This window comes from Saccharopolyspora gloriosae (genome assembly GCF_014203325.1).
GTDB classification, from domain to species: domain Bacteria; phylum Actinomycetota; class Actinomycetes; order Mycobacteriales; family Pseudonocardiaceae; genus Saccharopolyspora_C; species Saccharopolyspora_C gloriosae.
On the sequence record NZ_JACHIV010000001.1, the window covers coordinates 740492 to 797340 of the forward strand.

At 71.6% G+C, this 56849-nt stretch carries 55 protein-coding genes and 1 tRNA gene (2 of these 56 running past the window's edge); 19 read left to right on the forward strand and 37 right to left on the reverse strand.

The genetic code is table 11. The annotated features are described in order from the left end of the window. Both BJ969_RS03555 and BJ969_RS03560 read right to left on the reverse strand, forming a co-directional pair. A protein-coding gene (locus BJ969_RS03555) for a helix-turn-helix domain-containing protein (RefSeq protein WP_184477264.1) crosses the window boundary here: on the reverse strand, positions 1-183 show its start. The gene continues 666 nt to the left of window position 1, outside the view; the window shows 183 of its 849 coding nt (coding positions 1-183); its start codon is at positions 181-183; its stop codon lies off the left edge, out of view. A gap of 338 nt (positions 184-521) precedes the next feature. Further along, the gene (locus BJ969_RS03560; RefSeq protein ID WP_184477266.1) at positions 522-2255 is read right to left on the reverse strand and encodes a pyruvate dehydrogenase; all 1734 of its coding nucleotides are present in this window, start codon (positions 2253-2255) and stop codon (positions 522-524) included. 276 nt (positions 2256-2531) lie between these two features. On the opposite strand from BJ969_RS03560, the gene BJ969_RS03565 reads away from it, so the two are divergent. Both BJ969_RS03565 and bcp read left to right on the forward strand, forming a co-directional pair. Next, a complete protein-coding gene (locus BJ969_RS03565) occupies positions 2532-2693 on the forward strand; it encodes a hypothetical protein (protein ID WP_184477268.1) in 162 nt (53 codons plus the stop codon). 70 nt (positions 2694-2763) lie between these two features. Next, positions 2764-3237 carry a thioredoxin-dependent thiol peroxidase gene (gene bcp, locus BJ969_RS03570; protein WP_184477270.1) on the forward strand — a complete coding sequence of 158 codons (474 nt, stop codon included), beginning with the start codon at positions 2764-2766 and terminating at the stop codon, positions 3235-3237. 429 nt (positions 3238-3666) lie between these two features. Here the strand turns inward: bcp and BJ969_RS03575 are convergent, their stop codons facing one another. The 8 genes from BJ969_RS03575 to BJ969_RS03610 form a co-directional block, all read right to left on the reverse strand. Further along, the gene (locus BJ969_RS03575; RefSeq protein ID WP_184477272.1) at positions 3667-4425 is read right to left on the reverse strand and encodes a TSUP family transporter; all 759 of its coding nucleotides are present in this window, start codon (positions 4423-4425) and stop codon (positions 3667-3669) included. Positions 4426-4504: 79 nt separating this feature from the next. Then, complete coding sequence (locus BJ969_RS03580) at positions 4505-4708, reverse strand: hypothetical protein (protein ID WP_184477274.1); 204 nt, start codon at positions 4706-4708, stop codon at positions 4505-4507. A gap of 630 nt (positions 4709-5338) precedes the next feature. Beyond that, positions 5339-5947, reverse strand: a complete 609-nt coding sequence (gene rdgB / locus BJ969_RS03585) for an RdgB/HAM1 family non-canonical purine NTP pyrophosphatase (RefSeq protein ID WP_184477276.1) — start codon at positions 5945-5947, stop codon at positions 5339-5341. After that, positions 5944-6699 (reverse strand): ribonuclease PH, encoded by a 756-nt coding sequence (gene rph / locus BJ969_RS03590; protein ID WP_184477278.1) that lies wholly within the window; start codon positions 6697-6699, stop codon positions 5944-5946. The genes rdgB and rph overlap by 4 nt, the downstream gene beginning before the upstream one ends. Before the next feature lie 87 nt (positions 6700-6786). Next, a complete protein-coding gene (locus BJ969_RS03595) occupies positions 6787-7206 on the reverse strand; it encodes an Imm1 family immunity protein (RefSeq protein ID WP_184477280.1) in 420 nt (139 codons plus the stop codon). A gap of 34 nt (positions 7207-7240) precedes the next feature. Beyond that, on the reverse strand, positions 7241-8008 hold the full coding sequence (locus tag BJ969_RS03600; protein WP_184477282.1) for an MBL fold metallo-hydrolase: 768 nt from the start codon (positions 8006-8008) through the stop codon (positions 7241-7243). After that, positions 8005-8820, reverse strand: coding sequence for a glutamate racemase (gene murI, locus BJ969_RS03605; protein ID WP_184477284.1), 816 nt, complete (start codon positions 8818-8820; stop codon positions 8005-8007). Before murI ends, BJ969_RS03600 begins: the two co-directional genes overlap by 4 nt. Further along, positions 8817-9410 (reverse strand): rhomboid family intramembrane serine protease, encoded by a 594-nt coding sequence (locus tag BJ969_RS03610; RefSeq protein WP_184484738.1) that lies wholly within the window; start codon positions 9408-9410, stop codon positions 8817-8819. The genes murI and BJ969_RS03610 overlap by 4 nt, the downstream gene beginning before the upstream one ends. A 148-nt stretch (positions 9411-9558) precedes the next feature. Between BJ969_RS03610 and BJ969_RS03615 the strand changes: the two genes are divergently transcribed. Then, a complete protein-coding gene (locus tag BJ969_RS03615) occupies positions 9559-10407 on the forward strand; it encodes an SMP-30/gluconolactonase/LRE family protein (RefSeq protein ID WP_184477286.1) in 849 nt (282 codons plus the stop codon). Positions 10408-10882: 475 nt separating this feature from the next. On the opposite strand, the gene BJ969_RS03620 is transcribed toward BJ969_RS03615, so the two are convergent. Then, positions 10883-11743, reverse strand: a complete 861-nt coding sequence (locus BJ969_RS03620; protein WP_184477288.1) for a TauD/TfdA dioxygenase family protein — start codon at positions 11741-11743, stop codon at positions 10883-10885. 239 nt (positions 11744-11982) lie between these two features. On the opposite strand from BJ969_RS03620, the gene BJ969_RS03625 reads away from it, so the two are divergent. Then, positions 11983-12993, forward strand: coding sequence for a methyltransferase (locus tag BJ969_RS03625; RefSeq protein WP_184477290.1), 1011 nt, complete (start codon positions 11983-11985; stop codon positions 12991-12993). Positions 12994-13019: 26 nt separating this feature from the next. Here BJ969_RS03625 and BJ969_RS03630 read toward each other — a convergent pair whose 3' ends face one another. From BJ969_RS03630 to BJ969_RS03650, 5 genes are read right to left on the reverse strand one after another with little or no spacing between them, the layout of a single operon-like run. Then, on the reverse strand, positions 13020-14279 hold the full coding sequence (locus BJ969_RS03630) for an FAD-dependent oxidoreductase (RefSeq protein ID WP_184477292.1): 1260 nt from the start codon (positions 14277-14279) through the stop codon (positions 13020-13022). After that, positions 14279-15949 (reverse strand): prenyltransferase/squalene oxidase repeat-containing protein, encoded by a 1671-nt coding sequence (locus BJ969_RS03635; protein WP_184477294.1) that lies wholly within the window; start codon positions 15947-15949, stop codon positions 14279-14281. The genes BJ969_RS03630 and BJ969_RS03635 overlap by 1 nt, the downstream gene beginning before the upstream one ends. Then, positions 15946-16938, reverse strand: coding sequence for a UbiA family prenyltransferase (locus BJ969_RS03640; protein ID WP_343071200.1), 993 nt, complete (start codon positions 16936-16938; stop codon positions 15946-15948). Before BJ969_RS03640 ends, BJ969_RS03635 begins: the two co-directional genes overlap by 4 nt. A 2-nt stretch (positions 16939-16940) precedes the next feature. Beyond that, positions 16941-17966 (reverse strand): polyprenyl synthetase family protein, encoded by a 1026-nt coding sequence (locus BJ969_RS03645; RefSeq protein ID WP_184477296.1) that lies wholly within the window; start codon positions 17964-17966, stop codon positions 16941-16943. Then, positions 17963-18976: a histidinol-phosphate transaminase gene (locus BJ969_RS03650; protein ID WP_184477298.1), complete on the reverse strand. Its 1014-nt coding sequence runs from the start codon at positions 18974-18976 to the stop codon at positions 17963-17965. The genes BJ969_RS03645 and BJ969_RS03650 overlap by 4 nt, the downstream gene beginning before the upstream one ends. A gap of 916 nt (positions 18977-19892) precedes the next feature. Here BJ969_RS03650 and BJ969_RS03655 point away from each other — a divergent pair. After that, positions 19893-20687 carry a S1 family peptidase gene (locus BJ969_RS03655; RefSeq protein ID WP_184477300.1) on the forward strand — a complete coding sequence of 265 codons (795 nt, stop codon included), beginning with the start codon at positions 19893-19895 and terminating at the stop codon, positions 20685-20687. 297 nt (positions 20688-20984) lie between these two features. Here BJ969_RS03655 and BJ969_RS03660 read toward each other — a convergent pair whose 3' ends face one another. Continuing rightward, complete coding sequence (locus BJ969_RS03660) at positions 20985-21839, reverse strand: helix-turn-helix domain-containing protein (protein WP_281398291.1); 855 nt, start codon at positions 21837-21839, stop codon at positions 20985-20987. 441 nt (positions 21840-22280) lie between these two features. Here BJ969_RS03660 and BJ969_RS03665 point away from each other — a divergent pair, with 441 nt between their 5' ends. The 5 genes from BJ969_RS03665 to BJ969_RS03685 all read left to right on the forward strand — a co-directional run bounded on the left by BJ969_RS03665 (position 22281) and on the right by BJ969_RS03685 (position 30297). Continuing rightward, complete coding sequence (locus tag BJ969_RS03665; RefSeq protein ID WP_184477305.1) at positions 22281-23351, forward strand: LysR family transcriptional regulator; 1071 nt, start codon at positions 22281-22283, stop codon at positions 23349-23351. A gap of 100 nt (positions 23352-23451) precedes the next feature. Then, entirely contained in the window at positions 23452-24345 is an 894-nt protein-coding gene (locus BJ969_RS03670) for an SGNH/GDSL hydrolase family protein (RefSeq protein ID WP_343071201.1), read from the forward strand. Positions 24346-24508: 163 nt separating this feature from the next. Next, positions 24509-27409: a penicillin acylase family protein gene (locus tag BJ969_RS03675; protein WP_184477307.1), complete on the forward strand. Its 2901-nt coding sequence runs from the start codon at positions 24509-24511 to the stop codon at positions 27407-27409. A gap of 681 nt (positions 27410-28090) precedes the next feature. After that, the gene (locus BJ969_RS03680; RefSeq protein WP_184477309.1) at positions 28091-28483 is read left to right on the forward strand and encodes a hypothetical protein; all 393 of its coding nucleotides are present in this window, start codon (positions 28091-28093) and stop codon (positions 28481-28483) included. A 143-nt stretch (positions 28484-28626) separates the two neighbouring features. After that, on the forward strand, positions 28627-30297 hold the full coding sequence (locus tag BJ969_RS03685) for a sulfatase family protein (protein WP_184477311.1): 1671 nt from the start codon (positions 28627-28629) through the stop codon (positions 30295-30297). Positions 30298-30537: 240 nt separating this feature from the next. On the opposite strand, the gene lysX is transcribed toward BJ969_RS03685, so the two are convergent. Both lysX and BJ969_RS03695 read right to left on the reverse strand, forming a co-directional pair. After that, positions 30538-32037: a bifunctional lysylphosphatidylglycerol synthetase/lysine--tRNA ligase LysX gene (lysX, locus tag BJ969_RS03690; RefSeq protein ID WP_184477313.1), complete on the reverse strand. Its 1500-nt coding sequence runs from the start codon at positions 32035-32037 to the stop codon at positions 30538-30540. A gap of 100 nt (positions 32038-32137) precedes the next feature. Then, complete coding sequence (locus BJ969_RS03695) at positions 32138-33004, reverse strand: SAM-dependent methyltransferase (protein ID WP_184477315.1); 867 nt, start codon at positions 33002-33004, stop codon at positions 32138-32140. Between the two features lie 255 nt (positions 33005-33259). On the opposite strand from BJ969_RS03695, the gene BJ969_RS03700 reads away from it, so the two are divergent. Both BJ969_RS03700 and BJ969_RS03705 read left to right on the forward strand, forming a co-directional pair. After that, complete coding sequence (locus BJ969_RS03700; RefSeq protein ID WP_184477317.1) at positions 33260-33856, forward strand: TetR family transcriptional regulator; 597 nt, start codon at positions 33260-33262, stop codon at positions 33854-33856. Between the two features lie 22 nt (positions 33857-33878). Next, entirely contained in the window at positions 33879-34535 is a 657-nt protein-coding gene (locus BJ969_RS03705) for a VC0807 family protein (RefSeq protein ID WP_221315699.1), read from the forward strand. Between the two features lie 84 nt (positions 34536-34619). On the opposite strand, the gene BJ969_RS30740 is transcribed toward BJ969_RS03705, so the two are convergent. Further along, entirely contained in the window at positions 34620-35531 is a 912-nt protein-coding gene (locus BJ969_RS30740; RefSeq protein ID WP_343071202.1) for a CPBP family intramembrane glutamic endopeptidase, read from the reverse strand. A 293-nt stretch (positions 35532-35824) separates the two neighbouring features. Between BJ969_RS30740 and BJ969_RS03715 the strand changes: the two genes are divergently transcribed. Further along, on the forward strand, positions 35825-37036 hold the full coding sequence (locus BJ969_RS03715; protein WP_184477321.1) for a sensor histidine kinase: 1212 nt from the start codon (positions 35825-35827) through the stop codon (positions 37034-37036). Next, entirely contained in the window at positions 37027-37662 is a 636-nt protein-coding gene (locus tag BJ969_RS03720; protein ID WP_184477323.1) for a response regulator, read from the forward strand. The genes BJ969_RS03715 and BJ969_RS03720 overlap by 10 nt, the downstream gene beginning before the upstream one ends. 441 nt (positions 37663-38103) lie before the next feature. On the opposite strand, the gene BJ969_RS03725 is transcribed toward BJ969_RS03720, so the two are convergent. The 3 genes from BJ969_RS03725 to BJ969_RS03735 are packed head-to-tail and all read right to left on the reverse strand — an operon-like array spanning position 38104 to position 40312. Further along, positions 38104-38526: a DUF2871 domain-containing protein gene (locus tag BJ969_RS03725; protein WP_184477325.1), complete on the reverse strand. Its 423-nt coding sequence runs from the start codon at positions 38524-38526 to the stop codon at positions 38104-38106. A gap of 12 nt (positions 38527-38538) precedes the next feature. Then, positions 38539-39219, reverse strand: coding sequence for an ABC transporter ATP-binding protein (locus BJ969_RS03730; RefSeq protein WP_184477327.1), 681 nt, complete (start codon positions 39217-39219; stop codon positions 38539-38541). Positions 39220-39241: 22 nt separating this feature from the next. Next, the gene (locus BJ969_RS03735) at positions 39242-40312 is read right to left on the reverse strand and encodes an ABC transporter permease (protein ID WP_184484746.1); all 1071 of its coding nucleotides are present in this window, start codon (positions 40310-40312) and stop codon (positions 39242-39244) included. A gap of 180 nt (positions 40313-40492) precedes the next feature. Here BJ969_RS03735 and BJ969_RS03740 point away from each other — a divergent pair, with 180 nt between their 5' ends. Together BJ969_RS03740 and BJ969_RS03745 are read left to right on the forward strand one after the other, a co-directional pair. Continuing rightward, a complete protein-coding gene (locus BJ969_RS03740) occupies positions 40493-41695 on the forward strand; it encodes a sensor histidine kinase (RefSeq protein WP_343071203.1) in 1203 nt (400 codons plus the stop codon). Beyond that, positions 41695-42327: a response regulator gene (locus tag BJ969_RS03745; protein WP_184477329.1), complete on the forward strand. Its 633-nt coding sequence runs from the start codon at positions 41695-41697 to the stop codon at positions 42325-42327. Before BJ969_RS03740 ends, BJ969_RS03745 begins: the two co-directional genes overlap by 1 nt. 13 nt (positions 42328-42340) lie before the next feature. Here the strand turns inward: BJ969_RS03745 and BJ969_RS03750 are convergent, their stop codons facing one another. Genes BJ969_RS03750 through BJ969_RS03760 form a run of 3 tightly spaced genes read right to left on the reverse strand, consistent with a single transcriptional unit; the run spans position 42341 to position 43757 of the window. Beyond that, positions 42341-42676: a cupin domain-containing protein gene (locus BJ969_RS03750; RefSeq protein WP_184477331.1), complete on the reverse strand. Its 336-nt coding sequence runs from the start codon at positions 42674-42676 to the stop codon at positions 42341-42343. Positions 42677-42687: 11 nt separating this feature from the next. Next, on the reverse strand, positions 42688-43062 hold the full coding sequence (locus BJ969_RS03755) for a hypothetical protein (protein ID WP_184484750.1): 375 nt from the start codon (positions 43060-43062) through the stop codon (positions 42688-42690). A gap of 44 nt (positions 43063-43106) precedes the next feature. Then, a complete protein-coding gene (locus BJ969_RS03760) occupies positions 43107-43757 on the reverse strand; it encodes a helix-turn-helix transcriptional regulator (protein ID WP_184477333.1) in 651 nt (216 codons plus the stop codon). Between the two features lie 119 nt (positions 43758-43876). Between BJ969_RS03760 and BJ969_RS03765 the strand changes: the two genes are divergently transcribed. After that, complete coding sequence (locus tag BJ969_RS03765; protein WP_184477335.1) at positions 43877-44473, forward strand: DUF2249 domain-containing protein; 597 nt, start codon at positions 43877-43879, stop codon at positions 44471-44473. A gap of 122 nt (positions 44474-44595) precedes the next feature. Here the strand turns inward: BJ969_RS03765 and BJ969_RS03770 are convergent. Continuing rightward, positions 44596-44669 (reverse strand) — tRNA-Leu (locus BJ969_RS03770). A 157-nt stretch (positions 44670-44826) separates the two neighbouring features. On the opposite strand from BJ969_RS03770, the gene BJ969_RS03775 reads away from it, so the two are divergent. Further along, positions 44827-45048: a DUF3618 domain-containing protein gene (locus tag BJ969_RS03775; protein WP_184484752.1), complete on the forward strand. Its 222-nt coding sequence runs from the start codon at positions 44827-44829 to the stop codon at positions 45046-45048. A gap of 24 nt (positions 45049-45072) precedes the next feature. Here the strand turns inward: BJ969_RS03775 and BJ969_RS03780 are convergent, their stop codons facing one another. From BJ969_RS03780 to BJ969_RS03825, 10 genes are all read right to left on the reverse strand, one after another. Then, positions 45073-45804, reverse strand: coding sequence for an MOSC N-terminal beta barrel domain-containing protein (locus BJ969_RS03780; protein WP_184477337.1), 732 nt, complete (start codon positions 45802-45804; stop codon positions 45073-45075). An 85-nt stretch (positions 45805-45889) separates the two neighbouring features. Continuing rightward, entirely contained in the window at positions 45890-46513 is a 624-nt protein-coding gene (locus tag BJ969_RS03785; protein WP_343071204.1) for a TetR/AcrR family transcriptional regulator, read from the reverse strand. A gap of 100 nt (positions 46514-46613) precedes the next feature. After that, complete coding sequence (locus tag BJ969_RS03790; protein ID WP_184477341.1) at positions 46614-46919, reverse strand: hypothetical protein; 306 nt, start codon at positions 46917-46919, stop codon at positions 46614-46616. Positions 46920-47053: 134 nt separating this feature from the next. Continuing rightward, positions 47054-47629, reverse strand: a complete 576-nt coding sequence (locus BJ969_RS03795; RefSeq protein WP_343071205.1) for a nucleotidyltransferase family protein — start codon at positions 47627-47629, stop codon at positions 47054-47056. A gap of 475 nt (positions 47630-48104) precedes the next feature. Further along, positions 48105-49547, reverse strand: coding sequence for an NCS2 family permease (locus tag BJ969_RS03800; RefSeq protein ID WP_184477343.1), 1443 nt, complete (start codon positions 49545-49547; stop codon positions 48105-48107). A 260-nt stretch (positions 49548-49807) separates the two neighbouring features. Further along, complete coding sequence (locus BJ969_RS03805; RefSeq protein WP_184477346.1) at positions 49808-50308, reverse strand: deaminase; 501 nt, start codon at positions 50306-50308, stop codon at positions 49808-49810. 102 nt (positions 50309-50410) lie between these two features. Continuing rightward, the gene (gene pucD, locus BJ969_RS03810) at positions 50411-52705 is read right to left on the reverse strand and encodes a xanthine dehydrogenase subunit D (RefSeq protein WP_184477348.1); all 2295 of its coding nucleotides are present in this window, start codon (positions 52703-52705) and stop codon (positions 50411-50413) included. Then, positions 52702-54081, reverse strand: a complete 1380-nt coding sequence (locus BJ969_RS03815) for an 8-oxoguanine deaminase (protein WP_184477350.1) — start codon at positions 54079-54081, stop codon at positions 52702-52704. Before BJ969_RS03815 ends, pucD begins: the two co-directional genes overlap by 4 nt. Beyond that, positions 54074-54547 (reverse strand): (2Fe-2S)-binding protein, encoded by a 474-nt coding sequence (locus BJ969_RS03820; protein WP_184477352.1) that lies wholly within the window; start codon positions 54545-54547, stop codon positions 54074-54076. Before BJ969_RS03820 ends, BJ969_RS03815 begins: the two co-directional genes overlap by 8 nt. After that, positions 54538-55419 (reverse strand): FAD binding domain-containing protein, encoded by an 882-nt coding sequence (locus BJ969_RS03825; RefSeq protein WP_184477354.1) that lies wholly within the window; start codon positions 55417-55419, stop codon positions 54538-54540. Before BJ969_RS03825 ends, BJ969_RS03820 begins: the two co-directional genes overlap by 10 nt. A gap of 566 nt (positions 55420-55985) precedes the next feature. Here BJ969_RS03825 and BJ969_RS30460 point away from each other — a divergent pair. Continuing rightward, on the forward strand, positions 55986-56849 hold the 5' portion of the coding sequence (locus BJ969_RS30460; RefSeq protein ID WP_343071206.1) for a PucR family transcriptional regulator. 645 nt of this gene lie beyond the right edge of the window; only the first 864 of its 1509 coding nucleotides appear in the window; the start codon lies at positions 55986-55988; its stop codon lies beyond the right edge, outside the window.

Sequence of the window (56849 nt, forward strand, 5' to 3'; positions counted from 1 at the left end):
GTCCAGCAGAGCGCTGACGTCCCCGATGGAGGGTGAGCGCTTCGCCGTTTCGAATCTGCCTATTTTCGCCTGGGTGCAACCGAGGTGGGTGGCGGCCTGCTGCTGCGTGACCTCCGCCAGTCCTCGAAGCCTGCGCAGCTCCGCAGCGAGGCGGCGACGGCGCACGGTGGGACTCACTGTCATGGAGATCAGTGTCCACCCTGCGAACCGAGCGTCACCATCGTGTCACCCAACCGACATCCGCGCGGGCGGATTCGAGGAGTGTCCCCGGCCTCGATCAGCCCCGCCGGCGTGCTCGACGAGCGCCCCGCCGCCCGGTTCCGGCATCGGTTCCGCGCGGTCCGGCGGCAGGTCCCGGCGCGGGACCTGGCTTTCCCGGCCGACGCTCGCTCGGCTGCCAGATCGAGGCCGACGCGGGTGACCGGTCCGCACGAGTGCGGCATGCGCTCACGCAGAGCGACGAACCGGCCTACCGCGCCGAAACCGGCGCCCTGGGACGAGTGACGCCCACCCGCCGACGGTCAAGGCCGCGGCACGTTGCGCAGGTTGCTGCGCGCCAGCTGCACCATCTTGCCCACCCCGCCGGAGAGCACCGTCCGGCTCACCGCCAGCGCGAAGCCTTTCACCTGGGTGCCGGTGATGCGCGGCGGAATGGACAGCGCGTTCGGGTCGGTGACCACGTCGACGAGCGCGGGCCCCGGATGCGCCAGCGCCCCCGCCAGCGCGTCGCGCACCTGAGCGGGCTGGTCCACCCGCACCGAATGGATCCCCGCCGCCGCGGCCACGGCCGCGAAGTCGATCGAATCGTGGTCGGTGCCGAAATCCGGCATGCCGTCCACCAGCATCTCCAGCTTCACCATGCCCAGCGAGGAGTTGTTGAACACCACCAGCTTCACCGGCAGCCGATGCGTGCGGAGGGTGAACAGGTCTCCCAGCAGCATGGACAACCCGCCGTCACCCGACATCGAGATGACCTGCCTGTTCCGGTCGACGACCTGCGCGCCGATCGCCTGCGGCAAGGCGTTGGCCATCGACCCGTGCACGAACGAGCCCAGCACCCGGCGGTGCTCGTTCGGCGTGACGTACCGGGCCGCCCACACGTTGCACATCCCGGTGTCCACGGTGAACACGGCGTCCTCGGCGGCCAGGTCGTCGAGCACGTCGGCGACGTACTCGGGGTGGATCGGGACCTGGTTGTGCACGTTCGTGGTGTAGGACTCGACGACCTGCTCCAACTGGTCCGCGTGCTCGCGCAGCATCCGGTCCAGGAAGCTCCGGTCGGTCTTCTGGCGCAGCTTCGGCAGCACCGCCCGGATCGTCTCCCGCACGTCGCCCTGCACCGCCAGGTCCAGCACCGTGCGCCTGCCCAGGTGCGTCGGGTCGATGTCGACCTGGACGGTGTTGGCCTGCGGCAGGAAGTTGTCGTACGGGAAGTCGGTGCCCAGCAGCACCACCCGATCCGCCTTCTGCATCGCCTGCTGACAGGCGCCGTAGCCGAGCAGACCGCTCATGCCCACGTCGTAGGGGTTGTCGTACTGGATCCACTCCTTGCCGCGCAGCGCGTGCCCGACCGGGGAATGCAGGGTGCCCGCCAGCTCCATCACCTCGGGGTGCGCGCCGCGGGTTCCCGCACCGCAGAACAACATCACCCGCTCCGCCGAGTTCAGCGACTCCGCGAGCAGTTCCACCTGCGTCGGCGAGGGCACCACCGTCGGCGGCTCGGAGTGCACCGTGCCGCTGCCGGTGGGGCGAGCGGCCGACTTGTGCGCGACGTCGCCCGGCAGCACCAGCACCGACACCCCGCGGTGCCCGACGGCGGTCTGCATCGCGCTGCGCAGCAGTCGCGGCATCTGCTCCGGCTGCGAGAGCAGTTCGCAGAAGTGGCTGCACTCGTTGAACAGCTCCTCCGGGTGGGTCTCCTGGAAGAAGCCGGTGCCGATCTGCTCCGACGGGATGTGCGAGGCCAGTGCGAGCACCGGTGCACTGCTGCGATGCGCGTCGTAGAGCCCGTTGATCAAGTGCAGGTTGCCCGGCCCGCAACTGCCCGCGCAGACCGCCAGCCGCCCGGTGAGCTGGGCCTCGGCGCTCGCCGCGAACGCCGCCGCCTCCTCGTGCCGGACGTGCACCCATTCGATGCCCTCGGTGCGGCGGACCGCGTCCACCACCGGGTTGAGGCTGTCCCCGACGATCCCGTAGATCCGTTGCACGCCTGCTTGCACGAGCACTTCGATGAACTGGTCGGCCACGGTCGGCATGCGCTCTCCCGGTACGTCGGGTTGCTGGTTCCTCCCGTCTACGCGGGGCGGTGCGAGCCCGCAACTTCGTCGCAGGCCGGCGACCTGCCGTGCGCGGCAGGCCGACCCGTGGGCGTTTCCGGCGCGGGCGACCGCCGTGACGAAGGCGAGTGCGGGCCGTAGCACGACGTTCACCGCCCGTTCGGGGGAAAGGGGTAACGTCTCCCCTTCAGCCGACGATCACTCTGTAGTCGACGTCGACGAGTTCCTCGAAAACCCAGCAGGGAAGGAAAAACGGTGAGCCTGCGCCTTTACACCGTTTGCGCGCTGTCCGTGACCGCCTCGGCATTGGCCGGGTTGTTGTTCGGTGGGTTCATCGCCTCGGACGATCAGGATGAGGCCGTTTCCGTGAACACCGTCTCGCAGACGGTGCCGGAGACCGCACCTCGACTGCCCTGATCCCGCGCGGCCTGGGCGGTCGGTGGCCGCCCAGGCGAACGGGGTCCTCCGCGTGGACTAACGTCGAACCATGAGCGAACAGCAGCGACTCTCAGCGGGCGACGCCGCGCCCGACTTCTCCCTGCCGGACGCCGACGGCAAGACCGTGGCGCTGGCCGACTACCGGGGCCGGTCCCTGGTCGTCTACTTCTACCCCGCGGCGAGCACCCCGGGCTGCACCAAGGAGGCCTGCGACTTCCGGGACAGCCTGGCGGAGCTCGACGACGCCGGATTCGACGTCGTCGGCATCTCACCCGACAAGCCGGAGAAGCTCGCGAAGTTCCGCGACGCCGAAGGCCTCACCTTCCCGCTGCTGTCCGATGTGGACAAATCGGTGATGACCGCGTGGGGCGCGTTCGGGGAGAAGAAGAACTACGGCAAGGTCGTGCAGGGCGTGATCCGCTCGACCTTCGTCGTCGGCCCCGAAGGCAAGATCGACAAGGCGCTGTACAACGTCAAGGCCACCGGCCACGTCGAACGCCTCCGCAAAGACCTCAACGTCTGACCCTCGCGACAAGGGGACGCCTCCACCCGGAGACGTCCCCTTTTCTCATGCCCGAACCAAGTGAACGGACCGCTTGTCCAATCCCGTTGGACGAACGGTCCGTTCACTCGGACTTCGCCACCCGCATGGCAGCACCGCACAGCGGGGAGGTTTTCGGAGTGAACGGACCGCTTGTCCAATCTCGTTGGACGAACGGTCCGTTCACTCCATCTCGCCTTACCTGGAGGCGCAGACGCGAGGTATCGGAGCGGGGGGCTTTCGAGGTGAACGGACCGTTCGCCCAATCCCGTTGGTCCAACGGTCCGTTCACTCCAACTCGGCGTCGGCCGGCGGGGTGCGGAGGTGAGTGCGCGAAGCGGGGAGGTGTTCGGGGTGAACGGACCGCTTGTCCGATCCCGTTGGACGAACGGTCCGTTCACTCCGAACCGGTCAGTCGAGGGTCATGTAGACGGCGACTCCGGCGGCGATGACCACTACGAGGTAGCGCAGCAGGGTCGCGGGCAGCCGTTGGGCGATCTTGCCGCCGACGAAGCCGCCGAGCACCGTCGTCGGCACCAGCATCAGCACCGCCGTCCAGTCGACCGGCGCGATCAGCGCGTACACGACGAACGTGACGGCGCTGCCGATCAGCCCGAGCCAGCTCTTGAGCGCGTTGAGCCGCCGCATGGAGTCGTTCACCGCGAGCACCAGGATCGCGATGAGGATGACGCTGCGGGCGCCGCCGAAGTAGCCGCCGTAGATCGAGGCGAAGAAGATCCCGACGGTGAGCCACACCGTGCGGTCGGGTTCGCCCGCTTCCGGGTGCCCGAGCCATCGCTTGATCGTGTTCTGGAACGCCATCAGCACCGCGGACAGCCCGACCAGCGCGGGTACGACGGCGTCGAACACTTCGCCCGGTAGCACGAGCAGCAGCACGCAGCCGATCACGGAGCCGACGCCCGCCGCGAGCGACGTCCACAGCAGCCGTTGCGGGGTGCCCTTGAGGTCGTCGCGCTGGCTGACGGCGGCGCCGACGAACCCCGGCCCTTGCGCCACGGAGTTCGTGACGTTGGCGACCAGTGGCGGCATGCCGGTGGCGAGCAGCGCCGGGAACACCAGCAGCGAGCCGCCGCCGGCGACGGCGTTGATCGCGCCGGACAGGAATCCGACGACGACCAGCACCACCAGCTCTATCCATTCGCTGAACACCAGCGGAACCTAACCGCCACCGGCCGCGCTCCGGCCCCCGGGGCGACCGCCATCACAAGAGGATCTTGTGCACCGGCCGTCAGCTGTGCGCGACGAGCTCCGGGCGGACCGCGGACCCCGCGAGGTGCGCCACCTGTTCACCGGCGTCCACCGGATCACCGGCCGCCGCGCGGCGCGGCGCGGGCGCGCCGAGCGAGTTCGCGGCGTGCAGCACGGTGAGGACGCTGAAGGTGACGGCGGCGGAGGCGATGCCGACGGAGGCGTACACGAGCCAGGGCTTCATCAAGGGTCTCCTGCGACGAGAGCAACGGATGGCCGAGCGGACCACGGGGTGCGGTGATCCGCCCGATGAGGGCCACTGCTGTGCTCGCGGCCCGGCGTCGTCCCCACCTGTCGGGACCGCGGGGACGTCGGGAGCGCGGCCGGTTCGCGGTCGCACTCCCGGCAGGAGCGGGTCGAACGTCATCCCGCCCTGATCACGAAGTGCTCGGGCCCGGCCCCGATCGCCGGACCCACTCGGCACTTCGCCCGATCACGCACGGTCGTTACGACTTTCCCCGCGCAAGTCATCCGCAGGTCATCGACGTCACACTCGACCACCGGGCGAGCTTGGTGCGGATCGGCGCCGCACGATTCCCCCGGCCCGCCGCCACCACTACCCGAACCCGCCGAACGCTTCCGCCATCCGCGTGACACGGGCCTGATTCCGGACGGAGACCATTTCCGGGTGCGCTCGAAGCGAGGGCGGCGGGTGCGCGAGCCGGTGCCGCGGATCTCGCCGAACGTCCGCGCTCGAAGGCGCAGGACGAGCTGATCGATCCCAGGACGTCATCCGCCCGGGAAGAAGCGCGCGCCGTGCTGACGCATCGCTGACGAGAGAGCGCTCCCGCCGTGCGAGACCGATCGCCTACCGCTACTGACCCGCCAGCTTGCGCAGCGTCGGCAGGAGAAGCCGCAGCGCCCGGCCGCGGTGGGAGCCGGCGTCCTTCTCCTCCGCTGCGAGCTCCGCCGCGGTTCGGGTTTCGCCTTCGGGGACGAAGATCGGGTCGTAGCCGAAGCCGTTGGTGCCGCGTTCGGCGCGGGCAACGGTACCGGGCCATTCGCCGCGCACCACGGTCTCCGTCCCGTCCGGCAGCACCAGGGCCGCCGCCGACACGAACGCGCCGCCGCGCCGCTCGTCGGGGACGTCGTGGATCTGGCCGAGCAGCAGGTCCAGGTTGGCCTGGTCGTCGCCGTGCTTGCCGGACCACCGGGCGGAGAGGACTCCGGGCATGCCGTTGAGCGCGTCCACGCTCAGGCCGGAGTCGTCGGCGACCGCGGGCAGGCCGGTGGCGCGGGCCGCGTCGGCGGCCTTCGCGAGGGCGTTGTCCTCGAACGTCGCGCCCGTCTCGGGGGCCTCGGGGAACTCCGGTACGGCGTCGAGGCCGATGACCTCGACGCCGGTGACGCCCTCGGCTTCGAGGATGCGCCGCAGTTCGACGAGCTTCTTCGCGTTGCGGGTCGCGAGCAGGACCCGGCTCACTTGGCGCCGCCGGGCAGTTCGCCGGGGTAGGGCGCGGCCAGCGCCTCGGTCTGCTTGCGGGCCAGCTCGGCGCAGCCGGTCAACGCGAAATCGATCATCGTGTCGAGCGTGGATCGGGTGAACGTGGCGCCTTCGCCGGTGCCCTGCACCTCGACGAGGGTGCCGTGGTCGGTGGCGACCACGTTCATGTCGACCTCGGCGCGCGAATCCTCCTCGTAGGGCAGGTCCAGGCGCACGCGGCCGTCCACCACGCCGACGCTGACGGCGGCGATGGAGCAGGACAGCGGCTTCGGGTCGGACAGCTTGCTCGCCGCGCTCAGCCAGGTGATGGCGTCGGCGAGGGCCACGTAGGCGCCGGTGATCGCCGCCGTGCGGGTGCCGCCGTCGGCCTGGATGACGTCGCAGTCCAGGGCGATGGTGTTCTCGCCCAGCGCCGCCAAGTCGATGCAGGCGCGCAGCGAACGGCCGATGAGCCTGCTGATCTCGTGGGTGCGACCGCCGATGCGGCCCTTCACGGACTCGCGCACCCCGCGGGTGTTCGTCGCGGAAGGCAGCATCGCGTACTCGGCGGTGACCCAGCCGAGGCCGGAACCGGAGCGCCAGCGCGGCACCCCGTCCTGCACGCTGGCCGCGCACAACACGCGGGTCCGCCCGAACTCCACCAAGACCGACCCGGCGGGCCAATCCTGGTAGCCGCGGGTGATTCGCACTTCCCGGAGCGCGTCGTCGCTCCGCCCGTCCGCTCTCGCCACGCGGCCCACCCTAACGAGTCCGTTCGCGGCGAGTCGCGCGGCGGGTACTCGGCGGTGCCGGCGGTCCGCCTGATCAGCCGGGCAGCGCTACCAGTCGACTTCGCGCCAGTCGACGACCTTCGGGCGCCGCCCGGTCTCCAGGAAGTCCCGCAGCGCCGCCGCGAGCACCGCCGGATCGACTCCGCTGCCCGCCGGGAACTCGGCGTCCTCACCGGACAAGCCGGGCGAGGACGGGTCGCCGTCGAGCACGGCGTAGTCGTGGTCGGCGTCGAAGTGGCTCAGGTAGCCGAAACCTCCGGACACCGCGGCGACCACGTCGTGGTCGAGCATGCCGGTGGCCGAGTCGGCCAGTTCCCTGCCTTCGTGCCAGATCGTCGCGGGGCCCGCGTTCGGCTCCGCCAGCCGCCGGATCAGGTCGTCGACCTCGCCCGGCTCGGTGATGCTGAGCCCGTCGCCCGCGTTCACGTCCGCCGTCGACGCGATCGACCACACCGCAGTGATCGTCATCGTTTCCCCTTCCACCGCGAACGCCGCCGCTCGTTCAGATCGAATGGCTCTGACCGGCCTCGACGACCTCGACCGGCCCGTCGAACTCCTCGATCGCCTCCCGAAGGATCTCCTGCGGGTCCGTCCACGGTTGCAGGTGGGTCAGCAGCAGCTGCCGCACCCCGGCCCGCTTCGCGACGCGGGCGGCCTGCCTGCCCGACAAGTGCACCCCGTCGGGGCGGTCCGGGGAGTCGGCCCAGGACGCCTCCGCCAGCAGCACGTCCGCGTGGCGGGCCAGCTCCTCCAACGCCGCGCACGGGCCGGTGTCACCGGTGTAGGCGAGCACGCGGTCCGCGGTCTCCACCCGGAAACCCCAGGCCGGGCAGAGGTGGTCCACCGGAAGCGCCGTCACCCGGAACGGTCCCACTTCGGCGGGTTCGTCGAAACCCTCGAAGTCGTACACGTCGGCGAGGTCGGTGTCCGCGAGCTCCGCGGCGTTGGGCGCGTACAGCCTGGTCAGCCGATCCTGCGTCTCCGGCGGGCCGAACACCCGCAGCCGGTGCGCCGCCGGGTCGTACGGCGGGTCCGGGCGGTAGCGGCGCAGCACCGTGAGCGCCCCGAAGTCCGAGCAGTGATCCGGATGCAGGTGGCTCAGGAACAGGCCGTTCAGGTCGAACGGGTCCACGTGACGTTGCATCGCGCCGACCGTGCCGTTGCCGAGGTCGAGGGCGATCCGCGTCTCCCCGGATTCGACGAGGTAACCGGAGGCGGGTGAGTCCGGACGGGGAAGGCTGCCCGAGCACCCCAGAATCGTCAGCTTCACACCGATGAGCCTGACACGGCGAAGGGCTTCACGGACTCGGTTATGGAGATCGGACCACCCAAGAAGCGGGACGCCAGTTTCGCGAAGCGCTCCGGCTCACCCGTTGCGCTGAATTCGTGCGTCGGATCGGGGCGTTCGCTGAACAAGTCCTGTTCGGTGAGTACCCGGACCACGTCCTTCGCCGTCTCCTCCGCGCTGGACACCAGCGTCACGTGATCGCCCATCGCGATCTGCAGCACCCCGGTGAGCATCGGGTAGTGCGTGCAGCCCAGCACCAGCGTGTCCACGTCCGCCTGCTGCAGCGGATCCAAGTAGCCCTGCGCCAAGCCGAGGACCTGGCGACCGCTGGTGATGCCGCGCTCCACGAAATCCGCGAACCGGGGGCAGGCGGCCGTGGTCAGCCGCACCTGGGGCGCGGCGGTGAACGCGTCGTCGTAGGCGCGGGAGCGGATGGTGGCCTGGGTGCCGATCACCCCGACCCGGTTGTTGCGCGTGGTGGCGACGGCGCGGCGCACCGCGGGCAGCACCACTTCCACGACCGGGACGTCGTAGCGCTCGCGGGCATCGCGCAAGCACGCCGCCGACGCGGTGTTGCACGCGATGACCAGTGCTTTCACCCCGTCCTCGACGAGCGAGTCGGTGATGGCGAGGGTGCGGGCGCGGATCTCGGCCAGCGGCATCGGACCGTACGGCGCGTTCGCGGTGTCCCCCACGTAGCGGATCGCTTCGCCCGGCAACTGGTCCAGCACGGCCCTGGCGACGGTCAGCCCGCCGACCCCGGAGTCGAAGATCCCGATCGGCGCGTTCGTCACGCCGACAGTGTGCCAGGCGCGGCCTTCTCAGCCCCTCGACGAGTGCTGCGCGCCACCAGCCACGCCGCGAGCAACCCGCCCAGCGCGCCGCACAAGTGGCCCTGCCAGGAGATCTGCGGCTGGGTGGGCAGCACGCCCCACAACATCCCGCCCCAGTAGAAGAACAGCACCACCGCCACCAGGATCTGCGCGAAGCTGCGCACGAAGAAGCCGCGCACCAGCAGGAACACCATCCAGCCGAAGGCCACGCCGGACGCGCCGATGTGCGTCCCGCCGTCGGCGATCAGCCAAGTCCCGAGACCGGCGACGAGCCACACCGTCGCCGTCACCGCGACGAACTGGCCCACGCCGTTGGCCAGCAGCAACCAGCCCAGCACCAGCAGCGGAACCGTGTTCGACATCAGGTGCGGCAGGCCGCCGTGCAGCAGCGGAGCCCACAGCACGCCGTCCAGACCGTCGATGCGGTGCGGCTCGATGCCGTACTGGTCCAGCCGCTGCCCGTTCAGCTGGTCCCAGAGCTCCAGCGCCCACAGCACCGCCACCATGAACGTCATCTGCACCGCCGCGCGCAACGGCTTCTGCGGGATCACACGCGGCCGCTGCCGTTCTGGCTGATTCGTCACCTTTTCGAGATTACGCGGATCGGGTCAGCGGTGACTCGGGGATGACCCGGACTCGTCATCGGCGCCAGATAGGCTCCCGCACCGTCGCCGAAGCTGATCGCTGGAGGTATGAGCGGTGCACACCACCGCACGGGCCGAGCAGGCCGTGCTAGCCGAAGCGCAGTTCGGGCACGGGCCCACCTGGGACGCGGGAACCGCCAGCCTGCTGTGGACCGACCTCCGGTCCCGCACCGTGCACCGCTACGCGCCCGACGACACCGACCACTCCATGGAGGTGCCGCAGCAGGTCAGCGCCGCCAAACCGCGCTCGCGCGGCGGGCTGCTGCTGCACTTCGACGAAGGCATCGCGCTCTACGACCCGGACGGGGAACGCCGCACCTGGCTCACCTTCTGGGCCCGTGACGGGTTCCGCGGCGGCGAGACCACCGTCGACTCGTGCGGGCGGGTGTGGGCCAACACCGTGCCCGAGGACGAGCACGGCGACGGCTGGCTCGTGCGGGTCGACGCCGGAGGCGCCGCGCACGTGGTGCTCAACGGGATCTCCGCGGGCAACGGCCTGGCCTGGAGCCCCGACGACACCGTCCTGTACTTCGCCGACGGCGCGACCCGGCGCGTCGACGCGCTCACCGTCGACCCCGTGACCGGCGCGGCCTCCGAGCGGCGCCCCGCGTTCGAGGTCGACGGCGAACCCGGCGGGCTGTGCACCGACGTCGAGGGCGGTGTGTGGGTCGCCGTGCGGGACCGCGGCGAAGTGCGCCGCTACGCGCCCGACGGGCGCGTGGACCGGACGGTGCCGCTGCCGTCGCAGCGGCCGACGGGGTGCTGCTTCGGCGGCGAGGATCTCACCGACCTGTACATCACCACCGCCCGCGAAGGCCTCGCCGAGCCCGCCCCGGCCGACGGCGCGGTGCTGGTCCTGCCCGATGCGGGAACCGGCCTCCGCTCCCACACCTTCGCCGGCTGACCACCCCGCCGCGGTTTCGGAGTGAACGGACCGTTCGTCCAATCCCATTGGACCAACGGTCCGTTGACTCATCCCCACCAGCCGCCGGCCGCCCCGCGAAGGCACCCCACCCGCAGCCGCCCGGGTTGAAGTAACCGGACCGCTTGTCCGATCCCGTTGGACGAACGGTCCGTTCACTCCTCCAGACCTCCAGACCTCCAGGCGGACGCGAGGTGGTCGGGAGCGGCGAGCGCTGGCGGGGTGGAGTGAACGGACCGCTTGTCCAATGCGGTTGGTCGAACGGTCCGTTCACTCGCTCCCGTCGGTCGTGCGGCGGGTGTGGGGACGCCGCCGGGGGCGTCTGAAGTGAACGGACCGTTTGTCCGATCCCGTTGGTCGAACGGTCCGTTGACTCGGTTGCCTCGGGTGGCGGGGTGGAGTGAGCGGACCGTTTGTCCAGTCCCGTTGGTCGAACGGTCCGTTCACTTGGGGCGGGTCAGGATTGGGCGCGGAGGGTGGTTGCTGCGGAGTGGGCGCCGTCGTGGTGGGGCCAGCGGGGGGTGTCACCGGTGGGGGTGTCGCCGAGGATGGTGACGCGCTGGCCCACGCGTCGCTCCGCGTAGTCGTTGATCGCGTAGTGCTGGGTGGCGCGGTTGTCCCACATGGCGATGGCGCCGGTCGTCCAGCGGAAGCGGCACACGTGGCTCGGGTGTTCGACGAGGGTGTAGAGGTGCCGCAGCAGCAGGTCGCTCTCGGTCGCGTCGAGCTGCGGGATGCGGCGGGTGAACATGCGGTTGACGTAGAGCGAGCGCCGGCCCGTCTCGGGGTGCACGCGGACCACGGGGTGTTCGGCTTCGCTGCGGAACGAGCCGTTGGGGTGCTCGAAGACGTGGATCGCGGTGAGGCCGTCCAGCATGTCCCGCAGTGGTGCCGAGACCGCTTCGTAGGCGAGGTACTGGTTGCTCCACATCGTGTCGCCGCCGAACGGGGGGCATTGCACGATTTGCAGGATCGAGGCCACGGGCGGGGTGGGACTGAAGGTGACGTCGGTGTGCCAGACGTCGGCTTTGGCGCCTTGCGCGGAATCGAGCACGACGATTTCGTCGTGCCCGTCGAGCTTCGGCAGGAAGGGGTGCACTTCGAGTTCGCCGAGTCGCTTGCCGAAGTCGATGTGCGCTTGCGGGCTGAGTCCGGCCGCTTCGGGGAAGAACAGCACGAGGTGTTCGAGCAGCAGCTCGTGCACTCGCTGGAAGACCTGGTCGGAGAGGTCGTTCAGGTCGATGCCGCGGACCTCGGCGCCGAGCGCGCCGCTGATGGGACGGACCTCCAGGTCGGTGTCCTGAATGGGAGCAACCATGATGACGACCCTTTCTCGGTGGAACTGAGAACAATGCGCGTGCGGAATGGCGGATCAGCGATTCGAGTGCGCGCTGCCCGTGGTGGCGAAAATTCTTGACCAAAAAGGGAATGTGGTGCGATGCTCGCGGTACCGGAATCGGTTTCCGGTGGCGATTTCCCCCTGGCTCTGAGTTCGCGCGGCGACGGCGCCCGCGGCATGAGCGCACGCATTCGCAGCAGGAACAGGAGTGCACCAGTATGGCTTCGGAGACCACGGATCCCGGCGCGCGGTTGGCGGCGCTGACCGATCTCGCCACCCCGTTCGCGGTGCGCGCGGCGGTGACGCTCGGCGTGCCGGACCGGATCGCGGAGGGCACCACGGGGCTCGCCGATCTCGCCGCGGCCACCGGGACGGACGCCGATTCGCTGGCGAGGTTGCTGCGGCATCTGGTGGCGATCGGGTTCCTCGCCGAGCAGGACGGCGGCTTCGCGCTGACCGACGTCTCCCGGCACCTGCTGGGGGAGGACAGCGCCTGGCAGAAGAAGTGGCTGGCCCTCGACGGTCCGGGCGCGAAGATGGACCTGGCCTACGCGGGCATGGCGCATTCGGTGCGCACCGGCCGGTCCGGTTACGAACCGGTGCACGGCGTGCCGTTCTGGGACGACTACCAGCGCGACGACGCCCTGCGCGGCTTCTTCGGCGCGATCATGGCCGCGCACGCCTGGCAGACCGGTCCGCTGCTGGCCGCCGAGTACGACTGGGCGCCGGTCAAGAACGTGATCGACATCGGTGGCGGAGTGGGGGCGCTGCTGGTCGAGGTGCTGCGCGGGCAGCCGCACCTGGAGGGCGCGGTGCTGGACCTGCCGCCGGTGGCCGCCGAGGCCGCGGAGGCGCTCGACGGCTCCGGGGTGCGCGACCGCGCCGAGTTCGTGCCGGGCAGCTTCTTCGACGAGCTGCCCGCGGGCTACGACCGGTACGTCGTGTCGCGGGTGCTCACGGACTGGCCGGACGCCGACGCGGTGCGCATCCTGCGCCGTTGCGCCGAGGCCGCGGGCAGCGGTGGCCGCGTCCTCGTGGTGGAGGTGCTGGCCGGGGAGGAGCACGCGAAGAACAACTCCTCGTTCGACCTCCAGTCGTTGTCGCTGCTCGGCGGTCGCGAGCGGTCGGTGCGCGATTTCGAGGTGCTGGCCGCGGAAGCGGGTCTCGCGGTGCGGGGCAGCCGCAGCTGGGACGGCGGGCTGGTGCTCGTGGAGTGCGAAGCCGCCTAGCGGACCGCACCCGGCCTGGGCGCCGCTCATGCCCAGGCCGGGAGCCGCCGGGCCCGCGGGTCGGGCAGCACTCCCACCTGGTGCAGCCGGTCGAGCAGCGACAGCTGGTGCTGCCCGAGCCCGGCCATGTTGTGCATGACGGTGTAGCGCAGCCGGTCGTTGCCGCCGGTGAACCGCAGGGCGCGCCGCCCCACGACCCGCCCCGCCCAGGACAGGTCCGTGATCATGCGCGCCGCGTTGTGGCTCGTCTGTCCGATGTGGACCAGCTTGGGGAGTCGTTCGGCCTGGTACGAGCGGATTCCCGCGTCCACCGAGGCTGCGGTGAGCTCGCCGCTGCCCAGGTGCCCGGCGAGGCTCTCGGCGTCGGTGATGGAGGTGTTCATGCCCTGCGCCGCCATCGGATGCACCGCGTGGCCCGTCTCGCCGACCAGCGCCAGCCCCGGAATCCCCAGGCTGGGCGCGAGGAATCGGGACACCGGCAGCACCTGCCGGTTCGCCGCGCTCGCCCGCAGCGCGTCGGCGAGCGGGTGCAGCGCGGGCGTGCCGCCCACCAGCCGGTCGATCCAGCGGGCCATGCCGTCCTCGTCGAGCCCGCGCAGCTCATCGGGCCGGACCTGCACGTAGAGGCGCACCCGTCCGCCGGGCAGCGGGTAGCGCAGCCGCAGCCCGAATTCGCTCACGTACGCCGAGAAGTCCTGCTCGACCGGCGGCGCGTCGGCGATGTCGAAGGCGGCCAGCCGGTGCGGGTACTCGTCGCGGTGCACCGCGATCCCGGCGGCCTTGCGCAGCCGCGAGGAGAGGCCGTCGGCGGCGACGACGAGCTTCGCGCGGACATCGCGTTCCTGCCCGCCTTCGCTGATCCGCACCCCGTCGACCCGTCCGGCGGCGTCGCGCAGCAGGTCGCGCACGAGCACGCCGCGGCGGAACTCCACGGAGCCGTCGAGCCGGTCCGCCAGCGCGTCCAAGATCACGGGGTAGTCGTGGGCGAGCAGCCACCGCTCCTCGTCGCGCAGCCGCTCGTAGTCCAGCGCCATCAGCGGTGCCCCGCCCGAATCGCGCGCCACCAGCCGCGCCAGCCGCAGCCCGCCGCGCAGTTCGAGGCGCTGCGCCACGTTCCAGTCCCGCAGCACCCGCAGCGCACCGGGTTGCAGCACCTCGCCCTTCGCCACCCGGGTCGGTCCGGCCTGCTTCTCCAGCAGCAGCACCCGGAAACCGCGGGTGCTCAGCGCGCAGGCCGCGGCGAGACCGCCGACCCCGGCACCGCACACCACCACGTCGGCGTCCATCAGTCCCTCCCAGCGCGGTCGCGGTAGCGGGCGAGCGCGCGCAGCGCCAACCCGTTGGCCAAGGCCCGGTTCGCGTAGCGGGACACGTGGCGCACGTACTCGTTGACGGGGGCCGCCGGCCAGGAACCGTCGGGGCGGCGGGCGTCGACGAGCCAGCGCACGCCGCGCCGGACCTCGGCGTTGGCGGTGCCCGAGCCCGCCACCAGCAGCGCGCCGACGGCCCAGGCCGTCTCCTCGACGGTGCCGGGCTCGTCGCCGCCGGTTCCCCAGGAGCCGTCGGCGAGTTGGGCGCGCATCAGCCAGTCCCGGGCGCCGCGCGCGGCGTCGGACTCGCCCGCACCGGCCCGCACCAGCGTTTGCAGCACCGCCGAGGTGCCCGCCGTGTGCATCCGGTACCACACGGATTCGTAGCTGCCGTCCGGCTGCTGCGCGCTCTGCAACCAGGTCACGGCCTTCTGCACGCGCGGATCGCTCGCGGGCACCCCGGAATCCAGCAGCCCGTCCAGCGACTGCACCGTCATGTGCGGGCAGGGGCCGCTGTTGGCGACCTTCGTGTTCCGCACGCACAACCCCCACGAGCCGCGGGTGTCCTGCTGCGCGAACAGCCAGGAGGCCCCGGCGTCCAGGGCGGGCCGGTGCCGGTCACCGGGGTAGCGCGCCAGCGCGGACATGATCTCGCCGGTCTCCAGCGAAGCGGGCCAGCCGCGGGCGCCCGACCAGCCCCAGAAGCCCGGCGGGCAGCCGAACGCGGTGAACGGCCGGTCCTGCTGGTCGCGCAGGAAGATCTCGCGGGTCGCCAGCAGCCGCTCGTCGGTCGCGTAACCCGCTTCCAGCAGGCCGCCCGCCGCGTACATCGACCAGGTCAGCTCCAGCGGCCCGCTGTTCCACGAACCGTCGTCGTTGGCCTGCTCCCGGAACCAGCGCACCGCGCCCGCGACCATGTCCTCGCCGAGCCCGGCGCGCGCCAGGCCACCGCAGATCAGGCCCGTCACCCAGGCGTCCTCGCACCAGCCGCCGGTGCTGCCCTCGTGCTCGTAGACCTGCCGGATGATCGACAACGCCCGCGGGGTGCCCGCCTTCGACAGCAGCCGGGTCAGCGGCGTCTGCTTGCGGTGCGCCGCCTGCGCCAGGCCGAGCGCGCAGACCATCGGCGCCCGCAGGTCGAACAGCCGCTGGAACGGCCCGCGCAGCAAGGTCAGCTCCAGCGGGAAGCGCCGCATCTCGTCGATCTCGAGCCAGCCGACGAACGAGTAGAACTGGCGGCACCACGCGGTCACCTCGGGATGCGGGATCGCCTCCAGCCCGCCGAACTCCCGCATCCAGCGCAGCCCCGCCGCGACCGCGTCCGCCGCGTCGTCCGGGGCGACCAGGTGCAGCGTCGCCGCGGCCACCGCCGTCGGACCCGGCTCGTCCGGCTCACCGGGGATCATGCTCCAGCCGCCACCGGCGGACTGCCGTGCGCGCAGCCACGCCACGCCCCGCTCGATCAGGTCCGCCGAACCGTGCGGATCGGCGAAGTGCAGCGCGCTGACCGCGCCCACCGTGCTCAACGTGGACGTGAGGCCGTCGCCGCCGTAGTCGAACACGCCGTCCGGCCGCCGCACGGCGAACACCGCCTCCGCCGCGGCGTCGATCACGCGGGAGATCTCCTCGGCCTGCAGGGTCGTCATGGCAGCGTCGCCTTCCGTTGTTCCATCGGGGGCGGGAATTCGTGGCCGGTGCGCAGCGCGGCCTGGGTGCTGAGGCTGAACGCCAGCGCGGGCACCAGCACCGCCAGCGCGATCCACGCGCCGGCGCCTCCCGCGATCAGCGCGGCGGTGAGGACCAGCCGCTCCGCGACGAGGATCTTGTGCGCCTGCAACGCCTTCCGCGGCGGCAGGTCGTCGACGTGCTCGAACAGCAGCGAGAACGCGGCCGTCCCGGCGCAGGCCGCCAGCGCCGCCAGCAGGTAGTAGCCCGTCGGGTCCGGCACGTAGCCCGCGGCTCCCAGCACGATCAGCATCGCCGCGGCGTAGAGCCCGAACGACATCCGCACGGCGGCCCGGACCCCGCTGCGCACCGGCACCGAGCGGTAGCCGCCCGCCCGGTCCCCTTCGACGTCGCGCATCGTGCCGACCAGGTTCGACGCCGCGTCGTGCAGCAGGAGCACCAGCGCGAACACGGCGATCGTCCACGGCAACCGGTCCGCCGCCAGCAGCGCGCCGACGGCCAGCGCCAGCGCCGTCAACGCGCCGCGCACCAGGTTCCCCGACAGGCCGCGGGCCTTGCAGAACCGGCTGTAGGCGACGATGCCGCCGGTCGCGACCACCACCAGGACCAGCGCGTGCCAGTTCACCAGCAGCGTCAGCAGCGTGGCCGCCACCGCGCACGCCACGCCGCAGACCACCGCGGTGCGCGCGGACAACCGGCCGGACGGGATGGGGCGCTGCGACTTGTCGATGGCGTCCAGCTCGCGGTCGAAGTAGTCGCCCAGGTAGTGCCCGGACAGCCATCCCAAGGTCGGCACCACCACGGCCGCGATCACCTGCACGCCCCAGCCGCCCCCGGCCAGCGCCGCGCCCGCCGAACCGACCATGGCGGGGTAGCAGGTCGTGTACGGCCGCCACGTCTCCACGTGCGCCCGGATCCCGCGGCGCAGCGCGGATGTCGACGCCGCCACGGCTACCGGTCCCGGTGGATCGCGAGGTCCGCCACCGCCGCGAGCAACCGGGTGCCCTCCGCCACCGGCAGCGCGTCCAGCTCGGCGTGCGCCCGGCGGATCTCGTCCTCGGCCTGCTCGGCGGCGTGCTCGACGGCGCCGAGCCGCTCCAGCACTTCCCGCAGCAGCGCGAAGGACTCCGCGGGAGACCGGGTGCCGCTGAGCGCGTCGACGAGCACCGCGCGGTCCTGCGGGCCCGCCATCCGGTGGCCCACGATCACCGGGAAGGTGGGGCGCATGTTCCCCGCGTCGCTGTCGGCGGACTTGCCGGTGACGCTGCTGTCGGCCAGGTAGGGCAGCAGGTCGTCGCGCATCTGGAAGGCCGCGCCGACCCGCTCTGCGAACCGGGTGGCGGCCTCGACCTGCTCGGCGGTGCCGCCGCCGAGGATCGCGCCGGATCGGCACGCCGCCCGGAACAGGGCACCCGTCTTCAACGCCGCCATCCGCCGGTACCGCTCCGGCGGACACGCCGGATCCCGCAGGAGCTCGGCTTCCAGCGCCTGCCCGCGGCAGAGGTCGACTCCCGCGGCGGCGACCGCGCGCACCGCGCCCAGCACCGCCTCGGCGGGCAGCCCGCATTCGGCGAGGGTGTCGAACAGGCCCAGGATCAGCGCGTCGCCGGTGACGATGGCGTCGGCGACGCCGAACTTCGCGGGCACCGACGGCCGGCCGCGGCGCAGCTCGTCGCCGTCGATGATGTCGTCGTGCACCAGCGAGGCCACGTGCAGGTATTCGACGGACAGCGCCGCGGGCAGCACCGCCGCGCGGTCGCCGCCGACGGATTCCGCGGTGGCCACCAGCATCAGCGGGCGCAGCATCTTGCCCGGCGCGAGCAGCGCGTAGCGCGCGATGTCCCCGATGTGGTCGGTGCCCGCGCTCCAGCGGCGTTCCAGTTCGGCGCGCAGCTCGGCGGCGATGGGGGAGGCGGCGATGACGGCCTCGGGACCGGCCGCCAGGTCGTCGGCGGCGTCGGTGGTCCGCGCGGTCATCGGGTCGGCCCGCTCTGCTCGGCCGCGAATTCGGCGGCGACCTTGAGCACCAGGTCGTTGACCTCCGCGGTGCCGACGGTCAGGCGCACCCCGGCCTCGGCGGTCACCCGCACGACGATGTCGTGGGCTGCGCACAGCTCGACGAACCGGGAGCTCTCCGCGCCCAGCGGCAGCCACAGGAAGTTCCCGCCGCTGGGGGGAACGGCGAATCCGCAGGCCAGCAGCCCGTCGCGGAGCCGGTCGCGTTCGGCGGCGACCGCCGCGCACTGGCGGCGCATCACCTCGGTCGCGTCGAGCGCGGCGGTCGCCGCCGCCTGCGCGGGGGCGCTGACGCGGAAGAACAGGGCGCTCGGCTTCAACGCCGCGAGCACCGATTCGGGGGCGAGCAGGTATCCGACGCGCAACGCCAGCAGCCCGTAGGACTTGGAAAAGGTCCGGGCGACCGTCACCCGCTCGTCCGTTCGGGCTAGTTCGAGTCCGTCGGCAATCGAACCGGTCTCGGCGAAGTCGACGTAAGCCTCATCGATCACAATGTGCACGTCCTGCGGAACGCGGTCGAGGAATCGCGTGATCTCGCCGGTGCCGAGCACCGTTCCGGTCGGATTGTTCGGATTGCACAGCAGCACCACCCGAGTCCGTTCGGTGATCGCGGCGGCCATCGCGTCCAGGTCGTGGGCGTCGTCGCGCAGCGGCACGCCGACCGCCGTCGCGCGGGCGTTGCCGATCATCAGCGGGTACATCTCGAACGACGGCCACGGGTGCACCACTTCGGCGCCCTGACCGGCGTGGACCTGGAGGAACTGCTGCAGCAGCGCGCCGGAGCCGACCCCGGCCAGCACCTGCCCGGCGGGCACGCCGTGGTGCTCGGCGATCCGCCGGACCAGGTCGGTGGAGAACGGGTCCGGGGTGAGGTTGAGTTCTCCGAGAGTCGCTTCGGCGGCTTCTCTGACGCCAGGCAACGGGGGAGCGAAATTCTCGTTCAGAGAAAGCTGGTGCGCAATTGAGGTCACAGTGCCATTCCCGTTCTGGCCGCTGGATGTTATGCCCCCCGCGCGGTGCCCGCCGGTATCGGGCCGACCCGCTCGTGATGCTCGTCGAATACTGAGTTCCGCGTGCGTGCGGTGTCAAGGACGCGTTCAGCTCGGAACGTAATCAGCGTGTTTCGCATTGATTCCGTTCGGTTTTTCGAGGGAATTCCCTGAACGTTCTGTGCCAGTGCCGGGCGGGGCACCTGACCCGGTGGGCTGTGCTAGCCCGCGCCGCGCGGTACGAGGTGCGTTCCGGCGGTCGCGCGTGCGCGGGCGCGCGGCGGCCCGCCGCGGGGTGCCGCGCCGCGGGTTGCAACTGATCTGTGATCTCGGTCGATGTCGCTGGTCAGCGCGGCTCTAGGCCGAGTAGTTCAACGCGCTCCGCGGCAGGCTCCCCCGAACGGCTCTGGAATATTCCATCGGTCGTTCGGTACACCGGAACCAGCGCGCTCGCCACAGCGGCAGTCGGGGCCCGGTGGGCGCGCTCGCCACGGTCCGGGGACCGGTGGTTGAGCCGCGACCGGCGGGAGTACTGGTCGCGGTCGGTCCGCGGCCTCGGTGCGTTCGGGGCGTGCCGGGGCCGCGGGCCGGTATCCCCGTTCTTCCCAGTGGGGCACCTCCCGTATTCGTTCCATTTCGCGCGCCGCCGCATCCGCGGAAAACCGCCGACCGGGCGAATCGCGGATTGTCGAACAATCACTGTGAAAACGGCAAATACCGGCACTTTTGGGCCGAATGCCGTTCCGCTTATGGTGCGAACAGTTTCCTCTTGGCAGCGAGGCGGGCACCGGCCCGTTTCGTGGAGGAGCCGGGACCGAATCGGCGCGCTCCGGTTCACCCGACAACGACGACGTCCGGGCCGCCCCATCGCCCCGGACTCGAGATCGAGGAGATCAAGATGGTCGCTGCCCCCCGTCGCCTGGCCCGGCTCGCCGGAGTCGTCGCGGTCGCCCTCTCGGCCGCCGCCACCGTGTCCGTCTCGGCCGCGCAGGCCGAACCGGCCGACGTCACCCCGTACGTCGTCGGCGGCCAAGACGCCGACATCGCCGACAACCCGTTCGTCGTCGCCCTGCTCACGCCGAGCGGCCAGCAGTTCTGCGGCGGCTCCCTGGTCTCCGAGACCAAGGTCGTCACCGCCGCGCACTGCACCACCGGCTCGCAGCCCAGCGAGATCAACGTCCTCAGCGGGCAGACGAACATCAGCGGCTCCGAAGGCACCGTCTCCGAGGTCAGCGACGTGTGGGTGCACCCCGAGTACACCGACGCCACCCAGGGCTTCGACGTCTCCGTGCTGACGCTGGCCGCCCCGGTGCAGGAAGCTCCGATCGAGCTCGCCACCGCCGACGACGCCGGCTACGCCCCCGGCACCGACGCCACCGTGCTCGGCTGGGGGACCACCAGCGAGGGCGGCTCCACCTCCGACAGCCTCCAGCAGGCGACCGTGCCGGTGAGCTCCGACGCGGACTGCTCCGCGGGCTACGCCGAGTACAGCCCCGACTCGATGGTCTGCGCCGGCCTGCCCGAGGGCGGCGTCGACGCCTGCCAGGGCGACTCCGGCGGTCCGATCGTGGCCGACGGCCGCCTCATCGGCGTCACCTCCTGGGGCGAAGGCTGCGCCCGACCCGGCAAGCCCGGTGTGTACGCCCGCGTCGGCGCCTACAACGACGTCCTCACCGAGCAGATCAACAGCTGAACGAATTCCGGTCGTCCTTCTCGGGTGGCCGGGTAGCGGAACCTCAGCGTTCCTCTCGCTGCGGGATCGATTTCACTAGTGGCCTCCGCTACGAGAGAAATCGCTGTCCTCGCGAGAGGAACGCTGAGAACCCGCCGGTGGTCGGCTCTTGCACGTGGGCTGAGCGCTGACGCGCTTACAGGCACGGCTTCGCCGCGAAGACCGACTGCGGGCAAGAATTCAGAAGAACAACTGTTTTGTGCGGGGATTTCGTGGGGCGGTCCTTCGGGGCCGCCCCGCTTCGCGTCGTACGGGGGGTCAAGTGGGTTGGCGGAGGGAGCGGTCTTCGAACTTCGCCGCGTAGCCGCCGATGAGGGCTCGGGACTCGGTCGCGCCGAGGGCGACCCGGTCCAGGTCGTCGACGGAGTCGCGGAACGACGCGACCCGATCGGGGCCGTCCAGCAGCAGGCCGCACTCCTGGCTCTCCAGCAGCACGGTCGCGATGCCGTGGCTGAACTCGATGAACGTGAACGGACCGCCGAGGCCCGCGTGCACCCCGAGATCAGTGGGCAGCACCCGCACGGTGATGTTCGGGGCCTCCGCGCAGCGCAGCAGGTGCCGCAACTGCCCACCGGTGACGGCGGGCCCGCCGACCGGGCGGGTCAGCACCGACTCGTCGAGGTAGGCGGTGAGCTCGACGGGGGTGGCCTTGTGCAGAATCCCTTGACGCACCTGGCGAACGTTGACCCGCTCGTCGATTTCCCCGGTGCTGCCGCCGGAAGCCGCGCAGACCGCCGTGGCGTAGCCGCGGGTCTGCAGCAGGACGGGCACGTAGCCGAGGCTGAGTTCCGTGAGCCGGGTCGCGCGCTGCTCCGCGTCGATGCAGGCGCGGGTGTGCGCGGAGAGCCCGGCCATCGCCTCCCACCAGGACGGCCGGCCCAGTTCCTCCGCCATCGTCAGCAACTGCTCGCGGCGTTTGCCGCGCACTCTCAGCGCCGCCAGCACCGCCGCGAGGTCCGGGCCGCCGATGCCGCGCTGCGCGGTCTCTATGCGGCTGATCTTCGCGATGCTCCAGCCGAGCTGTTCGGCGAGCACTCCCTGGGACATCCCTTTGTCTTTGCGCACCTTGCGGACCTCGGCCGCTAACGCTCGGGCACGGGGAGAGTTCGACATGAACGCCAGAATATGGGGCTGGGGCGGAAAAATCGTCGCTCGATCAGGTATTCGTGAACCACCCGAACACCGGCGCGCACGCGACGTCGGGTGCACCCGCGAGCGGTCCGGGCAACCCTCGCGGAGCAGTGCCGCGCTGCGCCGATCCGGTGAATGATGTTGCGGGGACCCGGAATCCGGGCCCCCGCTTCCCCCAGGTCATCCGACCCCCCGGATGCCTCGCGGCGTTCCCCCGTGCCGCTGCGATCAGGTTGGCACGACCGGCGGACCCGTTTCCAGCGAAACGGCGAACAATCCCGAGGAACATGTGGCGTGCAGTCGAGATCAGTTCCCGGGGATAGACTCGCCCCGGGGAGGGCCGTCAGTCGCCCAGCGCGCGCAGCGGTCGAATCACGCCATGGTGCGCCATGAGCGGGCGACACCGCACCTGTGGAAGGACGCATGCCGTTACCCGGATCCTCCGAGATCGCAGTGGCCGAAGGCGAGCAGCGGCGGGCACGGGCCCCGCAACCGCTGCTGGACACCACCCTGGACCAGCTGCGGACGCTGGTGGTGGTGCACGAGGCGGGCACCGCGCTGGCCGCGGCCCGATTGCTCGGGCGCGAGCAGTCCAGCGTGCAGAAGCAGCTGGACACGCTCAACCGCAACTTCCGGGAGCTGTGCGGGGAAGCGCTCGTGCTCAAGCAGGGCAGGGGCAAGGACGCGCTGTTCACCGCGACCGGTGAGGCGCTGGTCGAACGGGCGCGGGACACCCTCGACGACTGGCTGGAGGTCGTCACCGATTCCCGGCGGCGCGTCGGCGGCTCGCTGCGGGTGGGCACCACCCGGTTCACGCTCGGCTTCCTCACGCCCGCGGTGGAGCAGGTCGCGGCGGACTTCCGCGCCGACGGCGTCGACCTGAAGGTCGTGCACCTGCGGACCCGGAATCTGCTGGAAGCGTTGCGCGCCAACGAGGTCGACCTGGTCTGCGGCAGCACGCTCACCCACGTCGGCGCCGACCCGGACGGGCTCGACGTGCTGGAGTGGCGCCGCAGCGGGCTCACCCTGGTCACGAACCTCGATCGGCGGCTGGTGGCCGGGCCGGCGGTGCGGGCCGCGGCGCTGCCCCGGCTGCCGCTGGTCATCGCGGGCAGCGGGCTCGTCGCGGAGTTCCTGCGCGGGTGGTTCGGCGCGGACTACCGCAGCGCGCTGAACGTGGCGGGCGAGGTGGACGACGTGCGCTACGGCTTCGAACTGCTCAGCTCCGGGCTGTTGCACGGCTGCATGCTGGTCACCCGGGGCGTGGCGGAGGCGGCGATGGACGGGCGGCTGCCCGACGGTCGCGGCCTGCGCGCGCTGGACGTGCTCGGCGACCTCGAACCGAAGCTGGAGGTGCTGGTCGGCGCCTTCGCCCGCGGCGGCGAGCGCGAGCAGCACGACGGCGCGCACCCGCTGAACCGCCTGTGGGAAGCGCTGGCCCGGCAGCACTCGCAGTGGAACGAGAACCGGACCGTGCGCTCCACTGTGGACTGACCGGCCGAGCTGATCACTGGCCGAGGAGTTCGCCGAGTCGTCTCCGGGTGGCCACCGGCTCCTCACCGCGGGTGAGCCCGCGGCGGTGAAGGTGAAGCGCGTGAGCGAGCGGGCAACGGGATCCGCGACCGGGCGGCCGGTGCGCGCCCTGGTCGCGCTGGGCGACTCGACGACCCTCGGGATGGGGGATCGGCTGCCGGGCGGCGGGTGGCGCGGCTTCGCCCTGCTGCTCGCCGACGCGCTGGGCGGGCCCGGCCGGATCCGGTACGCCAACCTCGCCACCTCCGGCGCGCGGGTGCGCGACGTGCACGACGTGCAGCTGCCCGCCGCGCTGCGGCTGCGGCCCGACGCCGCCGTGCTGGTCGTCGGCATGAACGACACGTTGCGCTCCGACTTCGACCCGGTGCTGCTGCTGCGGCGGCTGGACGTGGTGATCGGTGAGCTGACCGCGGCGGGAGCGGTCGTGGTGACCGCGCGGTACCACGACCACGGGCGGGTGTTCCGGTTGCCCGCGCCGCTGCGCCGCGCGCTGCGCAAGCGGATCGATGAGGTGAACGCGGTGCTCGACGAGGTGGTCGCCCGCTACGGCGCGCAGTGCGTGGACCTGGACGCGCTGCCCGGCGCGTACGAGCTCGGCACCTGGTCGGTGGACCGGCTGCACCCCTCGGAGCTCGGGCACCGGCGGTTGGCGCGGGCCATGGCGCAGCGGCTGCTCGCCGCCGGGTACCGGGTGCCGGAACCGGTGAGCCTGCGGTGTTCCGGCGGCGCCCGGATCACGCCGTGGCACCACCTGGCCTGGCTGGTGTTCCGGGGTGTGCCGTGGCTGGTGCGGCGCGGATCCGACCTGCTGCCGCACGCGGCTGCGGTGGTGGTGCGGGAGATCGCCGAGTCGCGGCGCGAACGCCGGGTGCGGCGCGGCCTGCGGCCGGTCGAGCCGGTGCGGGCCGTGCCGTCGCGGCCCGAGGACGTGGTCGTGCGACCGGATGCCGGATAGCAGCTGCGCTCTCGGTCCGGCGTTCGTTGTCACGCACATGAGCATTCGGGGCGCTCGGTTCACTCGGACGGCCCAACCTGGAGCTCCGAAGAACGTGAATTGATTTCATTTTCGCTGGTGTTCGATTAGCGTCCGGCGTCGACGACGACGAGAGGACTCGCAGATGGCCGGGCAGCGAACCGTGGCGGCGCTCAGCGTCGGCGCCGTCCTCGGCGCCTTGATCGTGACCCCCTCCGCCGCCGCGGCTCCCGAGCAGGCGGCGCCGCTCACCGCGCCCGCGCCGGACGTGCCGCAGGTGCCGGACCACTGCGGCGGGCAGTGCCACCACATCCTTCCGCCGGGCCAGAACGGCAACGCCACGCTGGCCGAGCTAGCCGGGCACCTGCTGCTCGGCACGAAACCGCCGCACTCCGCCGACCAGACGGCGCCCTACGACGAGCTGGCCGCCGGGTACTCGAAGCTCACCACCGGCACCATCAACGAGTTCTTCAACGACAACTCCTTCGGCGTGCGACCCGACGACGTCGAGCGCACCTACAACCCGCGCGAAGACGTCACCGTGGTCCGGGACAAGACCGCCGGCATCCCGCACGTCTACGGCGACACCCGCGACGGCACCACCTTCGGCGCCGGCTACACGACGGCCGAGGACAAGCTGTTCCTGATGGACGTGCTGCGCCGAGCCGGTCGCGGCGAGGTCAGCTCCTTCGCCGGCGGCGCCCCCGCGAACCGCGAGCTGGAGCAGGACTTCTTCGCCACCTCGCCCTACACCGAGCGGGAGCTGGAGCAGCAGATCGAAACCGCCCGCAGCGCGGGCCCGCGCGGGGAGCAGGCCCTCGCCGACGCGAAGTCCTACGTGGACGGCATCAACACCTACATCCGCGAAGCCCACGACGGCCGCTACTTCCCCGGCGAATACGTGGCGACCGGGCACGTCGACCCCATCACCAACGCCGGGGAGATCGAGCCGTTCAAGCTCACCGACCTCGTCGTGCTCGCCTCGCTGGTGGGCGCGCAGTTCGGCGGTGGCGGCGGCAACGAGGTGCAGCAAGCGGTCGCGCGGATGTCGCTGCACGAGCGCTTCGGGCCCGAACGCGGCGAGCAGGTGTGGCGCACCTTCCGCGCCGAGAACGACCCCGAATCCATCCCCACCGTCCACGACGGTTCGTTCCCGTACGCGGTCTCCCCGGAGAACCCGCGAGGCGCGGCGATGCCCGATCCGGGCTCGGTCACCGAGCAGCAGCTCGTGTTCGACCCCACCGGCTCCGCCACCGAACCCGAGCAGGACGGCCAGCGCCAGACCCCGGTCGTGCGGCCGGAAGGCGCTCCCGGCCAGAACGACCCGGCCGCCCAAGCGGAAGCGCTGCGCGGCATGTTCGACGACGGCGTCGTCCCCGCCGACATGGCCGAACCGCGCGGCATGTCCAACGCGCTGCTCGTCTCCGGCGAGCACACCGACAGCGGCAACCCGATCGCCGTGTTCGGCCCGCAGACCGGCTACTTCGCCCCGCAGCTGCTGACCCTGCAGGAACTCCAAGGGCCGGGGATCTCGTCGAAGGGCGCCTCGTTCGCGGGCCTGAGCTTCTACACGCTGCTCGGCCGCGGCCAGGACTACTCGTGGAGCGCCACCACGGCCGCGCAGGACATCGTCGACACCTACGCCGTCGAACTGTGCTCACCCGACGGCGGACCCGTCACCAAGGACTCCGACCACTACCTGTTCCGCGGGGAATGCCTGCCGATGCAGCAGGTCGAACGGCAGAACTCCTGGGAACCCAATCTGGGCGACGACACCCCGGCCGGGTCCTACCGGCTGGTCTCGTTCCGCACCCGCTACGGCCCGGTGACGCACCGCGCCACCATCGACGGCAAGCCCGTCGCCTACAGCACCGTGCGCTCGACCTTCCAGCACGAGGTCGACTCGATCATCGGCTTCCAGCGCTTCAACGACCCCGCCGAGATCACCTCGCCGGAGGCGTTCCAGCGCGCCGCCGAAGACGTGAACTACACGTTCAACTGGTTCTACGCCGACTCCGAGCACATCGCGCACTTCAACTCCGGCGACAACGTGGTCCGCAACCCCGAGGTGGACCCGGCGATGCCCGTCGTCTCCGACCCCGAATTCGAATGGCAGGGCTGGAACCCCGACGGGAACACGGCCGACTACGCGCCGTTCGAGGAGCACCCGCGCACCATCGACCAGGACTACCTCGTCAGCTGGAACAACAAGCAGGCTCCCGGCACCAGCGGCGCCGACTGGAGCAAGGGAGCCGTGCAGCGCGGCGACCTGCTCGACTCCCGAGTCCGCGGGCTCGTCGCCGAAGGCGGCGTGGACCGGGTCGGGCTCACCCAGGCGATGGAGGAGGCCGCACTGGCCGACCTGCGCGCCGAGCGGGTGCTGCCGGACCTGCTGAAGGTGCTCGACAGCGCCCCGAACGACGACCCGGAGCTCACCGCGCGGATCGACCTGCTGCGCGACTGGCTCAACGACGGCGGACTGCGCACCGAGACCGAACCCGGCAGCCGCGAGTACGCCCACGCCGAGGCGATCGAGCTCATGGACGCGTGGTGGCCGCTGCTGGTGCGCGGCACCTTCGAACCCGCGGTCGGCGCGGACGCGTACCAGGCGCTGACCGCGGCCGAGCACATCAACGAATCGCCCTCCGGGTGGCAGAACGAGGAACCCGGCGAGCACGTCGGGCAGGCCCACCAGGGATCCGCGTTCCTGACCGGCTGGTACGGGCAGGTGTCGAAGAACCTGCGCGGCGCGCTCGGCGAGGACGTCCCCGGCGGATTCGGGCAGGGAGCTCCGGGGCCGGGGAACTCGTTGTGCGGCGACGGGAGCCTCGACGCCTGCCGCCAAGCGCTCGTCGACAGCCTCGCCGAGGCGGACGCGACACCGGCGGAGCAGACGTATCCGGGCGATGCGGACTGCGAGCCCGGCGACCAGTGGTGCGCCGACTCGATCATCCAGAACAAGATCGGCGGCATCGCCCACGACCCGATCAGCTGGCAGAACCGCCCCACCTACCAGCAAGTCGTCGAATTCCCATCCCACCGCTGACCCCGACAGCAGTGAACGGACCGTTCGCCCAACGGGTTTGGACGAACGGTCCGTTCACCCGGTTCTGAGGTGCGCCGAGCGCTCGGTGAGGCACGTGGTTCGGAGTGAACGGACCGTTTGCCCAACGGGATTGGTCGAACGGTCCGTTCACCCGGTTCTGAGGTGCGCCGAGCGCTCGGTGAGGCACGTGGTTCGGAGTGAACGGACCGTTCGCCCAACGGGATTGGTCGAACGGTCCGTTCACCTGGTTCGGCAGCGCGGTCGTCCGGGTGCGGACATGGGGTTGGAGTCAACGGGCCGTTTGCCCAACGGGGTTGGGCGAAGAGTCCGTTCACCCGAGCCGGAGGTGCGCCGAGAGTGCGGTGAGGCGCGTGGTTTCGGAGTCAACGGACCGTTCGTCCAAGGGGATTGGTCGAACGGTCCGTTCACTCGGTTCGGCAGTGCGGGCGAGCGGTGCGGATGGGGGTGGAGTCAACGGACCGTTCGCCCAACGGGATTGGGCGAACGGTCCGTTGACTTCGACGGTGGTGCCGGCCTGGCTCGGGGTGATCGCGCGGAGTGGTGGAAAAGCCGTTCGTGGCAAGGCATTCGGCGCAACCGGATCATGCGGTCGTGGTGTTCCCGGTCGGTGTTCGCGTGCACTAGTCTCGCGGCGGCAGAATCGACGACCTTGGGGGCACCTTGGCCACGTGGAACGACATTGCCGCATTTGTCCGATCCGAATACCGGGTCATCGAGGACACCGGCGACGAGATCCGAATCCTCATCGAATACGAGGACGACCGCAGCCAGGTCATCATGGTCTGCCGCGAAGTGCTGGACAAGCAGGAGGATTGGGTCCAGGTCGCCTCGGTGTGCGGGCTGGTCGCCGACGTCGACCTGCACCTGCTGCTCAAGGAGATCGGCGAGACCTCCGTGGTGTGCGGTGCCGTGATCATGGGCGAGCACGTGGTGCTGCGGCATTCGCTGCCGTTGCTGAATCTGGACATCAACGAGTTCCTCGACCCGCTGCAGTTGGTCGCCGACACCGCCGACCACTTGGAGGAGACGTTCTTCGGCGGCGACGGCTACTGATTCTCCTGGTCGCGCGTTCAACGGCGAACGCGCCGAGCCGGATCGATTCAACGGTGCAGGACTACCCGATGAGATGCGCCTGATCGTGTTCTGGTCCGGCCGGCATCTTGACTTCTCCGCCGCATTCCGTGGAAAACGGGAACATGGCCCGATTCCGCTCCTTTTCCGGATCGTCTCGCGCGCCGCTGGCACTGCTGCTGATCGTCGGAGCGGTGCTCGCCGGGTGCACCGCCACGCGTCCCGCCGCGCAACCGCGGGTTCCGGCGGGCAAACCGAACGTCGTCATGGTGATGACCGACGACCAGTGGCTCGACAGCATGCGGTTCATGCCGAACGTGCAGCGGATCCTCGGGCTCGGCGGGGTCACGTTCGACGAGTACTACGCGTCGTTCCCGCTGTGCTGCCCGTCCCGCTCGACTTTCCTCAGTGGACAGTTGGCGCACAACAACGGGGTGCGGCACAACGCGGCCCCGCTGGGCGGCTACGACATGCTCGACGAGGCGAACACGCTGCCCGTCTGGATGCAGCGCGCCGGCTACGCCACCTCGCACATCGGCAAGTACCCCAACGGCTACGGCAAGACCGACGAGACGCACGTGCCGCCGGGCTGGGACGAATGGCGCGGATCGGTGGACCCGACCACCTACGACATGTACGGCTACCGGCTCAACGAGAACGGGACGATGCGCACCTACGGAGACCCGTGGGTGCAGGACCCGGCGCTGTACCAGACCGACGTGTACCGGGACAAGGGGATCGACTTCATCAACCGGCGGTCCGCCGCAGGTGAGCCGTTCTTCCTCAGCTTGGCCTTCCTCGCCCCGCACGGGGAGAACGTGCACGGCGCGCCCACCAACGGCGACTTCTTCCGCGTGGGCCGCGGACCGCGTCCGGCGTTGCGGCACCAGGGCGCGTTCTCCGAGGAGCAGGTGCCGATCGACCCGTCCTACGGCGAGGCGGACATGAGCGACAAGCCGCGGTTCCTGCAGGAATACCCGTCGATCGCGGTGAACACCGATACCGAGATCACCGAGAGCTACCGGCTCCGGCTGGAGTCGCTGCTCGCGGTGGACGAGGCGGTGCAGCGGCTCGTCGACGCGCTGCGCGCGAACGGGCAGCTGGAGAACACCTATCTGCTGTTCGCCTCGGACAACGGGTTCTTCTTCGGCCAGCACCGGGTGCCGACGGGCAAGTTCCTGCCGCACGAGGCCGCCGCGCACGTGCCGTTGCTGATCCGAGGTCCGGGCCTCGCGGCGGGCACGCACGCGCGGGAGCTGAGCACGAACACCGACCTCACCGCGACCATCGCCGACATCGGGCAGGCGGAACCGACGCTCGCGCTGGACGGGCGGTCGCTGCTGCCGTTCGCGCAGGACCCGCGGCTGCGCACCGGCAGGCCGCTGCTGCACGAGGCGGGGGAGGGCGCGTTCCACACTCCGGTGCGGCCGGGCGGACCGGGCGGTTCCGGGGCGCCCGCGGAGGACGTGTCCGTCGGGCTCGCGGCGGGAGCGGGTGACCTGGACCAGGACGGCACGGCCTCGCCCGGTCCGGGCAAGCCGCGCGACGATCACAGCCAGGTGCTCGACGCGGCCTACGAGGCGATCCGCACCGAGCGCTACCTCTACGTCCGCTACGTCAGCGGGGCCCACGAGCTCTACGACCTCGCGATCGACCCGCACGAGCTGGCTTCGAAGCACGACGACGCCCGCTACGCCGAGGTGCGCGCGTTCCTCGACGGGCGCCTCGACGAGCTGCAGGATTGCCGCGGCGAAGCCTGCGGCGACCCGATCCCCCCGGCCCCGCAACCGAGCTGACCCGAACCACCGCGCACCGTGCTCACCTGACCGGACCTCACCCACCCAACTGCCGCAATTTCGCGAGAAATCGCACGACGGGACCAAGGAAACCGCAGTTCACGGCTCCGGAGGTGAACGATTTCTCGCGAAATTGCGGGGGCCTCGCCACCGGGGAGCACCAGTCGGGGGACCGTGGTTCGGGGAGTCGTCCAGCGGCGTGGCCAGGTGGGTGCGACGGCACCCACCTGGGCCGCGAGGTCAGTTCGGCTTGACCATCGGGAACAGGATGGTGTCCCGGATGCCCCTGCCGGTGAACGCCATCAGCATCCGGTCGATCCCGATGCCCACACCGCCGGTGGGCGGCATGCCGTATTCGAGGGCGCGCAGGAAGTCCTCGTCGAGCTGCATGGCCTCGGCGTCGCCGCCCGCGGCCATCAGCGACTGCTCGGTGAGCCTGCGCCGCTGCTCCACCGGGTCGACGAGCTCGGAGAACCCGGTGCCGAGCTCCATGCCGAACCCGATCAGGTCCCACTTTTCGGTCAGCAGCGGATCGTCCCGGTGCTGCCGGGTGAGCGGGCTCGTCTCCAGCGGGAAGTCCCGGACGAACGTGGGAACCACCAGCGTGTGCTCGACGAGCTCCTCGAACAGGTGCTCCACCAGCTTGCCCGGACCCCACGACGGGTCCCACGCGATCTCCTTCGCGTCGGCCAGCTCGCGCAGCGCCTCGACGGGCGTGCGCGGGGTGATCTCGGTGCCGAGCGCTTCGCCGACGGAGCCGTAGAGCGTGATCGACGGCCACTCGCCGCCCAGGTCGATGTCCCCGTGCTCGGGGTGGCGCACCACGAAGTCGCCGAACACGGCCTTGGCGGCCTGCCGGAAGAGTTCTGCGGTGAGCTCGGCGGCCGTGTCGTAGTCGCCGTAGGCCTCGTAGAACTCCAGCATCGTGAACTCGGGGTTGTGCGTGGAGTCCGCGCCCTCGTTGCGGAAGTTGCGATTGATCTCGAAGACCTTCTCCACGCCGCCGACGACGAGCCGCTTCAGGTACAGCTCGGGCGCGATGCGCAGGTACAGGTCGAGGTCGTAGGCGTTGATGTGCGTGGTGAACGGCCGGGCCGTGGCGCCGCCGTGCACCTGCTGCAGCATCGGGGTCTCGACTTCGAGGTAGTCGCGGTCGAGCAGCACCGAGCGCAGCGCCTGCACCGCCTTGCCGCGCTGCTGCACCAGCTGCCGCGCCTCGGGGTTGACGATCAGGTCGACGTAGCGCTGCCGCACCCGCGCCTCGGGATCGGTGAGCCCCTTGTGCTTCTCCGGCAGCGGGCGCAGGCACTTCGAGGTCAGCGCCCACTCGTCGGCCATGATCGAGAGCTCGCCGCGCTTGGAGGTGATCACCTCACCGGTGATGCCGACGTGGTCCCCGAGGTCGATCTCGGCCTTCCACGCGTCCAGCGACTCGGCGCCGACCTTGTCCAGCGCGAGCATGATCTGGATGGAGCCGCTGTCGTCGCGGATGGTGGCGAAGCACAGCTTGCCGCCGGTGCGGTACAGCATCACCCGGCCGGTGACCGACACGCGGTCCCCGGTGGCCACGTCGGGTTCGAGCCCGTCGTGCTCCTCGCGGACGGGACCGATCGAGGTGGTGCGCGGATAGCCGACCGGGTAGGGGTCGACTCCGTTCTCCCGCAGCCGGTCCAGCTTCTCCCGCCGGATGCGCATCTGCTCCGGGAGGTCCTCGTGATTCTCGTCCACCGCTTCACTCACGCGGCCATGGTATCGGCCCAGCTCATCAGCCTGGCCGGGGTGTCGGTCCCGCGTCGGCGGCGCTGCTCGGGGCGCGTCGCCGGCGAGCACGTCCGGTCGCTCAAGGCTTCCGGGCGATGCCGCCGAATTCCCAGATCTTTCCCTCCAGCTCCGGGCGGGACGGGATCTCGTGGTCGAACGGCGAGTCCACCGGCCGCTGCTCGGCGTCGGGCCGCCACCGCGTGATGTCGACCAGTCCGGGCGCCACGACGTCGAGCCCGTCGAAGTAGGCGGTGACCTCCGCCTCGCTGCGGACGCGGCCCCACGTGGTCTGCTCCGTCATGAAGCGGGTGAGGAAGTCGGCGGCGCCCGCGTCGTCGCTGACCAGGTGCGACATCATCAGGTGGCTGCCGCGGGGGACCGTGTCGAGCATGGCGGCGACGGCCCGGTCCGGTCGCGCCTCGTCGGGCAGGCAGTGCAGCACCGACACGTAGAGCACCGCCACCGGTTCGTCGAAGTCGATGAGCCGCCGCGTCGCCGGGTCTTCCAGCACCGCGCCGGGCCGCGCCATGTCGGCCTGGATGACCGTGGTCCGCTGGTCCTCCGACAGCAGCGCCCGGCCGTGCGCGAGCACCACGGGATCGTTGTCGACGTAGACGACCCGGCCTTCCGGGTTCTCCCGCTGCGCCACCTGGTGCACGTTGAGCTGCGTGGGCAGGCCGCTGCCGAAGTCGATGAACTGCCGGATCCCCGCCTCGCGGGCCAGGTACCGGACCCCGCGGCCGAGGAAGGCCCGGTTGGCGCGCGCCGTGGCGACGATGTCCGGCACGCCGTCGAGCATCGCGTGCGTCGCCTCGCGGTCGACGCGGAAGTTGTCCTTGCCGCCGACCGCGTAGTCGTAGATCCGGGCCACGCTGGGCACCGAGGTGTCCACCTCGGGCGGCACCGGGCGGGAGCTCGCCGGGGCGGGGAGCTGATCGTCGGTCATCTTCGTCGGGGCTCCTCGGTACGGGGGCGGCGATCGTGATGATCTTGAGGAAGCGTAGCGCCGCCCGCTGTCGCGGGACGAGCGTTCCGGTGCGGTGAGGGCGAAATCGGCCACCGGGCGCAGCGTCGGCTCGTCACCCGGCTGATCGCCCGCTGCGGTATCCGGCGCATCGGCGGGACGTTCCCGCGAGGTCCGCTTCCAGGATTTATCCACGTGGGGTAACTTTTATTCAGATGGATAAATCAAGGAGGCGGCGTGGAACGCTCGATCACGAGCACGGCCCGGCGGGAACAGATCGTGCGGGCGGCGATCGACACGATCGCCGAAGTGGGTTACGCGCGTGCCTCGTTCGCGCGCATCACCGAACGCGCCGGGCTGAGCAGCCCGCGGATGATCTCCTACCACTTCGCCGGCAAGGACGACTTGATCCGGCAGATCGCGCACGACGTCTTCGACGCGGGCGCCCGCTACATCCACGAACGCACCGAGCGGGAGAGCACCGCCACCGGCCGGTTGCGGGCCTACCTGCAGGCCAACCTCCGCTTCCTGCGGGACCACCCGCGCGACCTGGTGGCGCTGGCGGAGATCGGGCCGCACCTGCGCACCGGGGCCGGCGAGCCGCACACCTCGTCGAGCACGCAGGAGTTCAGCGTGCGCAGCCTGGAAGAGATGCTCGCGAACGGAGTGAGCTCCGGGGAGTTCCGCGAGTTCGACCCGCGGGCGATGGCCGTGCTGATCCGCAGCGCCGTCGACGCCGCCGCCCAACGGCTGCGCGACGATCCGGGGTTCGACTTCGACGGCTACACCCGCGAAGTCGTCGACGCCTTCACCCGCGCCACCGAACAGGATTGATCCGTCCATGGGGGAGAACACGATGCGACGACGACCGTGGATCGGGTTGCTGACCGGCGCGATGCTGTACGAGTTCATCGGGCCGCTGATCGTCTTCTACGGAGCCCGCGCGCTCGGTGTCGACCAGCTGGTGGCGCTGCTGCTCGGCTCCGCGTTGTCGCTGGCGGGGGCCGTGCAGCAGATCCGCGTCGAGCGGCGGCTCAGCGGAGTGACGATCTTCGTGCTCGCCACGATGCTGCTGACGGTGGGGATGTCGTTCGTGGCGGGCAGCCCCCGGGTGCTGCTGGTTCGCGACGCCTGGGGCACGGCCGCGCTCGGGCTGTGGTTGCTGATCACGTTGTTCCTCCGGCGGCCGTTCCTCTACGAAGGCACCCGGCTCGTGTCCGATCGCGAACAGCGCGAGGCCTGGGCGGCGAGCTGGGCGAGTTCCGCTCCGCTGCGGCGGTTGCTGCGGGCGGGCACCGCGATCTGCGGATGCGCGTTCCTCGTCGACGCCGCGCTGCGGGTGCTGATGGCGATCTACCTGCCGATCGACGTGGTGCCGCTGCTGGACGACGTGCTGCTGGTGGTCACATTGCTGGCGCTGGTCGTAGCGCTGCGGAAGGGCGGGCGTGCCTACCTGCGCGGGCGCGGGCTCCGGCTCGACGGCCCGGAACTCGTCCCGCATCCGCCGGCATGACGACGCCACGGCAGGAGTGAACGGACCGTTCGTCCAACGGGACGGGACGAACGGTCCGTTCACTCCAGGAGACCCCGGCCGTTCTCAGGAAGTCGGAGTCGTTTCGCCGCGGTAGCCGAGCTTGCCGCGCGTCGCGACGATCAGCACCAGGCCCACCGTTCCCCAGGCGATCAGCTGGATGTGCGTCGAGTCCTGGCTCGGATCGACCCCGGGGAACATCTCCGTCCACGCCACGGAGAAGAAGTTGTTCACCCCGACGTGCAAGATCATGGCCAGCGGCAGGCTCTCGCCGGTGCGGTTGAACACCCACGTGATCACGAAGCTGAACACGACGGCCGCCAGCACGAACTCGACCGGCTGCGTCCAGTGGACGTGCGGATACCCGGCCCAGTCGGTGAGGAACAGCGGCAGGTGCCACGCGCCCCACAGCACCCCGAGGATCACGGTGCCCAGCAGCGGGCCGAACCGCGGCTGAATTCGGGGCAGCGCGAAGTCCCGCCAACCCGGCTCCTCGGCCAGACCGGTCGTGAGCAGCTGGAACACCAGGGCGGGCAGGTACGCCGCGAGCACCCACATCGGCGGTGCCTGGACCTGCCAGCCGGAGAACGGCAGGCTCACCGCGCTCAGCAGCAGCGGCACGCCGACGATCAGCGACACGTACCAGCGCCAGTTCACGTTCCACCGGAACAGCCTGCCCACCCAGTGGCGCACCCCGTCCCGGCCATCGCTGAGGGCCGTGACCAGGAACGCGGCCGCGATCGGGCCGAGGTAGGCGCCGGGCAGCAGCGCCAGCAGCTGCGGGCTGCCGAGGACCTCGGGGAAGCGGAAGCCCACCAACCCCATGCCCTGCTCGGACAAGACGTAGGGGATCCACGCGACCCAGCTGAGCCCGAAGGCGAGGGTGAAGAAGCTGACCAGCGGGTTCCGCGCGATGAGGCCGCGGATGCCCGGGCGGGCGCGGCGCTGCTCGTCGTTCGCCGGGGTGTGGATGACCACGACGGTTCCTTCCTGCGAGAGGTGCGTCGCCCCGGACCGGGACGACGAATGTCCGTGTGCGGACCGCGATCGTGCTCCGGCGCGGGAGGACGTTCGCGCCGAGCGGTGAGGGGAATCCCCGGCCGCACGCATCGCCCGGCCGGTCCGACGAATTCGAGATTAGGGAGATTCCCGTTGCGCCACAGCGGTTCCCGCTCCCCGAACCGCGGTGTAGCCAGCTACACCCCCGGCGGGGCGCCGAGTAGAGTTCCGCGGTGTCGTCGCACGTCACGGCGGCCGCACACGGGGGCAGGATGACAACGGCGATCACGCGCAGCGGGCGGGCCACCGCGGTACTGCTCGACGGACTGCGCACGGCGCTGCCCGCGGCGTTCGGCGCCACGCTGGTGCCGTTGCTGCTGCTCCTGCTGCCGCTGGCCCCGGAAGTCGTGCGACCGGTGCGCGCACTGGCCGACCTGGAACGCGAGCGGGTCGGCAGGGTGCTCGGACACCGGATCCCGGCGCCGTACCAGGTGCCGCGAGGCGGGTGGTGGCGCCGATTCCGGATCGTGGCGCGCGATCCGGCGACGTGGCGGGACCTGGTGTGGCTGGTCTCCTACGGGGCGCTCAGCGGCCTCGTCGCCGTGTTCGTGATCGCGCTGCCGCCCGCCGTCGGGTACAGCCTGACGATGCCCGCGTGGTGGTGGCTGCTGCCGCCGGGCGCGGTCACCGCGTTCGTCGAAGTGCGCAGCTGGCCGCAGGCCTTGACGCTGCCGTTCCTGCAGGCCGCCTGCTACGCGGCCCTGTACCTCTGGGGCCTGCCGCCCGCGGTGCGCGGCCTCACCCTGCTGTCCGGCTCGTTGCTGCGCCCAACCGACCGGGCCCGGCTCGCCGCCCGGGTCGAACGGCTCACCGAGACGCGCACCGACGCAGTCGAATCGCACGGCGCCGAACTGCGCCGCATCGAACGCGACCTGCACGACGGCGTCCAAGCCCAGCTGGTCGCCGTCTCCGTCCGGCTCGGCCTGGCCGAGCGTGCCTTCACCGCCGACCCGGACGCCGCCCGCGCGATGCTGCGGGAAGCTCGGGAGGGCATCGAGGATTCGCTGGGCGGGCTGCGCGGGCTCATCCGCGGCATCTACCCGCCGATCCTCGCCGACCGCGGCCTCGGCGGCGCCGTGCACGCGCTCGCCGACGGCCGCAGCATCCCGGTGGCGGTCCGGCTGCCCGAGGTGCTGGCGCGGCCACCGGCACCGGTCGAAGCCGCCGCGTACTTCGTCGTCGCCGAATCGCTCACCAACATGACCAAGCACAGCACCGCCCGGCACGCCGAAGTGACCATCGACGAGGACGGCGACAGCCTGCGCGTCGTCATCCGCGACGACGGCCGCGGCGGCGCCGACCCGGACGGCGGCACCGGCCTGCTCGGCATCCGCCGCCGAGTGGCCGCGCTCGACGGCACCGCCCGCATCGACAGCCCGGCGGGCGGCGGAACCACGATCGAGGTGCGGCTGCCGTGCGCGTAGTGATCGCCGAGGACAACGCGCTGCTGCGCGAAGGCATCGGCCTGCTGCTGAGATCAGCGGGCCACGAGATCGTCGGCACCGCCACCAGCGGCCCCGAGATCGTGCCGACCCTGCTCGAACACCGCCCCGACATCGCCGTGCTCGACGTGCGGATGCCGCCCGACTACCGGGACGAGGGCCTGCGCGCGGCCATCGCGATCCGCGAACACCTGCCCCGGCTCCCCGTGCTGGTGCTCTCGCAGTACGTGGAGCGCGCCTACGCCGCCGAACTGCTCGGCTCCGGCGCGAGCGGCATCGGCTACCTGCTCAAAGACCGGGTGGGCCGCGTCGAGGAGTTCCTCGACGCGCTCGACCGGGTCGCCGCCGGCGGCACCGCGCTCGACCCGGACGTGGTCTCGCAGCTGATGAACCGGCGCTCCCCGCTGGACGTGCTCACCGCCCGCGAACGCGAAGTGCTGCACCTGATGGCGCAAGGCCACGACAACCTCACCATCGCCGCCTCGCTGGTCGTGACCGAGCGGGCGGTGACGAAGCACATCGGCAACATCTTCCGCAAACTCGGCCTCCCCGCAGGCGACACCGGCCACCGGCGAGTCCTAGCGGTCCTGACCTACGTGAACGCCTGACCCCGCCCCGCCACCGCGGCCCGGAGTGAACGGCCCGTCCGTCCAACGGGATCGGTCGAACGGTCCGTTCACCCAGGTACGGCGGGTTCGGTTTCGGAGTGAGCGGACCGTTCGTCCAACGGGATTGGTCGAACGGTCCGTTCACCAACTCCGGGTGCCGCTGCGCGTCGCCTGGGGCGGGTTCGGTTTCCGAGTGAGCGGACCGTTTGCCCAACGGGATTGGTCGAACGGTCCGTTCACCAACTCCGGGTGCCGCTGCGCGTCGCCTGGGGCGGGTTCGGTTTCCGAGTGAGCGGACCGTTTGCCCAACGGGATTGGACGGACGGTCCGTTCACTCATCTCCAGATGCCGCGCCGTGCTTCGGGCGCTGCGGGAGCGTTCCGGGTGAACGGACCGTTCGTCCAACGGGATCAGACGGACGGTCCGTTCACTCCGGTGGGGTCAGCGCCGTTGGGGGTGCTGCGGTGCCGGCAGGGTGCGGTGGATCGCCGTGAACAGGGACACCAGGCCGATGGTCAGCAGGGTGTGGCCGAGCCCCGAGATGCCGGCGAGCGCGGCGCCGGTCGGCTCGCCGAGCACGGTCATGGTGCCGTTGACCGCCATGCCGCCGACGGTGATCAGCATCCCGGCGTTGTAGGTCCAGAAGAACCAGCCGAACCACCTGCTGCGGGACAGCCCGGCGACCCGCTCGAACAGCAGCACCAGCAGGAACACCAGCGTGCCGAGCACGAGCAGGTGGGTGTGCAGCACCGAGAGCTGCGTGTCACCGACGAATTCCTGCGCTTTGGTCAGCTCGCGGAAGTACACCCCGGCCAGCAGGCCGAGCACCGTGTAGATCACCGCGGCGAAGTAGCTCTTCCTCATGGTCGTGTCCTGTCAGTTCGCCGCGGGGACGCGGACCCGGCCGTCGAGGACCTCGGCGACCTGGTCCACCCCGCTGAGGTGGGTGGTGTCGTGGGTGACCAGCACGGTCGCGGTGGCGCGGCGGTGGGTCAGCGTGGTGATCAGGTCGATCACGGCGGCTCCGCGTTCGTGGTCGAGCGCGCTGGTCGGCTCGTCGACGAGCAGCACCGCCGGGTCGTTCATGAGCGCGCGGGCGATGTTGATGCGCTGCCGCTGCCCACCGGAGAGCTGGTGCGGCCTGCGGTCCTTCTTGTCGGACAGGCCCACCGCGTCCAGCAGTTCCACCGCGCGGTCCCGCGCGTCCCGCGCCGAGCGCCCGTCGAGGTGCGCCATGACCTGCAACTGCTCGGCCGCGGTCAGCGACGCGATGAGGTTCGGCTGCTGGAAGATGATGCCGATCTTCTCCCGCCGCACCGCGGTCATCTGCGCCTGGTTCATGCCGGTGACGGTGGTGCCGTCCACGACGACCCGGCCGGAGTCGGGGGTGACGAGCGCGGCGGCGACGGCGAGCAGGCTGGACTTGCCCGAACCGGACGGACCGATCACGGCGGTCACCGAACCGGCGGGCACGTCCAGGTCGGCGTGGTCCACGGCGGTGAGCCGGGAATCGCCGTCGGGGTAGGTGAGGGTGATGTCGCGCAACTGCAAACTCATGACTGGCTCCTGGCTCGGGTGATCAGCGGGTGGACAGGGCGGTCAGCGGATCGACCGCGGTGATACGCCGGACCGACAGCGCCGCGCCGAGCGCGCCGAGCACGATCATCACGGCGGCGGGCAGCAGCACGGTGCCGACTTCCAGCACGAACGGGACGGTGCCCACGGCGACCGCGCCGATCGCGGCGGCGATGCCGGTGCCGATGGCGGTGCCGCCGACGAGCAGCACGACGGCTTGTCCGAGGGCGTCGCGCAGCAGGTAGCGGGTGGTGGCGCCGAGGGCCTTGAGCACCGCGATGTCCCCGCTGCGCTGGATGGTCCACACGGTGAAGAAGGCGCCGATGACCAGCGCGGAGATCGCGAACAGGAAGGCCTGCATCAGTTGCAGCGACCCGTTCTCCGAGCTGTACGAGCTGATCGCCGACAGCGCGCCGGACGTGGTGGTGGTGCTGGTGCGCAGCTGCGCGTCGGCCGTGGCGAGGTCGGCGCCGTCGTCGCTGTTGAGCGCGATCACGGTCGCCTTCTGCTCGGTTCCGGGCGAGAGCCGCTGCCAGTCGGCGAGGCTCGTCCACACGACGGGGTTGTGGCTGTAGGAGGCGTCGCCGGACACGGCGGTCACGCGCATGTCCTGCCCGGACACGGTGATGGAGTCCCCGCTGCCGACGTTGAGGTCGTCGGCCGCTCCTTCGGAGAGCACGACCTCGCCGGGGCCGACGTTCCCGCCTTCGGGCACCAGGGCGGAACCCCGCTCGACGCCGAAGGTGGCCAGGGCGGTGCTGTTCGTGCCGGACTGCGCCTTGGCGGTGGCGATGCCCAGCGGGTCCGCGCCGTGCACGCCGGGCACGTCGCGCCACTGGCGCCACTGCTGCTGGTCCACTTCGGACTCGGTGAAGGTCGGCTCCTGGCCTTCCGACGGCGCGGAGAACACCACGTGGTCGGCGGGCAGGTCGGTGATGGCCGAGGTGCTCTCCCGGCCCAGGCCCGCGGTGAGGCCGGACAGCAGTCCGACGAGCAGGGTCATCAGGATGATGACGGTCCCCATCAGGGCGAACCGCCCCTTCGCGAACCGGAGATCTCTGGTGGCGACGAACACGGTCGAGTGCCTTTCTCTCACGTTCCGGCCGGGTTCCTGCCCGGCACGGCATCAACACTCGTCCGGCAAGCGCTTCGGAACATCGCGCCGCGGATCGGCTCCGCGGTGTCGAAAGGTGCGGGCGCGAATCAACCTTTCGATCGATGCACCGCCCTGACCAGGACGTAGCCTGGAAAAACCGTGGACCCCTTGACGCTCACCCGACCGCTGCGCGCGTTGCGCCTGTGCCTGCATCTGCTGATGGCGGGGCTGCTCGTGCTGGCCGCGGTGCACGCCGTGACCAACGAGCTACCGCGTCCCGCAGCGGTGATCGCCGCGGCCACCGTGCTGGCCGCCGTGTACGCGGCGGGCCCGCTGCTGCCTCGGGTGAGCCGGTCGAAGTGGGCCGCGGCGGCGTGGCTCGGCGTGCTCGGCGCGGTGTGGCTGGTGCTGCTGTGGCTCACCCCGGACGGCGTGTGGCTGGCGTTCCCGCTGTTCTTCCTGCAGCTGCACCTGCTGCCGGACCGTTCGGGGCTGCCGGTGGTGCTGGTCACGACGGTGTTCGCGATCGCCGGTTTCGCCTGGCACCAGGGCGGTTTCACCCCGGCGGCGGCCCTCGGTCCCGCACTCGGCGCGGCCGTCGCCGTGGCCGTCGTGCTCGGCTACCAGGCCCTGTACCGGGAGAGCGAGCAGCGCCGCGAGTTGATCGAGGAGCTCACCGCGGCCCGCCACGACCTCGCCGTGGCCGAGCGCTCCGCGGGCGTGCTCGCGGAGCGGGAGCGGCTGGCCAAGGAGATCCACGACACCCTCGCGCAGGGCCTCTCCAGCATCCAGCTGCTGCTGCGCGCCGCCGAGCGCGCCCTGCCCGAGCAGCCCGACCTGGCCGCGGACCACGTGCTGCGGGCGCGCGGGGAGGCGCAGGACAACTTGGCGGAGGCCCGGCGCTTCGTGCACGCCCTGACCCCGCCCGACCTGGAAGGCGGGTCGCTGCCGGCGGCGCTGGAACGGTTGTGCGCCACCACCTCGGCCCACTCGGGGGCCGCGGTCCGGTTCCACCTGGACGGCGAACCGGCCGCGATCCCCACCCCGTTCGAGGTGGCGCTGCTGCGGATCGCGCAGTCCGCGCTGGCCAACACCGTCCGGCACGCGCGAGCGGCGGCGGCGGAGATGACGCTGACCTACATGGACACCCGGGTCGCGCTCGACCTGGTCGACGACGGCATCGGGTTCGACCCGGCGGCGGAGTCCGGTGCCGGGCGCATCGACGGCGGCTTCGGTCTGGCCGCGATGCGGGCGCGGGCCCGCGCGCTCGGTGGCACGTTGAGCGTGGAGTCCTCGCCGGGGCAGGGCACCGCGCTCGCGGTGAGCTTCCCGCGCAGGCCCGTGACGGAAGGGGACGCGTGATGAGCGGGATCATCCGGTTGCTGCTCGCCGACGACCACCCGGTGGTGCGCACCGGCCTGCGTGCCGTGCTCGACACCGAACCGGACTTCGAGGTCGTCGCCGAGGCCGTCAGCGCCGAACGCGCCGTCGAACTCGCCGGCACCGAACAGGTCGACCTGGTGCTGATGGACCTCCAGTTCGGCGCGGGCATGCACGGCTCGGACGCGACGGCCGCGATCACCGCGCTGCCGGACGCGCCCCGCGTGCTGGTGCTGACCACCTACGACACCGACGCCGACATCCTCGCCGCCGTCGAAGCGGGCGCCACCGGCTACCTGCTCAAGGACGCGCCCCCGGAGGAGTTGGCGGCGGCCGTGCGCACCGCCGCCGCGGGCCAGTCCGCGCTGGCGCCGACCATCGCGCACCGCTTGATGGATCGGATGCGCACGCCCGGCACCGCGCTGAGCCGCCGCGAAACGGAAGTGCTGGAGCTCGTCGCGGACGGCCTGTCGAACCAGCGGATCAGCAAGCAGCTGTTCCTCAGCCAGGCCACGGTGAAGTCCCACCTGGTGCACATCTACGGCAAGCTCGGCGTGGACTCCCGCACCGCGGCGGTGGCCGTGGCCGTCGACCGCGGCCTCATCCGCCGGTAGCGCGCCGCCCGCGTCACGAGGTGGGCGCGATGACGGTCAGCAGCACGACGGCGTCGCTGACCGCGGCGAGGCCGTGCCGCTCGCGTGGCAGCGTGAGGTGATCACCTTCCGCCGCCGCGAGGGAATCGGACTCGGTGGTGAGCCGGACCGAACCCTGCAGCACCTGCAACGTGGCTTCGCCGGGGCTTTCGTGGTCGGCGAGCGCGCTGCCCGCGGTGAGCGCGAGCAGCACCTGCCGCAACGCGTGCTCCGATCCACCGTGGACGGTGCTGGTGGCCCGTCCGGCGCGGGACCGCCGGGCGGCCGAGAGCCGTTCGGCGGCGAGTTCGGTGAGCGAGGTCGTGGCCAACGGTTTCTCCTTCAGGACGTGAGCAGCAGGACGCCGCCGGTCAGCAGCGCGACCAGCTTGCCGAACTCCAGGGCGACGTAGGCGAGGTGGGCGGGCGAGCGCGGCGGCTCCTGCCCGGCGAGCACGGCGCGCGTGCGCCGGCCCAGCACGGGCCGCACAAGCAGCAGCTGCGCCGCCAGCGCCGCCACGGCGACTCCCGACGCGATCCCGGCGGCGACCGGCGGCGTCCGCGCGGCGAAGCCGCTCAGCAGGACCAGCGCGAACACGAGCTCGACGGCGTTGAGCGCGCGGAACACCAACCGCCCGATGCCCAGTCCGATCGGCACCGTCACGCCGGGCGCGCGGAACTTCAGCGGGGCCTCCACGAACGAGATCGCGAGCACCATGCCGATCCAGGTGAAGGTCACGGCCACCGCGACCGCCCACGCGGTCAACCCCGCTCCTCTGGGGCGAGGTGCGCCACGCACAGGTCGGGTTCCACGAACGCGTCGAGCCGGTCGACGGTCACGGGGGCGCCCATCGCCGCGGTGACGCCCTGCATGAGCCCGAGGTGCACTTGGCACACGACCTGCCGATGCTGCTCGGCGAGTTCGAGGAAGGGGCAGTGCCGCAGCCCGATCTCCGCACCCTCCGCGCGCGGCTCCGGCCGGAACCCGAGTTCGTCGAGCAACCCGGTCAGGTGCTCGACGGCGTCCCGTCGGCTGGGGCGGGGGGTGTCACCGGCCAGCCGTGCGCCCCAGCGCCGCCCGGCCTCACCCGCGCTGCGCACCGGATCGGGGGCCTGCGCGACCTCGTCGACGAGGATGCCCGCGAGCAGCCGGTACTCGCGCGGCCCGGCCGGGTCCATGCCCGGTTTGGCCCGGAACAGCAGCGGCGGCCTGCCCGGGCCGGAGCGCCGCGCGTCGACGCGTTCGACCTGCCCGGCGCCGACCAGGGCGTCCAAGTGGAACCGGACCGTGTTCGGGTGCACCTGGAGCCGCCGCGCGAGCGCGGTGATGTCCCACGTCGCGCGGGATTCCCGCAGCAGCGCCAGCACTTCCCGCCGCCGCCCGGACGGTGCCGGGGTCGAGTTCCCGCCCATGACGATCTCCTCGCGTGGTGGCCGTGAGCGCGCGCCGGGGAGGCGCCCTGGCTTCGCCGTCGATCCTGGTCGTAGAGTTTATACAATCGATCGTTGTGGAAACAGGTCCAGGAGGCCTCATGCCCGAGCAGGAGCTCGACGTCCGCGAGCTGCCGAAGCCGCAGAAGCACCCCGCGATCTTCGGCGCCTTCACCGCGCTCGCCCCGGGTGAGGCGTTCGTCCTGATCAACGACCACGACCCGAGGCCCCTGCGCGGCGAGTTCGACGCGGACTTCCCCGGCGGCTTCAGCTGGGAGTACGTCGCCGAAGGGCCGCGGGAGTGGCGCGTGCGCATCGGCAGGCTGCACTCGACGCCGCTGCCCCGGATCCTCTGCGACACCGGCGAACTGGGCGGTGACCCCGACGCGGCGGGTGCGGTGTGGGCGCTGCCGGTCCGCGAGCGCGACCTGGACTCCAACGTCATCCAGCTGCCCGCGGGCGAGAAGATCGACGCGCACGCCGGGCCCGACCTGGACGTGCTGATCCACGTGCTGCACGGAACGGGAACGCTGCGCACCGAAGGCGGCGACGTCGACCTCGCCCCCGGAGCGCTGCTCTGGCTGCCGAAGCGCTCCCGCCGCGAGTTCCTCGCCGGGGAGTCCGGGCTCCGCTACCTGACGGTCCACCAGCGCCGCAAAGCCCTCACCATCGAAGGCCTCACCCACTCCGACCGCTGATCCGGACGCGCGGTCCGCGGGCGAGCCCAGAAGTGGTCGCCTGCCCCGGATCGGCGGTGAACGAGTGAGCGCCGTTCGACGGTGCGGAGGCGGAACGAGACGACGCCGAGCGTCGACATCGGTGAGGCCGGCGGGACTCGAACCCGCACTGGCTAGGACCTAAACCTAGTGCCTCTGCCAATTGGGCTACGGCCCCCAGTGCGGACCAGCCTAACGGGTGGTGATGTCCGTTGTGTCCCCGGCCGGGTGGTTCGGTGCGCGATGCGTGCCTCGACTCAGGGAATGGTCGGTGGGTCCCGGCGGAGCGTGTGATCTACGGTGTCACCAGCCAGGTGAACATGGAGGAGGACGGCGTGGCTCGTGATCCGGACGCCATTCAGCGCGACATCGAGAAAGCTCGTGACTCGCTGGCCGTGACACTGGACGAGTTGAGCACCAAGGCGGACCCGAAGCGGTTCGTGGAGTCCGGTAAGGCCAGCGTGCAGGACAAGTTGAACGATCCGAGGGTGCGCTACGCGATGATCGGTGTCGGCGCGCTGGTCGCCGTCATCGTGGTGCGCAAGATCTTCCGCTGAGCCGCGCGGCGTGCGTCCGCGGGGTCATGACCCTGCTGGGCGCACGACCGCGGCTTCGCCGCGCCGAGCCGTGCCGCCTCGGGTGACGCGCATGATGGTGCCGAACTCGTTGTCGTAGCGTTCGATCAGCCGGCTCTGCAGTTCCTTCCAGCGCTTCCGGCCACCGGCGTCCCAGCTGGGCACGGCGCAGCGCACGCAGGCCCCCGAGTTCGGGCCGACGATCTCCAGCGTCAAGTCCCCGGTGGCGAGGGTCGTCCCCGGCCCCCAGCCGAGTTCGGCGAACGGCGCCACGTCGAGATCCAGGTGCACGTTCGGCCGGAACCGCAGCAGGTCGACCCGTTCGCCCATGTCCGCGCTCAACGCGTCCACAGTGGCCTGCAAGGTGACGAGCACCGTCGGACCCCGGTCCTGGTTGCCGTCCTCGCTGCGAAGGCTCAGCGGAATGCCCAGCGAATCGGCGAGCGCCCCCGGCAGCTCCGGGTCGTCCCACTTCCACGCCGAGCCGTCCGGCCCCTGCAGCGCCGGTTCCCCCGCCGGATCGCTGACGTCCGCCCCGTAGGCCCCCGACCAGTGCAGCAGCGCCGGGTTCTGCCGCACGGTGAGCACCGACCCGGCGCGCTTCGCCCGCTCGTCGACGAGCACGTGCGCGCGATCCCCCGCCATCCCGCGATCGTCGAAGCGGGCGGCGGGAACCGCTTCGCCGCGCAGCGACTTCACCGGCCACCGGTACAGCTCGGCGATGGTTCCTCGCAGCACGGCGGCCTCCGCTCGTTCCGGTCACGGTCCGTGTTCAGGGTATCGCGCTACGCGAGCGTTTTTCCGCCTCCGAAGAGGTTGCGGTTCAGCCGTCGCGGCGCAGCAGCGGCAGCAGCGCGTCCTGCAGCAGCCGGTCCACGAACCGGTCGTCCAGCGGTTCGCCGGTGAGCATCAACCGGTGCAGCAGGGCTGCCCCGGCGAGCTCGACCACGGTGTCCATCGGTGCCTGCGGGCTGATCTCACCGCGCTCCACGCCGCGTTCCACGATGCGGCGCAGCACGTTGCGCTGCGGCAGCAGGAAGGACTCGCGGAAGGCGTCGGCCAGTTCGCGCTCGTGCGGGAGCTCGCCGACCAGCGCCTGCGCCGCCTTGCCCGCCGGGCCCGTGAGGAACGCGGCGAACGCGCGCAGGAACTCGCCGAGATCGGCGGGCACGCTGCCCAGGTCCGGCTCCGGGATGTTGCGCTGCACCAGCTCGTTGCAGGTGTCGATGACCAGGTCGAGCTTCGATTCCCAACGCCGGTAGATCGTGGCCTTGCCCGCGCGGGCGCGGGCGGCCACCGCGTCCATGGTCAGGGCGCGGTAGCCGACGTCGGCGAGCACTTCCATCGCTGCGGTGCGCAGGGCGGTGTCCCGTGTGGCGTCCCGTGGCCGGCCACGTCCGGGGGACCGGCTGGTCCCGTCGGGCAAGCTGCTGGTCGGTGCGTTCACGGCGACCATCCTAGAGAGAGGGTGCGGGCTGCGTGGTTCTCGCCGAACTTGTCGGGTTTTCCTCCGTTCCCGGGCGCGGTGTTCCGCCCCGGTGGCGGGGTCATCTGGCGGCGTGCGCGCTGGCGGTGTCGGCGGCGGCAGCGGCCTGCCGGGTCGCTTCGTCGGACAGGCCGTGCCGGGCCTGCAGGTACGCGGTGCTGAACGCGAATCCGTCCCCGTTGAGCAGGTGGATCACGACCCGGCCGCTCGGGTTCGGCGCCAAGTGCTCGATGAGCTGATCCGCCTGATCCCTGGCGGCGATGAGGCCCGGTGCGCGGGCGGTGCGGGTGTTCTGCCCGGTCGAAACGGTCACCGACCAGTCATCGCCGTCCGGCACGTAGTTGGCGGTGATGTGTCCCATTGCCATGTTGCCTCCCCGTCGGCGCTGTTGCGTCCCGGTGACGCGTGCACCGCCCGGGTTGGCGCGCCTGCCTGGCCGGCGTCGCAGCCGCGGACGGTGTCGCTCGGCGCCACCTCACGCGTGACAGACGACTCTACGGGTTAGCCGCTGTCGAGGTCTGCGGGACGGTCGATATCGAAACCTTCCGAGACGCCGTCGCACCTCACCAGGGTGACGGCATGATCACGAAGGTAACGGCGCGCACCCGCATCTCCGACCGCGTCCGCCGCGGCCCCTCGCCAGTGCGCACGGCCCAATAACACCGGGTGACTGCGGCGTTGCTCGAGCGAGGCGGCGGCGAGCGCGTCGGGAGCGGCGTGCGCGGCGACCCGGCGCACCGCTTCCGCGGTCACACCGGGCATGTCCACGGGCAGCACCAGCGCCGCGGCGACGTCCTCCGGTTCGGCTGCGAGAGCGGCGAGACCGGCTCGGAACGAGGAACCCATCCCGCTGTTCCAGTCCGGATTGGACACCACCGCGACGTCGCGGAGCTCGGCCCGCGCCCGCACTTCGGCCTCCGCCGCGCCGAGCACGACGAGCACCGGCGCGCAGCCACCCTCGGTGAGCACGCGCGCCGCCCGGTCCACCAGCAGAGTGCCCCGGTAGTCCACGAGCGCCTTCGGCTTCCCGAACCGCCGCCCCGCACCCGCCGCCAGCACCACCCCCGCAACCCGCACCCCCCGACCCTACCCACCCGCACCCCAGGCGAAGCCGATGAAGTGAACGGACCGTTCGCCCAATCCCCTTGGACGAACGGTCCGTTCACTCGCTCCGGCTTCCCCGGTGGCAGCGGCGACTGGATCGGGGTGAGCGGACCGTCTGACCAATCCCCTTGGACGAACGGTCCGTTCACTCCAACCCGACGCCACGCGGACCTCCTGTTCGAAGCGCGGTGGACGTGGAGCGCTGGGGCGGATGGAGTGAGCGGACCTTTTGACCAATCCCGTTGGACGAACGGTCCGTTCACTCGCTCCGGCTTCCCCGGTGGCAGCGGCGACTGGATCGGGGTGAGCGGACCGTCTGACCAATCCCGTTGGACGGACGGGCCGTTCACTTCGATCCGGCGGTGGCGGGGTGGGGGTTCGTGGTGGGGTGAGCGGATCGTTCGTCCAATCCGGTTGGACGGACGGGCCGTTCACTCCGGGGAGCGGGTCAGGCGAAGAGGGCTTCGATGCCGGTGATGCCGAAGTACAGGGCGAACACCGCGGCCAGCGCGATCAGCAGTGCACCGAGCTCGCGCGCCTTCCCTTGGCAGACCCGGATCGCGCAGTAGGCGATGAGCCCGGCGCCGATGCCGTTGGTGATCGAGTACGTGAACGGGATGACCGCGACGGTGAGGAACACCGGCAGCACGTAGCTCTGGTCCTGCCACGGGATGTGCCTGCACTGCGCCATCATCATCCCGCCCACGAGCACCAGTGCCGGAGCAGCGGCCTGCGCGGGCACCACCGCGGCGAGCGGGGTGAACAGGGTGGTGGCGGCGAACAGGACGCCGGTGACGACGCTGGCGAATCCGGTGCGCGCGCCTTCGCCGACGCCGGCCGCGGATTCGAGGAACACGGTGTTCGGCGAGCTCCCGCTGAGCCCGCCCGCGACGGCCCCGATGCCGTCGACGACGAGGATGCGCCCCATGCCGGGCACGTCGGTGCCGTCGCCGTCGGGGGAGCTGAGCCCGGCTTCGCGGCTGACGCTGGTGATGGTGCCCATGGCGTCGAAGAACCCGGACAGGATGAGGGTGAACAGGAACGCCGCGCACGCCACGGCTCCGGCGGTGCCGAACCCGCCGAACAGGTCGACGTGCCCGATCAGGCTGAGGTCCGGCGCGGAGACGAGGCTGTCGGGCAGTTCCGGGGTGACCACGCCCCACTGCTGCGCGGGCAGCGGCCACAGCGCCTGCACGGCGAGCGACAGCGCGGTGCCGGTCGCGATGCTGATCAGGATCGCGCCGGGCACCTGCCGGGTGACCAGCACGATCATCAGGAGCACCGTGACGCAGAACAGCGCGACCGGCCATCCGGACAGGTGCCCGCCGGTGCCGAGCTGCACGGGCACGGTGGTGTCGGCCGCGTCGGGTTTGCGGGTGACGAAGCCGGCGCTGACGAGTCCGACGAGGGCGATGTAGAGCCCGATGCCCACGGTCAGCGCGACCTTCAGGGGTTCGGGGATGGCGCGGATGATGCGTTGCCGCACTCCGCTGGCCGCGAGCACCACGATCGCGAGCCCTTCGAGAACGACGAGCCCGAACGCCTGCGCCCAGGTCATGGCGGGGGCGATGGTGAACGCCACGACGGGGATCACGCCGAGTCCGGCGGCCATCGCCAGCGGAGCGTTGCCGACGACGCCCATCAGGACCGTCATCACTCCGGCCGATAGCGCGGTCGCGGTGGTGAGCTGGGTGGTGGTGAGCGTGGCGCCGGTGCTGTCGGCGGCGGCGCCGAGGATCAGCGGGTTGAGCAGCACGATGTAGGACATCGCGACGAACGTGGTGACGCCGCCGCGGATCTCCCTGCTCAGCGTGGAGCCGCGGGCGGTGATGCGGAAGTAGCGGTCGAGCAGGTGCGGCCGGTCGAGTGCGGTGGGCTGCTTGCCGGACATGGGGCCTCCGGGCGCGCGAGGTCGCGGGCACTCGCGAGCTGCGAGTGCGCCGGGTGCGCGGGTGGGATTCAGGCAGGGGAGGTCGGCACCCGATTCGGGTGCGGCGTTCGGGTTCGGATCGGGGCCGACGTGTCGTCGGGCCGACGGGCTTCGGCTCGGATGGGCGGCGAAGCTCGGATCACCGGCCGTTCTTGCGAGAACGGCGAGAAAAGGTTGCTGCGGTTGGAAGTCCCGGTATCGCCGGGAAATTCAGGTGGAGCTCAGTAGTCGACGCGGTCGGGCTTGGCGAGCCACCGGTCGAACGGCGCGGTGCGCTCGGTGAGTTCGACCTGCCGCACGGCGGTCGGCCAGGGCTGGTCGGGGTTGCGGAACAGGTCGTGGAACGCGCGGTCGTCGAACCCGCCGCGCGCGGCGTCCTCCCGGTCGGCGGCGTAGACGACGCGGTCCACCCGCGACCACAACGCGGCGCCGAGGCACATCGGGCACGGTTCGCAGGAGCTGACCAGCACGCAGCCGGTGAGGTCGAAGGTGCCGAGCTCCGTGCAGGCGCGGCGGATGGCGGACACCTCGGCGTGCGCGGTGGGGTCCAGGTCGGAGGTGACGAGGTTGGTGCCGGTGGCGATGAGCCGGTCGTCGCGCAGCACGAGGGCGCCGAAGGGGCCGCCGCCGTCGTCGACGCTGCCGGTGGCCAGGTCGACCGCCGTCGCGACCCAGCGGGCCTCGGTCGCGGCGACGCCGGGGGAGTCGGTTTCGGTGGGCACGTGGAATCTCCAGCCGTGTCGGGGAATCAGCGGGCATCGCCGATTCCGGGGTGCTCCGGGAGCGGGCCGCCGGACGGGATCGCCGTCCGGGGACGGCCGGGCTCAGATGATGTGGTGCGGTGCTACCGGCACGTGGGTGAGCGGTTTGCCGGTGGCGGCGCGGATCGCGGCGACCACGGCGGGAGTGGTGGAGATCGTCGGCGGCTCGCCGACGCCGCGCACGCCGTAGGGCGCGTTCGGGTCGCCGCGCTCGATGATGTCGATCTCCATCGGTGGCATGTCGAGGATGGTGGGGATGAGGTAGTCGGTGAACGACGCGTTGCGCATCTCGCCGCCGGAGACCTGGATCTCCTCCATCACGGCGAGGCCGAGCCCTTGGGCGCTGCCGCCTTGGATCTGGCCGATGACGGCGTCCGGGTTCACGGCTTTGCCCACGTCCTGCACGCAGTCCAGCCGGACCACCTTGACCAGGCCGAGTTCGGTGTCGACGTCGACGATGGCGCGGTGCGCGGAGAACGCGTGCTGCACCTGGACCATGTCGCTGGCCCCGTTCTCGTCCATCGGGAACGTCTGCCGGTGGTGGTATTCCCTGGTCAGCTCGATGGGGCCGTCGCCGAGGATCTCGGTGAGGTCGGCGAGCACGCCCGCGGTCGCGGACATGATCTTGCCGCCTTGCAGCGTCAGCGCGGCCGGTGCGACTCCGTGCAGTTCCGCGGCCCGGTGCAGCACCGCGTCCCGCACGGCGGCGCAAGCCGTCTGCACCGCTCCACCGGTGACGTAGGTCTGCCGGGACGCGGAGCTGGATCCGGCGGCACCGACGGACGTGTCGTTGGGGTGGATGGTGACGCGTTCGACGCCGAGCTCGGTGCGGGCGATCTGCTGCTGCACCGTGACGAGGCCCTGCCCGACTTCGGCGGCCGCGGTGTGCACCTCGGCGACCGGTTCACCGCCGATGAGTTCGAGCCGCACCCGCGCCGTGGAGTAGTCGTCGGCACCTTCGGAGTAGCAGATGTTCTTGATCGTCACGCCGTAGCCGACGCCGCGCACCACGCCCTCGCCGTGCGTCGTGTTGGAGGCACCGCCGGGCAGGTCGCGGATGTCGCTGCTCTCCCGCCGCGGCGGCAGCGGGATCGCCTTGAGCCGCTGCAGCAGTTCGGCCACCGGCGCCGGGAAGTCCAGCGACTGCCCGGTCGGGATCTCGTCGCCCTGCGCCACGGCGTTGCGGATCCGCAGGTCCGCCGGGTCCGCGCCGAGCGCGGCGGCGAGCTTGTCCATCTGCGACTCGTAGGCGAAGGTCGGCTGCACCGCGCCTAGCCCGCGCATCGCCCCGCACGGCGGGTTGTTCGTGTACAGGCCCCAGGATTCGAGGTCGACGTTCGGCACCCGGTACGGGCCGACGCCGAGCGTGGACGCGTTGCCCACCACGACCGGGGTCTTCGACGCGTAGGCGCCGCCGTCGAAGTACTGCCGCGCCTTCACGTACACGAGCTCGCCGTCACGCGTCGCGCCGTGCTCGTAGTACATCTTCGCCGGATGCCGGTGCACGTGGCCGTAGAAGGACTCCTCCCGGCCGTAGACCATCTTCACCGGCCTCCCGGTGCGCAGCGCCAGCAGGCACACGTGCACCTGGATGGACAGGTCCTCCCGGCCGCCGAACGCGCCGCCGACCCCGGACAGCGTCATCCGCACCTTCTCCGGCGGCAGCCCCAGCGCGGCCGCGGTCTGCCTGAGGTCGGAATGCAGGTCCTGCGTCGCCAGGTACAGGTCGACGCCGCCGTCCTCCGCGGGCAGTGCGAGACCCGATTCGGGGCCGAGGAACGCCTGGTCCTGCATGCCCACGGTGTAGACGCCGGAGACCACGACGTCGGCCGCGGCCTCCGGGTCGCCCTTGCGGATCACCTGGTGGCGCACCACGTTGCCGTCCGGGTGCAGCTTCGGCAGCGTCTCGTCGTGCGCGGCGAGCTCCGCGTTGGTGATGGGGGAGAGCACCTCGTAGCCCACTTCGACGCGCTCCAGCGCCCGGCGGGCCGTCTCGGGGTGGTCGGCGGCGATCAGCGCGACCGCCTCACCCCGGTAGCGCACCACGTCCTCGGCCAGCACCGGCTGGTCCTGCGCCTTGAGGCCGTAGCGGTTGGCGCCGGGCACGTCGGCGGCGGTGAGCACCGCGTGCACGCCGGGCAGCCGCAGCGCCGCGGCCACGTCGATCGACGTGATCCGCGCGTGCGGGTGCGGGCTGCGCAGCGTCGCGCCCCACAGCATGTCCTCCGCCCACAGGTCGGAGGAGTAGGCGAATTCGCCGCGGACCTTCAACGTGCCGTCCGGGCGCAGCGGGGATTCCCCGATGCCGCCCGCGATGCCGGTGTCGAGGTCCTGCGGAGTGCGCGTCGGGCCGCTCATCGGGCCACCTCCCCGTGGAGTCGTTCGAATCGTGCGCGGATACCGGTGCTCGCGGCGCGCAGATCGCGCGCCAAGTCCACTTCGGACACCGAGGTCAGCAGGTCGTCCTGGACGACGCCGCGCCCACCGCACAGCAGCAGCCGCAGCGGCGGCAGCGGGCCCAGCACGAGCGCCGCGACCGGGTCGTCGATCCCCGCGTGCCCGAGCCCGTCGAGCCGCCACACCGCGAGGTCGGCGAGCTTGCCGGGCCGCAGCGAGCCGATCTCGTCCTGCCTGCCCAGGCAGCGCGCGCCGCCGAGGGTGGCGGCGAACAGCGCCTCCCGCACCGACAGCGCCTCCGGGCCGTACCGGGCGCGGGCCGTGAGCAACGCCTGGCGCATCTCCTCGCCGAGCCCGCCCGCCTCGTTCGAGGCGACACCGTCCACTCCGAGACCCACCGGCACGCCCGCGTCCAGCAGCGCGCGCACCGGCGCGACGCCCGCGCCCAACCGCCCGTTGGAACTGGGGCAGTGCGCGGAACCGGTGCCCGTCTCGGCGAGCCGCGCGATCGCCGACTCCGCCAGGTGCACGGTGTGCGCGAGCCACACGTCCGGCCCCAGCCAGCCCAGCTCGTCGGCGTGCTCCACCGGCGTGCGGCCGAACTCGGCGAGGCACTGCCGCTGCTCGTCGGCGGTCTCCGCGAGGTGGGTGTGCAGCCGCACCCCGCGAGCCCGCGCCAGCTCCGCGCTCTCCCGCATCAGCCGCTCGCTGACGCTGAACGGCGAACACGGGCCGACCGCGACCCGCACCGCCGAACCGGGGGACGGGTCGTGGAACCGGCTGATCGCCGCATCGGTCCCGGCCAGCGCCGCGTCCACGTCCTCCACCAGGGAATCCGGCGGCAGCCCGCCGCGGGAGCGGCCCCGGTCCATCGAGCCGCGCACCGCGTGCAGCCGCAGCCCGATGCTCCCGGCGGCCGCGACGACGGCGCCGAACACGTCGCCCCCGTCGCGGGGGAAGACGTAGTGGTGGTCGGCGACCGTGGTCGCCCCGGACAACGCCAGCCTGGCCAGCCCGGCAGCGGCCGCCGCGTGCGTGCCGTCCTCGTCCAGCCCCGCCCACACCGGGTAGAGCCGCGTCAGCCAGTCGAACAACGGCGAATCGGGCGCGTAGCCGCGCGTCGCCCACTGGTACAGGTGGTGATGGGTGTTGACCAGGCCCGGAGTGATCAGGCAGCCGCTCACGTCGATCCGCTCGCCGCGCGACGGATCGGCCCGGCCGGGAGCGACCTCGACGATCCGGTCGCCTTCGACGACGACGTGGCCTTCGGCGTGCTCCGCGCCGTCGACGGTGGCGATCGCGGCACCGTCGAGCACGAACCGGGTGGGCTCAGGCATGACCGGACTTCCGCCGGGCGGCCAGCCGCACCGCGTCCATGATCTTCTCGTAGCCGGTGCAGCGGCACAGGTTGCCCGCCAGCGCCTCCCGGATCTCCACGTCGGAGGGCTCGGCCTGCTTGTCCAGCAGGTCCGTCGCCTGCACCAGCAGCCCCGGCGTGCAGAAACCGCACTGCACGGCGCCCGCGTCGAGGAACGCCTGCTGCACGTCGCTGAGCCGGTCCCCGTCGGCGAGGCCCTCCACGGTGCCCACCTCGCGGCCCTCCACCTGGCCCGCCGCGACCAGGCACGCGCACACCGCGACACCGTCCAAGGTGACCGTGCACGAACCGCATTCGCCCTGTTCGCAGGCGTTCTTCGAGCCCGGCAGCCCGAGCCGCTCCCGCAGCACGTAGAGCAGGCTCTCGCCTTCCCACACGTTGTCGGCCTGCTGCGCCCGGCCGTTGACGGTGAAGTTCACGCGCATTGCCGCCTCCTGGTGCGGTGGTCGTCCCACACGCGGTGCACCGTGCGCCGGGCCAGCACGCCCAGCGCGTGCCGCCGGTAGTCGGCGGTGCCGCGCACGTCGTCGATGGGCCTCGCCGCTGCCGCGACGAGTTCGCCGAACCGGTTCGCGGCCAGCTCCGGCAGCGCGCGGGGGCGCTCCCACTGACCGGTGCCGATGAGTTCGGCGGTGAGGAAGTCCTCGGCGGCCGTCGCCCGGAACGGGGTGGGCGCCGCCGAACCCACACCGGTGCCGACGCGGCGCTGCTCCGGGTGCAACGCGATCGCGAACGTGCACACCGCGATCACCATCGCGTTGCGGGTGCCGACCTTCGCGAACTGCTGCGGCCCCGACGCCGGCGCGAGGTGCACCGCCGCGATCAGCTCGTCGGCCGCGAGCGCGCTGCGCTTCACACCGGTGAAGAACTCGGTGATCGGCAGCAACCGCGTTCCGCGCACGGACGCCACCTCGACCAGCGCGTCCGAAGCCAGCAACGCCGGATGCCCGTCCCCGGCAGGGGAGGCCGAACCGAGGTTGCCGCCGAGCGTGCCCCGGTTGCGGATCTGCGGTGAGCCCACCGTCCGGGCCGCCATCGCGAGACCCGGCAGCCGGTCGCCCAGTTCGTCGATCAGCCGCGCGTAGGGCAGGCCCGCGCCGATGCGCACCGTCCCGTCGGCCTCGGACCAGCCCTGGTGCTCGGTGACGTTCGTGAGGTCAAGCAGGGCTTCCGGGCGGCGGTGCCCGAAGTTGACCTCCACGAGCACGTCGGTGCCGCCGGCCAGCACGGTCGCCTCCGGGCGGGCCGCCCTGATCTCCAGGGCCTCGCGCCACGAGGTCGGACGCAGGAAGTCCACGGCGCCTTCTCTCTGTCGGGGTTCGTCTCGACCGAGTCGCCGAGCGCCACATCACTCGCGGCACCCGCCGGCGGGTCGTCGCTCCAGTACACAACCGGTGAACGGTCGTTGACCAGCGGTGGAAAACCCGAAATGCCGGACGGGTGACCCCACCCCGTTCGTACGTTCCTACGAACGCCCACCCGAAGATCACCCCGCCGTGAACGCACCCCGACCTGAGTGAACGGCCCGTCCGTCCAACAACCCCGCCCGCACGTCCGCGGCTCCACGGAGGGCGGGCCGCGAGCGCCCGGTTTCGAGTGAACGGCCCGTCCGTCCAACGGGATTGGTCAAACGGTCCGCTCACCCGAAACCCCGCCGCGTCCGGTTCCGAGTGAACGGACCGTTCGTCCAGCGGGGTTGGACGAACGGTCCGTTCACCCGGACACGCCCCGCCACCCGAGCGGCGCGGCGGGAGATGCCGGATGTGGGTGAACGGACCGTTCGTCCAAGGGGATTGGTCGAACGGTCCGTTCACTCGCTCCGCCGCTGCCCGGGGCTCCCGGTGGGCGTCGCGGGGGTGCAGAGTGAGCGGCGTGCAGCTGAGCGAACTGGTCGCCGACCCCGGTCTGGGCCTGACGCTGCTCACCGGCCCGGCCGACCGGGAGGTGCGCGGCGTCTACATCACCGACCTCCTCGACCCGCGCCGCTACCTGCGCGGCGGCGAGCTGGTGCTCACCGGCTTGATGTGGCGCACCGGACCGGCGGATTCGGCGGAGTTCGTCGCCGCGCTCGCCGATGCGGGCGTGGCGGCGATCGCGGCGGGCACCGCGTGGCTCGGCAGCACTCCGCCCGATCTCGTCGAGGCCTGCCGGCGGCACGGGATGTCGCTGGTGGAGGTCCCGGTGGCGTTGAGCTTCGGCACCTTGTCGGAGCGCGTCATGGCCGCGCACCGGGCGGCGGGCCGGGAGTGGGTGTCGGCGCTCGCCGCGGGCGCGGACCTGGACGAGGTGCTGGAGCTGGCGGCGGCCGAGCTCGGCACGGGCTGCTGGGTGGTCTCGGGCGCCGGTGCGGTGCTCGCCGGGCCGCCCGGCGCGCCCGCGCACGAGGAGTTCGTGCACGGCTTGCACGAGTCGAGCGCCACGTCCGGGTCGGTCCGCACGTCGCGCGGCGACCACCGGTTCCACGCGGTCGGTGACGGCACCGATCCGCGCGTCGCGCAGTGGTTCGTCGTGGTGCGCGAGTCGGCGGTGCCGCCGGCGGCGCTGGCGGAGCTGGCCACCGTGGTCGCGTTGGTGCGCAGCCGCGTCGACCAGGCCCGCAGCATCGCCGGTCGTTCCGTGGAGTCGGCGCTGCGCAGGCTGCTCGACGGCACGTCGAGCGCGGTGGAGGTGGCGGCCCGCCTGGACACGGTAGGTCTCCCCGCGGGGGAGCCGTTGCGAGTCGTGCAG

Excerpts from the sequence above, each read along its gene's own strand:
- BJ969_RS03755 (WP_184484750.1), bottom strand. The coding sequence starts at position 43,062 with ATGGTGCTCGCGATCTCGTTCGTGGAGGCCCCGCTGAAGTTCCGCGCG.
- BJ969_RS03580 (WP_184477274.1), bottom strand. The coding sequence starts at position 4,708 with ATGAAGCCCTGGCTCGTGTACGCCTCCGTCGGCATCGCCTCCGCCGCC.
- BJ969_RS03595 (WP_184477280.1), bottom strand. The coding sequence starts at position 7,206 with ATGACGATCACTGCGGTGTGGTCGATCGCGTCGACGGCGGACGTGAAC.
- BJ969_RS03630 (WP_184477292.1), bottom strand. The coding sequence starts at position 14,279 with ATGGACGCCGACGTGGTGGTGTGCGGTGCCGGGGTCGGCGGTCTCGCC.
- BJ969_RS03715 (WP_184477321.1), top strand. The coding sequence starts at position 35,825 with ATGACAACGGCGATCACGCGCAGCGGGCGGGCCACCGCGGTACTGCTC.
- BJ969_RS03760 (WP_184477333.1), bottom strand. The coding sequence starts at position 43,757 with ATGGGCGGGAACTCGACCCCGGCACCGTCCGGGCGGCGGCGGGAAGTG.
- BJ969_RS03685 (WP_184477311.1), top strand. The coding sequence starts at position 28,627 with ATGGCCCGATTCCGCTCCTTTTCCGGATCGTCTCGCGCGCCGCTGGCA.
- BJ969_RS03655 (WP_184477300.1), top strand. The coding sequence starts at position 19,893 with ATGGTCGCTGCCCCCCGTCGCCTGGCCCGGCTCGCCGGAGTCGTCGCG.
- BJ969_RS03790 (WP_184477341.1), bottom strand. The coding sequence starts at position 46,919 with ATGGCAATGGGACACATCACCGCCAACTACGTGCCGGACGGCGATGAC.
- BJ969_RS03820 (WP_184477352.1), bottom strand. The coding sequence starts at position 54,547 with ATGCGCGTGAACTTCACCGTCAACGGCCGGGCGCAGCAGGCCGACAAC.
- BJ969_RS03660 (WP_281398291.1), bottom strand. The coding sequence starts at position 21,839 with ATGTCGAACTCTCCCCGTGCCCGAGCGTTAGCGGCCGAGGTCCGCAAG.
- BJ969_RS03620 (WP_184477288.1), bottom strand. The coding sequence starts at position 11,743 with ATGGTTGCTCCCATTCAGGACACCGACCTGGAGGTCCGTCCCATCAGC.
- BJ969_RS03635 (WP_184477294.1), bottom strand. The coding sequence starts at position 15,949 with ATGACGACCCTGCAGGCCGAGGAGATCTCCCGCGTGATCGACGCCGCG.
- BJ969_RS03645 (WP_184477296.1), bottom strand. The coding sequence starts at position 17,966 with ATGACCGCGCGGACCACCGACGCCGCCGACGACCTGGCGGCCGGTCCC.
- BJ969_RS03815 (WP_184477350.1), bottom strand. The coding sequence starts at position 54,081 with ATGCCTGAGCCCACCCGGTTCGTGCTCGACGGTGCCGCGATCGCCACC.
- BJ969_RS03625 (WP_184477290.1), top strand. The coding sequence starts at position 11,983 with ATGGCTTCGGAGACCACGGATCCCGGCGCGCGGTTGGCGGCGCTGACC.
- BJ969_RS03665 (WP_184477305.1), top strand. The coding sequence starts at position 22,281 with ATGCCGTTACCCGGATCCTCCGAGATCGCAGTGGCCGAAGGCGAGCAG.
- BJ969_RS03730 (WP_184477327.1), bottom strand. The coding sequence starts at position 39,219 with ATGAGTTTGCAGTTGCGCGACATCACCCTCACCTACCCCGACGGCGAT.
- BJ969_RS03800 (WP_184477343.1), bottom strand. The coding sequence starts at position 49,547 with ATGTCCGGCAAGCAGCCCACCGCACTCGACCGGCCGCACCTGCTCGAC.
- BJ969_RS03675 (WP_184477307.1), top strand. The coding sequence starts at position 24,509 with ATGGCCGGGCAGCGAACCGTGGCGGCGCTCAGCGTCGGCGCCGTCCTC.
- pucD (WP_184477348.1), bottom strand. The coding sequence starts at position 52,705 with ATGAGCGGCCCGACGCGCACTCCGCAGGACCTCGACACCGGCATCGCG.
- BJ969_RS03560 (WP_184477266.1), bottom strand. The coding sequence starts at position 2,255 with ATGCCGACCGTGGCCGACCAGTTCATCGAAGTGCTCGTGCAAGCAGGC.
- BJ969_RS03705 (WP_221315699.1), top strand. The coding sequence starts at position 33,879 with ATGCGACGACGACCGTGGATCGGGTTGCTGACCGGCGCGATGCTGTAC.
- bcp (WP_184477270.1), top strand. The coding sequence starts at position 2,764 with ATGAGCGAACAGCAGCGACTCTCAGCGGGCGACGCCGCGCCCGACTTC.
- BJ969_RS03745 (WP_184477329.1), top strand. The coding sequence starts at position 41,695 with ATGAGCGGGATCATCCGGTTGCTGCTCGCCGACGACCACCCGGTGGTG.
- BJ969_RS03695 (WP_184477315.1), bottom strand. The coding sequence starts at position 33,004 with ATGACCGACGATCAGCTCCCCGCCCCGGCGAGCTCCCGCCCGGTGCCG.
- BJ969_RS03765 (WP_184477335.1), top strand. The coding sequence starts at position 43,877 with ATGCCCGAGCAGGAGCTCGACGTCCGCGAGCTGCCGAAGCCGCAGAAG.
- BJ969_RS03725 (WP_184477325.1), bottom strand. The coding sequence starts at position 38,526 with ATGAGGAAGAGCTACTTCGCCGCGGTGATCTACACGGTGCTCGGCCTG.